At 68.0% G+C, this 55,763-nt stretch carries 52 protein-coding genes (2 of these 52 cut by a window edge); 19 read left to right on the forward strand and 33 right to left on the reverse strand.

Features of this window, described 5'->3' with window-relative positions; genetic code table 11:
• From kdpB to ACAM42_RS31810, 5 genes are all read right to left on the reverse strand, one after another.
• Positions 1-979 carry the 5' end (the start) of a potassium-transporting ATPase subunit KdpB gene (gene kdpB / locus ACAM42_RS31790; RefSeq protein ID WP_369630528.1) on the reverse strand. 1,130 nt of this gene lie to the left of the window's left edge, so only the first 979 of its 2,109 coding nucleotides appear in the window; it begins with the start codon at positions 977-979; its stop codon lies off the left edge, out of view.
• Positions 980-992: 13 nt separating this feature from the next.
• Positions 993-2,792 carry a potassium-transporting ATPase subunit KdpA gene (kdpA, locus tag ACAM42_RS31795; protein ID WP_369630529.1) on the reverse strand — a complete coding sequence of 600 codons (1,800 nt, stop codon included), beginning with the start codon at positions 2,790-2,792 and terminating at the stop codon, positions 993-995.
• Between the two features lies 1 nt (position 2,793).
• Positions 2,794-2,892: a K(+)-transporting ATPase subunit F gene (kdpF, locus tag ACAM42_RS31800; protein ID WP_056576794.1), complete on the reverse strand. Its 99-nt coding sequence runs from the start codon at positions 2,890-2,892 to the stop codon at positions 2,794-2,796.
• A complete protein-coding gene (locus tag ACAM42_RS31805) occupies positions 2,889-3,029 on the reverse strand; it encodes a hypothetical protein (RefSeq protein WP_169805043.1) in 141 nt (46 codons plus the stop codon). Before ACAM42_RS31805 ends, kdpF begins: the two co-directional genes overlap by 4 nt.
• A 214-nt stretch (positions 3,030-3,243) precedes the next feature.
• Positions 3,244-3,894: a hypothetical protein gene (locus ACAM42_RS31810; RefSeq protein ID WP_369630530.1), complete on the reverse strand. Its 651-nt coding sequence runs from the start codon at positions 3,892-3,894 to the stop codon at positions 3,244-3,246.
• A 238-nt stretch (positions 3,895-4,132) separates the two neighbouring features.
• On the opposite strand from ACAM42_RS31810, the gene ACAM42_RS31815 reads away from it, so the two are divergent.
• Positions 4,133-5,344 carry a hypothetical protein gene (locus ACAM42_RS31815; RefSeq protein ID WP_369630531.1) on the forward strand — a complete coding sequence of 404 codons (1,212 nt, stop codon included), beginning with the start codon at positions 4,133-4,135 and terminating at the stop codon, positions 5,342-5,344.
• 19 nt (positions 5,345-5,363) lie between these two features.
• Here ACAM42_RS31815 and ACAM42_RS31820 read toward each other — a convergent pair whose 3' ends face one another.
• The 13 genes from ACAM42_RS31820 to ACAM42_RS31880 form a co-directional block, all read right to left on the reverse strand.
• Positions 5,364-5,702, reverse strand: coding sequence for a hypothetical protein (locus tag ACAM42_RS31820; protein WP_369630532.1), 339 nt, complete (start codon positions 5,700-5,702; stop codon positions 5,364-5,366).
• Positions 5,703-5,710: 8 nt separating this feature from the next.
• Positions 5,711-6,706: a DUF3829 domain-containing protein gene (locus ACAM42_RS31825; RefSeq protein ID WP_369630533.1), complete on the reverse strand. Its 996-nt coding sequence runs from the start codon at positions 6,704-6,706 to the stop codon at positions 5,711-5,713.
• 184 nt (positions 6,707-6,890) lie between these two features.
• The gene (locus tag ACAM42_RS31830; RefSeq protein ID WP_369630534.1) at positions 6,891-8,006 is read right to left on the reverse strand and encodes a YeeE/YedE family protein; all 1,116 of its coding nucleotides are present in this window, start codon (positions 8,004-8,006) and stop codon (positions 6,891-6,893) included.
• A 42-nt stretch (positions 8,007-8,048) separates the two neighbouring features.
• Positions 8,049-9,773: a thiosulfohydrolase SoxB gene (gene soxB / locus ACAM42_RS31835; RefSeq protein ID WP_369630535.1), complete on the reverse strand. Its 1,725-nt coding sequence runs from the start codon at positions 9,771-9,773 to the stop codon at positions 8,049-8,051.
• A gap of 19 nt (positions 9,774-9,792) precedes the next feature.
• The gene (gene soxX, locus ACAM42_RS31840; protein WP_159279565.1) at positions 9,793-10,446 is read right to left on the reverse strand and encodes a sulfur oxidation c-type cytochrome SoxX; all 654 of its coding nucleotides are present in this window, start codon (positions 10,444-10,446) and stop codon (positions 9,793-9,795) included.
• Positions 10,447-10,459: 13 nt separating this feature from the next.
• Positions 10,460-11,263: a sulfur oxidation c-type cytochrome SoxA gene (soxA, locus tag ACAM42_RS31845; RefSeq protein ID WP_062473848.1), complete on the reverse strand. Its 804-nt coding sequence runs from the start codon at positions 11,261-11,263 to the stop codon at positions 10,460-10,462.
• A 75-nt stretch (positions 11,264-11,338) separates the two neighbouring features.
• Complete coding sequence (gene soxZ, locus ACAM42_RS31850) at positions 11,339-11,650, reverse strand: thiosulfate oxidation carrier complex protein SoxZ (RefSeq protein ID WP_172438442.1); 312 nt, start codon at positions 11,648-11,650, stop codon at positions 11,339-11,341.
• A 46-nt stretch (positions 11,651-11,696) separates the two neighbouring features.
• The gene (gene soxY / locus ACAM42_RS31855; protein ID WP_056576806.1) at positions 11,697-12,155 is read right to left on the reverse strand and encodes a thiosulfate oxidation carrier protein SoxY; all 459 of its coding nucleotides are present in this window, start codon (positions 12,153-12,155) and stop codon (positions 11,697-11,699) included.
• Between the two features lie 19 nt (positions 12,156-12,174).
• Positions 12,175-13,221 carry a c-type cytochrome gene (locus ACAM42_RS31860; RefSeq protein WP_062473849.1) on the reverse strand — a complete coding sequence of 349 codons (1,047 nt, stop codon included), beginning with the start codon at positions 13,219-13,221 and terminating at the stop codon, positions 12,175-12,177.
• A complete protein-coding gene (gene soxC / locus ACAM42_RS31865) occupies positions 13,205-14,569 on the reverse strand; it encodes a sulfite dehydrogenase (protein WP_062473851.1) in 1,365 nt (454 codons plus the stop codon). Before soxC ends, ACAM42_RS31860 begins: the two co-directional genes overlap by 17 nt.
• Positions 14,570-14,593: 24 nt before the next feature.
• On the reverse strand, positions 14,594-14,911 hold the full coding sequence (locus ACAM42_RS31870) for a c-type cytochrome (protein ID WP_354347767.1): 318 nt from the start codon (positions 14,909-14,911) through the stop codon (positions 14,594-14,596).
• Positions 14,912-15,055: 144 nt separating this feature from the next.
• Positions 15,056-15,526 carry a hypothetical protein gene (locus ACAM42_RS31875; protein WP_369630536.1) on the reverse strand — a complete coding sequence of 157 codons (471 nt, stop codon included), beginning with the start codon at positions 15,524-15,526 and terminating at the stop codon, positions 15,056-15,058.
• On the reverse strand, positions 15,523-16,482 hold the full coding sequence (locus ACAM42_RS31880) for an MBL fold metallo-hydrolase (protein WP_369630537.1): 960 nt from the start codon (positions 16,480-16,482) through the stop codon (positions 15,523-15,525). The genes ACAM42_RS31875 and ACAM42_RS31880 overlap by 4 nt, the downstream gene beginning before the upstream one ends.
• A 111-nt stretch (positions 16,483-16,593) precedes the next feature.
• On the opposite strand from ACAM42_RS31880, the gene ACAM42_RS31885 reads away from it, so the two are divergent.
• Positions 16,594-17,007, forward strand: a complete 414-nt coding sequence (locus ACAM42_RS31885) for a DsrE family protein (protein ID WP_307581972.1) — start codon at positions 16,594-16,596, stop codon at positions 17,005-17,007.
• A gap of 40 nt (positions 17,008-17,047) precedes the next feature.
• Here ACAM42_RS31885 and ACAM42_RS31890 read toward each other — a convergent pair whose 3' ends face one another.
• Positions 17,048-17,374 carry a metalloregulator ArsR/SmtB family transcription factor gene (locus ACAM42_RS31890; protein WP_062473861.1) on the reverse strand — a complete coding sequence of 109 codons (327 nt, stop codon included), beginning with the start codon at positions 17,372-17,374 and terminating at the stop codon, positions 17,048-17,050.
• A gap of 287 nt (positions 17,375-17,661) precedes the next feature.
• On the opposite strand from ACAM42_RS31890, the gene ACAM42_RS31895 reads away from it, so the two are divergent.
• Genes ACAM42_RS31895 through ACAM42_RS31915 form a run of 5 tightly spaced genes read left to right on the forward strand, consistent with a single transcriptional unit; the run spans position 17,662 to position 24,649 of the window.
• A complete protein-coding gene (locus ACAM42_RS31895) occupies positions 17,662-18,768 on the forward strand; it encodes an efflux RND transporter periplasmic adaptor subunit (protein ID WP_369630538.1) in 1,107 nt (368 codons plus the stop codon).
• Positions 18,765-21,863, forward strand: a complete 3,099-nt coding sequence (locus ACAM42_RS31900; protein WP_369630539.1) for a MexW/MexI family multidrug efflux RND transporter permease subunit — start codon at positions 18,765-18,767, stop codon at positions 21,861-21,863. Before ACAM42_RS31895 ends, ACAM42_RS31900 begins: the two co-directional genes overlap by 4 nt.
• Positions 21,864-21,881: 18 nt before the next feature.
• The gene (locus ACAM42_RS31905; RefSeq protein WP_369630540.1) at positions 21,882-23,318 is read left to right on the forward strand and encodes an efflux transporter outer membrane subunit; all 1,437 of its coding nucleotides are present in this window, start codon (positions 21,882-21,884) and stop codon (positions 23,316-23,318) included.
• 35 nt (positions 23,319-23,353) lie between these two features.
• Positions 23,354-24,019: a metalloregulator ArsR/SmtB family transcription factor gene (locus tag ACAM42_RS31910; RefSeq protein WP_062473930.1), complete on the forward strand. Its 666-nt coding sequence runs from the start codon at positions 23,354-23,356 to the stop codon at positions 24,017-24,019.
• Between the two features lie 48 nt (positions 24,020-24,067).
• Positions 24,068-24,649 carry a superoxide dismutase gene (locus ACAM42_RS31915; protein ID WP_369630541.1) on the forward strand — a complete coding sequence of 194 codons (582 nt, stop codon included), beginning with the start codon at positions 24,068-24,070 and terminating at the stop codon, positions 24,647-24,649.
• Between the two features lie 50 nt (positions 24,650-24,699).
• Here the strand turns inward: ACAM42_RS31915 and ACAM42_RS31920 are convergent, their stop codons facing one another.
• Positions 24,700-27,285, reverse strand: coding sequence for a hypothetical protein (locus tag ACAM42_RS31920; protein ID WP_369630542.1), 2,586 nt, complete (start codon positions 27,283-27,285; stop codon positions 24,700-24,702).
• A 105-nt stretch (positions 27,286-27,390) separates the two neighbouring features.
• Positions 27,391-27,768, reverse strand: coding sequence for a VOC family protein (locus ACAM42_RS31925; RefSeq protein ID WP_070063002.1), 378 nt, complete (start codon positions 27,766-27,768; stop codon positions 27,391-27,393).
• 245 nt (positions 27,769-28,013) lie between these two features.
• On the opposite strand from ACAM42_RS31925, the gene ACAM42_RS31930 reads away from it, so the two are divergent.
• The gene (locus tag ACAM42_RS31930; protein ID WP_369630543.1) at positions 28,014-29,003 is read left to right on the forward strand and encodes a Bug family tripartite tricarboxylate transporter substrate binding protein; all 990 of its coding nucleotides are present in this window, start codon (positions 28,014-28,016) and stop codon (positions 29,001-29,003) included.
• 112 nt (positions 29,004-29,115) lie between these two features.
• Here ACAM42_RS31930 and ACAM42_RS31935 read toward each other — a convergent pair whose 3' ends face one another.
• The 4 genes from ACAM42_RS31935 to ACAM42_RS31950 are packed head-to-tail and all read right to left on the reverse strand — an operon-like array spanning position 29,116 to position 31,480.
• Positions 29,116-29,373, reverse strand: a complete 258-nt coding sequence (locus tag ACAM42_RS31935; protein WP_062473877.1) for a hypothetical protein — start codon at positions 29,371-29,373, stop codon at positions 29,116-29,118.
• Positions 29,374-29,389: 16 nt separating this feature from the next.
• Positions 29,390-30,163 carry an SDR family NAD(P)-dependent oxidoreductase gene (locus ACAM42_RS31940; protein WP_369630544.1) on the reverse strand — a complete coding sequence of 258 codons (774 nt, stop codon included), beginning with the start codon at positions 30,161-30,163 and terminating at the stop codon, positions 29,390-29,392.
• Positions 30,164-30,221: 58 nt separating this feature from the next.
• On the reverse strand, positions 30,222-30,701 hold the full coding sequence (locus tag ACAM42_RS31945; RefSeq protein WP_062473882.1) for a hypothetical protein: 480 nt from the start codon (positions 30,699-30,701) through the stop codon (positions 30,222-30,224).
• Positions 30,702-30,715: 14 nt separating this feature from the next.
• Positions 30,716-31,480: a Crp/Fnr family transcriptional regulator gene (locus tag ACAM42_RS31950; RefSeq protein ID WP_062473884.1), complete on the reverse strand. Its 765-nt coding sequence runs from the start codon at positions 31,478-31,480 to the stop codon at positions 30,716-30,718.
• Between the two features lie 84 nt (positions 31,481-31,564).
• Between ACAM42_RS31950 and ACAM42_RS31955 the strand changes: the two genes are divergently transcribed.
• The 7 genes from ACAM42_RS31955 to ACAM42_RS31985 all read left to right on the forward strand — a co-directional run bounded on the left by ACAM42_RS31955 (position 31,565) and on the right by ACAM42_RS31985 (position 39,984).
• A complete protein-coding gene (locus tag ACAM42_RS31955; protein ID WP_369630545.1) occupies positions 31,565-33,529 on the forward strand; it encodes a long-chain fatty acid--CoA ligase in 1,965 nt (654 codons plus the stop codon).
• Complete coding sequence (locus tag ACAM42_RS31960) at positions 33,526-34,311, forward strand: ABC transporter ATP-binding protein (RefSeq protein ID WP_062473888.1); 786 nt, start codon at positions 33,526-33,528, stop codon at positions 34,309-34,311. The genes ACAM42_RS31955 and ACAM42_RS31960 overlap by 4 nt, the downstream gene beginning before the upstream one ends.
• 2 nt (positions 34,312-34,313) lie before the next feature.
• Positions 34,314-35,243, forward strand: a complete 930-nt coding sequence (locus ACAM42_RS31965) for a branched-chain amino acid ABC transporter permease (RefSeq protein ID WP_070062998.1) — start codon at positions 34,314-34,316, stop codon at positions 35,241-35,243.
• 1 nt (position 35,244) lies between these two features.
• Complete coding sequence (locus ACAM42_RS31970; RefSeq protein ID WP_062473892.1) at positions 35,245-36,309, forward strand: branched-chain amino acid ABC transporter permease; 1,065 nt, start codon at positions 35,245-35,247, stop codon at positions 36,307-36,309.
• A 68-nt stretch (positions 36,310-36,377) separates the two neighbouring features.
• Positions 36,378-37,709: an ABC transporter substrate-binding protein gene (locus ACAM42_RS31975; protein WP_062473894.1), complete on the forward strand. Its 1,332-nt coding sequence runs from the start codon at positions 36,378-36,380 to the stop codon at positions 37,707-37,709.
• A 168-nt stretch (positions 37,710-37,877) separates the two neighbouring features.
• Entirely contained in the window at positions 37,878-38,690 is an 813-nt protein-coding gene (locus tag ACAM42_RS31980) for an ABC transporter ATP-binding protein (protein ID WP_062473897.1), read from the forward strand.
• Between the two features lie 46 nt (positions 38,691-38,736).
• A complete protein-coding gene (locus tag ACAM42_RS31985; protein ID WP_369630546.1) occupies positions 38,737-39,984 on the forward strand; it encodes a phenylacetate--CoA ligase family protein in 1,248 nt (415 codons plus the stop codon).
• Positions 39,985-40,059: 75 nt separating this feature from the next.
• Here ACAM42_RS31985 and ACAM42_RS31990 read toward each other — a convergent pair whose 3' ends face one another.
• Both ACAM42_RS31990 and ACAM42_RS31995 read right to left on the reverse strand, forming a co-directional pair.
• Complete coding sequence (locus ACAM42_RS31990) at positions 40,060-40,971, reverse strand: hypothetical protein (protein WP_369630547.1); 912 nt, start codon at positions 40,969-40,971, stop codon at positions 40,060-40,062.
• Positions 40,972-41,049: 78 nt separating this feature from the next.
• Positions 41,050-42,234 carry a M48 family metalloprotease gene (locus ACAM42_RS31995; protein ID WP_369630548.1) on the reverse strand — a complete coding sequence of 395 codons (1,185 nt, stop codon included), beginning with the start codon at positions 42,232-42,234 and terminating at the stop codon, positions 41,050-41,052.
• A gap of 204 nt (positions 42,235-42,438) precedes the next feature.
• On the opposite strand from ACAM42_RS31995, the gene ACAM42_RS32000 reads away from it, so the two are divergent.
• Positions 42,439-43,413, forward strand: a complete 975-nt coding sequence (locus tag ACAM42_RS32000) for a tripartite tricarboxylate transporter substrate-binding protein (protein WP_139700556.1) — start codon at positions 42,439-42,441, stop codon at positions 43,411-43,413.
• Positions 43,414-43,493: 80 nt separating this feature from the next.
• On the opposite strand, the gene ACAM42_RS32005 is transcribed toward ACAM42_RS32000, so the two are convergent.
• Positions 43,494-45,620: a carboxypeptidase regulatory-like domain-containing protein gene (locus tag ACAM42_RS32005; RefSeq protein ID WP_369630549.1), complete on the reverse strand. Its 2,127-nt coding sequence runs from the start codon at positions 45,618-45,620 to the stop codon at positions 43,494-43,496.
• A 181-nt stretch (positions 45,621-45,801) separates the two neighbouring features.
• Here ACAM42_RS32005 and ACAM42_RS32010 point away from each other — a divergent pair, with 181 nt between their 5' ends.
• Positions 45,802-46,785, forward strand: coding sequence for a helix-turn-helix transcriptional regulator (locus ACAM42_RS32010; RefSeq protein ID WP_095747138.1), 984 nt, complete (start codon positions 45,802-45,804; stop codon positions 46,783-46,785).
• A 63-nt stretch (positions 46,786-46,848) separates the two neighbouring features.
• Here ACAM42_RS32010 and ACAM42_RS32015 read toward each other — a convergent pair whose 3' ends face one another.
• The gene (locus ACAM42_RS32015; RefSeq protein WP_369630550.1) at positions 46,849-48,981 is read right to left on the reverse strand and encodes a PQQ-dependent dehydrogenase, methanol/ethanol family; all 2,133 of its coding nucleotides are present in this window, start codon (positions 48,979-48,981) and stop codon (positions 46,849-46,851) included.
• A gap of 143 nt (positions 48,982-49,124) precedes the next feature.
• Here ACAM42_RS32015 and ACAM42_RS32020 point away from each other — a divergent pair, with 143 nt between their 5' ends.
• Positions 49,125-50,378 (forward strand): helix-turn-helix domain-containing protein, encoded by a 1,254-nt coding sequence (locus ACAM42_RS32020; protein ID WP_369630551.1) that lies wholly within the window; start codon positions 49,125-49,127, stop codon positions 50,376-50,378.
• Between the two features lie 4 nt (positions 50,379-50,382).
• On the opposite strand, the gene ACAM42_RS32025 is transcribed toward ACAM42_RS32020, so the two are convergent.
• The 4 genes from ACAM42_RS32025 to xylF all read right to left on the reverse strand — a co-directional run bounded on the left by ACAM42_RS32025 (position 50,383) and on the right by xylF (position 54,699).
• Positions 50,383-51,537 carry an ROK family protein gene (locus tag ACAM42_RS32025; RefSeq protein WP_369630552.1) on the reverse strand — a complete coding sequence of 385 codons (1,155 nt, stop codon included), beginning with the start codon at positions 51,535-51,537 and terminating at the stop codon, positions 50,383-50,385.
• A 1-nt stretch (position 51,538) separates the two neighbouring features.
• The gene (locus ACAM42_RS32030) at positions 51,539-52,342 is read right to left on the reverse strand and encodes an ATP-binding cassette domain-containing protein (RefSeq protein WP_095747145.1); all 804 of its coding nucleotides are present in this window, start codon (positions 52,340-52,342) and stop codon (positions 51,539-51,541) included.
• Position 52,343: 1 nt separating this feature from the next.
• Entirely contained in the window at positions 52,344-53,534 is a 1,191-nt protein-coding gene (locus tag ACAM42_RS32035) for a sugar ABC transporter permease (protein ID WP_369630553.1), read from the reverse strand.
• A 136-nt stretch (positions 53,535-53,670) separates the two neighbouring features.
• A complete protein-coding gene (gene xylF / locus ACAM42_RS32040) occupies positions 53,671-54,699 on the reverse strand; it encodes a D-xylose ABC transporter substrate-binding protein (RefSeq protein ID WP_369630554.1) in 1,029 nt (342 codons plus the stop codon).
• A 476-nt stretch (positions 54,700-55,175) separates the two neighbouring features.
• Here xylF and ACAM42_RS32045 point away from each other — a divergent pair, with 476 nt between their 5' ends.
• Positions 55,176-55,763: the 5' portion of a thiamine pyrophosphate-dependent dehydrogenase E1 component subunit alpha gene (locus ACAM42_RS32045; protein ID WP_369630555.1), read on the forward strand. Its footprint extends 435 nt past the window's final position; 588 of the gene's 1,023 nt are visible here — the first part of the coding sequence; it begins with the start codon at positions 55,176-55,178; its stop codon lies off the right edge, out of view.

Below are 55,763 nucleotides of genomic sequence, written 5' to 3' on the forward strand. Positions count from 1 at the left end.
TGATGGTGCCGGTCTTGTCGAGCAGCAGCACGTCGACGTCGCCGGCCGCTTCCACCGCGCGGCCCGAGGTGGCGATCACGTTGGCCTGCATCATGCGGCTCATGCCGGCCACGCCCACGGCCGAGAGCAGGCCGCCGATGGTGGTCGGGATCAGGCACACGAGCAGCGCGACCAGCGCGGTGAGCGACACCACGGTGCCCGCGCCCGCCGCCGTCACGCTGAACACCGAGAACGGCAGCAGCGTGACGGTGACCATGAGGAACACGATCGTCAGCGCCACCAGCAGGATGGTCAGCGCGATCTCGTTCGGCGTCTTGTGGCGCTTGGCCGCCTCGACCATGCCGATCATGCGGTCCAGGAACGACTCGCCCGGGTTCACCGAGATGCGCACCACCAGCCAGTCGGACAGCACGCGGGTGCCGCCGGTGACGGCCGAGAAGTCGCCGCCCGATTCGCGCACCACGGGCGCCGATTCACCGGTGATGGCGCTCTCGTCGACCGAGGCCACGCCTTCGATGACTTCACCGTCGAGCGGGATCACGTCGCCGGCTTCGACCAGCACGACGTCGCCCTTGCGCAGGTTGGGCGCCTGCTCGGGCAGCCACGGCGCACCGTGGTGCGGCTGTTGCTGGTCCTTCAGCTTCTTGGCCCAGGTGTCCTTGCGCAGGCCGCGCAGCGAGGCCGCCTGCGCCTTGCTGCGGCCTTCGGCCAGCGCTTCGGCGAAGTTGGCGAACAGCACGGTGAACCACAGCCACACGGTCACGGCCAGCACGAAGGCGGGCTGCATGCCGGTGTCGCCCGGAAAGCTCAGCGCGTGCACCCAGAGCAGCGTCGTGAGGATGCTCCCGATGTAGACGATGAACATCACCGGGTTGCGCCACTGGGTGCGCGGATTCAGCTTGGCGAAGGCGCCCCAGAGCGCGGGCTTGACCAGCGCTGCGTCGAACAGCGAAAGAGAGGTTTTGGTTTTGGCAGTCATGGTGCGCTCCTTCTTATTTCCAGAGCACGAGGTGTTCGACGATCGGCCCGAGGGCCAGTGCCGGCACGTAGTTGAGCAGGCCGACCAGCAGCACGGTGCCGATCAGCAGGAAGACGAACAGCGGGCCGTGCGTGGGCAGCGTGCCGCTGGTGACGGGCAGGCGCTTCTTGGCGGCCAGCGCGCCGGCAATGGCGAGCACCGGCACGATCATCGCGAAGCGCCCGAGCCACATCGCCAGGCCGAGCAGGCCGTTGTAGAACGGTGTGTTCGCCGACAGGCCCGCGAAGGCGCTGCCGTTGTTGTTGGCGGCCGAGGTCAGCGCATACAGCACCTCGGAGAAGCCGTGCGCGCCGGGGTTGGCAATGCCGACCTTGCCCGCACCCGCGCTCACCGCCAGCGCCGTGCCCGCCAGCACCAGCACCGGCGTGACCAGGATGGCGATGGAGATCAGCTTCATCTCGCGCACCTCGATCTTCTTGCCGAGGTACTCGGGCGTGCGTCCGATCATCAGGCCCGCGATGAACACCGCGAGCATGGCGAACACCAGCATGCCGTACAGGCCGCTGCCGACGCCGCCAAAGACGACCTCGCCCAACTGCATCAGCACCAGCGGCACCATGCCGCCCAGGGGCGTGAGCGAGTCGTGCATGGCGTTCACCGCGCCGCAGGAGGCGGCGGTGGTCACGGCGGCGAAGAGGGCCGAAGCGTCGATGCCGAAGCGCACTTCCTTGCCTTCCATGTTGCCGCCGCTTTGCAGTGCACTGGCCATCTGGTCCACGCCCAGCGGGCCCAGCAGCGGGTTGCCGGCCTGCTCGGCCGGCGTGACGGCCAGCACGGCCACCACGAACAGCACCGTCATCGCCGCGAGCACGGCCCAGCCCTGGCGCAGGTCGCCGACCACGCGGCCAAAGGCGAAGCACAGCGCCGCGGGGATCAGGAAGATCGCCAGCATCTCCAACAGGTTGCTGAACGCGGTCGGGTTCTCGTAGGGGTGCGCCGAGTTGGCGTTGAAGAAGCCGCCGCCGTTGGTGCCGAGCATCTTGATCGCTTCCTGCGAAGCGACCGGGCCCATGGCGAGCGTCTGCGTCTGTGTGGTGGCGTCTTCCATCACGGGGGCGCCCTTGTCGTCCTTCAGCGGCTGGCCGTCGGGGCCGTTCTTCGGTTGCTGGAAGGCCGTGGCTTCCACCGTCTGCACGCTCTTGTAGGCGTCGAAGTTCTGGATCACGCCCTGCCCTGCCAGGCACAGCGCGAGCACGAACGAGATCGGCACCAGCACCCACAGCGTGACGCGCGTCACGTCGGCCCAGAAGTTGCCGACCAGGCCCTTGCCGTCACCGCGGCGCGCGAAGCCGCGCACCAGTGCGAAGGCGACCGCGATGCCGGTGGCGGCGGACAGGAAGTTCTGCACCGCCAGGCCGAGCATCTGCGTGAGATAGCTCATGGTCGACTCGCCGGCGTAGCCCTGCCAGTTGGTGTTGGCGACGAAGCTCACCGCCGTGTTGAAGGCCGAGTCGGGCGACACCGCGCCCATGCCGGCCGGGTTGAACGGCAGCCCGCCCTGCAGGCGTTGCAAGGCATAGAGAAAGATCGCGCCGATGGCGTTGAACGTGAGCAGCGCCAGCGCGTAGCGCAGCCAGTGCATCGACTGCTCGGGCTGCGTGCCCGCGAGGCGGTACAGCGGCGCTTCGACGCGCTGCATCCAGCGCGGCACGCGCTCGGCGCACAGCGCGGCCAGCAGCTTGCCCAGCGGCCAGGCCAGCACGAGCAGCGCGCCGAGAAAAAGGGCCAGCAAGACCCAGGCCGAGGTTTCCATGTCAGAACTCCTCGGCGCAGATCAGCGCGAACACCAGGTACGCGAACAGGACCACGGCGACCAGCGCGCCGAAGCCGTACAGGACTTCGAGGCCGATCACGATGCATCCCCCGGCGTGCGTGTCGTCTCAACGCCCGCGTGCGGCTTTTGGGGCCCTTCGAGCCGGTTCAGCCCGACGACCATGGCCGCCACCACGACCCACAGCGCCAGCAAGGCGCCCATCCAGACGATGTCCATTCATCACTCCTGCAAACAAGATGAAAGGAGTCTCGGCAGGCGTGCGTAAAACCGGGGGAAAGAGTGAGTGGGGGGGCGTAAAGAAAGCGTAAAAACGCGGGCAACGCAGAGGATGAGGCCCGCCTGGTGCGTCGCGTCGAATACCTCGGCGAGCTCCAGCAAGGGAGCCGGGGCCATTCAAACAGCCGAGGCTGTTGCCGATGGCGCGGCCCTGTCAGTCCACCTGCCGGGGATACCCGATCTCGGCGATGTCATTTCCGAGCGACGCCATGTCGAGGTCGGGATTGAATCGCCGGACGAGCGCGTCGCTGAGCGGTTGGTGTCGATAGATCGCCTCGACATCGCCCAGGTCGAGGTCGCGTTCGTAGTAGTCGGTCGCGAATTCGACGTACTGCTCGGGCCGGCCGGCGAGGATGCCAAGCAGCTCGGCGGAGCCATCCGGATCCTCCCCCGGCGGAAGCTCGACCGGTCCGCAAGTCCAGCGTTCTTCATGGCTCAGGCGCCAGAGACAGAAGGTGCTGTCGCTGGTCGTGAACGCCGGCTCTTCCAGCAGGTTGGCGCGGAACTCCGCCGGCAGTCGTTCGAAGATTCCGGGCCATGGCGTCCCCGGCCGGAATGCCGGAGCCTCGTGCGCAAGCCCGTGGAGCGCGGCGCCGGCCTGGCAGAAGATGGCAAACCAATGATCGCCCGAACCATTGCGCATCGATGCCATCGCCGCCTCATCCGACCACGCGGCGTTGAACGCGTAGTACCGGTACTCCCACTCCGGCGAGAGCATGGCGTCGAGCATTGCAAGAGACTGGGTCAGTCGCTTCAACGTCGGAATGTCTGGAAGCGCCTTCAGGTTTCTCGTCGAGAGGGTCATGCGGGGGCGAAGTTGGTTGGGGGATGAACGCGCATGCTATCTGCCGATCGGGTCGGGTGCATGTCTGCCAAGACAGAGCGATCGGTGATGCCTGTCAGGTTGTTTGCCGCCGCCAGGTGGAATCGACAACAATCTCTGAAAACGAGAGCGCAGGAAGCCAGCGCAAACCAAAGAGGGTGCGGACCCAAAGAGCGATCGATCGGGCCCGCAAAAAAGTGCAATCCACTGAGAGGAAGAGATGAAACTGAAGCGTGTCTTTCAGGCGGCTGCGGCCGGCCTTGCGTCCCTGGTGATCGCCGCTTGTGGCGGCGGAGGTGGTGGAGGAGGAGGCGGTGGTGGCGGTTTTCCGATCGGCATCGCGCCCGTCGCACCCCCTGTGAACTATGTCAATGGCCTGTCCATCCGCATCAACCAGCCGGCCAGCATCGACAAGACGGTCTACGAAGGGCAGATGGTCCCGAGCGTCCTGGTGTCGGGCACGCTGTCGGGCGATGTGAATCTGCTGAGCGGCAAGGTGCTGGTCCTCCTTGTCGTGATGCCCGATCCGCTGTTCGAAGAGAAGCCCGCCATCGCCATCAATGCCGCGGCACAGTCGGCTTCGCTGAACATGACCGGCAAGATGGCACCCGACGGCCCCAAGACCTACAAGGGCAACATGACGATCAAGGCCTGCCTGGACACGGCATGCCAGTCGGAAATCCGGGTCGAGAATCCGCAGATTCCGTATGCGATCACCGTCAAGACCGGACTGGTCCTGGGCAGCAAGAACGTCGACTTCGTCACCCCCTTCGGCGCCGCCGTGGCGCCTGTGACGGTTCCGGTCACGCTGCCCGAGGGCGCCGCCTCATGGGCCGTCGCGCCGGCGATCGGATCGACCGATACCTTCAAGGTCGAGAAGGCAGGCGACGGCTCGCCGAACCTCGTGGTCTCGCTGCCGGCGCTGCTGCCGAGCGCCACGTCGTACAAGGCCAGCTTCAGCGTGAGCGCCATCACCTCGGACGGGCAGAAACTGTCCAGGCTGCTCGAAGTGAGCGTGCTGACCAACCCCTCCAGCGCGCCCTACGTCCTGGCCAAACCGGAGGCGCACTTCGTGGTCAAGCAAGGGACGCCCACCTTGGCGCCCGCACAGGACAACGCGGTCTTCTTCCCGGGCAACACCAGCGACAAGATGCGCTACATGGGCATGGTGATGAACACACCGCCCGGCGTGGACACCAGCATGTACCCAGGGCCGAACCTGTGGCTCTATGACTACTTCTACAACGAAGCGGGCTTGCCCAGGTACGCGACGAAGAGCTACAGCTGGAGTACGCAGGTGCAGGCCTGCTACAACGACCGATGCCTGCCGCCCGGACGCTACAGCGCACAGGTTCAGTTCCGCTACACGCCGGACGGAGGCCCTGTCTATGACATCTACTACCCGGTGGTCATGGACGTGATGCCCCGATGATTCCGGGCGAGCGACAGGCTCAGTGCGCCATCCACCGCCCGTCGTCACGCCGGCTGAGGAAGTAACCGGCACTGGCGGCGCGCGGGTCGTCGATTGATTTCTCGTTGACGATGTCCATCTCGGCGCGCGCGATCAGCCAGGTGCCGCCCTGCTTGCCGTTGGACCATTGGAAGCGGTGGAAGCGCGCGTCGGAGCCGATGTAGAAGGTGTGCTGCAGCGGCGACGCGCCGTAGTTGCGGAACGCGGAGACGGGAATCTGCTGCGTCTCGCGGGCGCTGCCACAGCCTGCCGCCGCGAGAAGCGCCGCGACCGCCAGGGCCGCGACGCTGCCGCGCGAAAGAACCCGCGCGGTGCCCATGGCCCGGATCAGCGGCCGAAGCCGCGGTTGTACGAACCCACGGCGGAGTTGTAGTAGCTCACGATGTTCTTGTACGTCGACGGGAACTTGCTGTCCTTGAACGTGCGCCATTGGCCGATCATGTTCAGCAGGCTGCCGTGCAGCGACTCGTAGTTGTAGTTGGGCGCCTTGCCTGCTTCCCCCTTGGCCTTGGCTGCGGCCTTGGCTTCTTCCAGCGCCTTGGAGAGTTCTTCCAGCGAGGCCTGCAACTCGCTGGCCGCCGCATCGACCTTGGCAACGGCGTCCTTGTTCTTCAGGCCGTCGATCTGGTCGAGGCCGTTGACGAACTTCTTGGCCACCGCCATCGAGGCCAGCGTGTGATAGTTGAGCATGTCGCCCTCGGCCTTGAGCTTGGCCATGCGTTCGGTGCGCGACGCCTCCTGCACGCGGTCCAGCTCGCTGCCCAGCTTGTCGATGCTGGCCAGCAGGCCCTTGAAGGCGGCGTTCATGTCGGCGTCGGCCGCGCGGCCCTTGACCCACTTGTCTTCGAGAAAGCTCTTGGACCGGTAGTACGGGTCCATCGGCGTCCAGACGGCGACGAGCTTCTCGCCCGTGGTCACCACGCCGTCGACGGCCGCGTCGAGCGCCGCGTCGCCCGAGCCGTCGGCGCGGGCCTTCTTCAGGTCGTCCACGATGGACTGCACATCGGAAGGGCTGCCATAGAACGAGTTCCCGCTCGGCGACTTGCCGTTCACGTTCATCTGCACGTAGCTCTTGTACTTGGCACCCACGCTGCGGTTGTCGTCGATGAGCCGGTTGTAGCCCTGGCTGTAGCTGGTGCGGGCCGCGGCCTGCACGCGGGCCGGGTCCTTGGCGGGCTGGGTCTTGCCCGATGCGGACGGCGATGGCGAGGCCGCCGCCGGCGTCGGCTTGTTGTCTTCCTTGCAGGCCGCGAGCACGGCGCAGAAACAAAGGCTCAAGGCAAACAGGCGCGTGCGCGCCGATCGGTTGTTGTGCGCAGTCATGGCGCTCTCCCTCGGTTGTGGTTGTTCGGTGCCGCGCCCGTCGATGAAGGCCATCGTTCGCAGCGGCATCAGGTGCGGAAAATGATAGCCAGCACCACCGCGCCCGATCGTCGCGAACGCGCGAAAAACGCCCCGCGCAGCGAACTAAATTGTGAGGATTCGCTTCAAGGCATGCCCTGAAAAATCAGAGCGTGCGTTCGAGCTGCCAGGCTTGGTACTTCAGGCTTACCACCGCACCGATCACGATGCCCGCGATGGCCGGCAGGCTCGCGATGCTCAGCGTCGACAACGCACTCAGGCCCTGCCCGATGGTGCAGCCCATGGCCGTGACGCCGCCGATGCCCATGAGCACCGCACCCGTCGCGTGGTGCGCGAGGTCGCCGGTGCCGGCGAAGCCTTCCCAGCGGAATTCGCGCGACCACAGCGCATGCAGCGCGGCGCCCACCACCACGCCGGCGACCGACACGATGCCCAGCGTGAGCCGTTTGTTGACGTCGCTGTAGAACATGAGCCAGTCGAGCGCGTAGGCCACCGGCGTGACGAAGCTCAGCGCTTCGGCGCGGCCGGAGTTCGTGGCGAGGAACACGTGCTCGAGCGTGAGCGGATGCTCCTCGACCACCGCCCAGTGGCCGCTGAGCCACCACGCACCGACGACCAGCGCGCCGATCAGCATGCCGCCGACGAGGCTGCGCACATCGCGCGTCTCGCGGCCCCAGGCGGCCCACACGAGCAGCGCGCCGCCGAGCACCAGGCCGAGCGCGAGGCGCAGCGACGATGCGTTCAGTTGGAAAGACGCGGCCAGCACATCGGGCAGCGACGCGTTCATCGCCAGGTCGATGTGCACCGCATCGACGGTCGCGACGCGCAGCACCGCGGTGATGCCCTTCAGCGTGGCGAAGGCCGACACGCCCATGAGCACCAGCACCACCAGCGCCTTGAGGCTGCCGCCGCCCAGGCGCACCAGCGTCTTGTTGCCGCAGCCCGAGGACAGCACCATGCCCACGCCGAACAGCAGGCCGCCGACGAGCGCGGCGAGCCAGAGGATCTGGTGCGAGGCGTAGAGCGTGCGGTCGGCATCGACGAGCCCCGCGAACACAAGCGCCGAGAAGCCGATGAGCGCGACGCCACCGGCCGCGGCCCACTGCTTCACGCGGGTCCAGTCGCCCAGCGCCACCACGTCGCTGATCGCGCCCATGGTGCAAAAGCGCGTGGCGCGCGCGACGGCGCCGAACACCGCCGACAGCACGAAGGCCGCCACGAGCGCGAGCGTGGTGAGAAGGGAAAGCTGCGCGATGGACATGCCCCGATTCTAGGGAGCGACCCCGCGCGTGCGGGGGCCCATTCAGCCCAGGCCGGGGTTCGGCGCGATGTTCTTCAGCACGGGTTCGTCGAGCCGGCGCGTGGTCACCACCTTGCGCGACTTCAGCCACGGCTCGATGACCTCCCACACCGGCTTGTTGCCGGCGGTGCGCGCCTCTTCGCTCACGGGCGCCCAGCCCGCGACCTTGTAGCTGCGGCTGGCGTCGATGGGCTTGCCGCCCAGGCGCATGTCCTGGATGCGCTGGCCCATGGCGGCGGTCGGGTCGCAGGTGTACTGCAGCCCGCCCACGCGCACCATGTCGCCGCCCTGCTGGTAGTAGGGGTCGGGGTTGAAGAGGTTGTCGCACACGTCTTCGAGCACGGTCTTGAGCGTCTCGCCGGTCATCTGCGTCACCGTCGCGTACGAGTACGTGGTGGCCGTCATGTCCATCAGCCACTCGCGCGTGATCGCCTGGCCGGGCAGCAGGGAGGTGCCCCAGCGGAAACCGGGCGAGAAGGCGATGGGCGCGTCCTGCACTTCCATGAGCGCGTCGAGCAGCAGCTGGTCGCCGGTGCCGTTGAAGTTGCCGCGCCGGTACAGCGCGCCGTCGGTGTGCGCGAGGGTTTCGGCCAGCTTGGCTTCGTAGGGCGCGCGCACGCGGGTGATGAGCGCGTCCATCTCCTTGTCGGCCGGAATGAGGTCGGAGAACACGGGCAGCAGGCGGTAGCGGAAGTCGCTCACCTTCTTGCCCTTGACGTCGAAGTCGATCACGCCGAGGAATTTGCCGTTGGAGCCGCCGTTGACCACGATGGTCTTGCCGCCCGCGTTGCTCACCAGCGTGGGCATGGGCGTGCCGTCGTGCGTGTGGCCGCCCAGGATCGCGTCGATGCCAGTGACGCGGCTGGCCATCTTCAGGTCGACGTCCATGCCGTTGTGCGACAGCACCACCACCACCTGCGCGCCCTTGCCGCGCGCCTCGTTCACCACACGCTGCAGGTTGTCGTCCTGGATGCCGAAGGTCCAGTCGGCCACCATGTAGCGCGGATTGGCGATGGGCGTGTAGGGGAAGGCCTGGCCGACGATGGCGCAGGGCACGCCGTTGATCTCGCGCATCACATAGGGCTTGAACACCGGGTCGCCGAAGTCGGCGGTCTTGACGTTCTGCGCGACGAACTCGACCTTGCCGGCAAAGTCTTTCTCGATGATCTGCTGCACCCGCGCCATGCCGTAGGTGAACTCCCAGTGGCCGGTCATCACGTCGACGCCGAGCAGCTTGCAGGCGTCGACCATGTCCTGCGCATCGGTCCACAGCGACGTGGCCGAGCCCTGCCAGGTGTCGCCGCCGTCGAGCAGCAGCGCGCCGGGGCGGCTGGCCTTGAGCTGCTTGACCAGCGTGGCCAGGTGCGCGAAGCCGCCGACCTTGCCGTAGCGCTGCGCGGCCTTGTCGAAGTCGAGGTAGGTGAGCGCATGCGCCATGCGCGTGCCGGGCTTCACGCCGGCGGCTTTCAGCAAATGCTCGCCCACGAGGTGCGGCACCTTGCCGCGCATGTTCCCCACGCCGATGTTGACGCCCGGTTCGCGGAAGTACAGGGGCTTGAGCTGCGCGTGGCAGTCGGTCATGTGCAGCATCGACACGTTGCCGAAGGCCGGCACGATGTACATGCCGTCGAGGCCGGCGGCCATGCTGCTGCCGTGGCGGCCCAGGCCCAGCCCGGCGACAGCGCCGGCACCGAGCATCTGGACGAACTCGCGCTTGGAAAGGTTCATGAAGGAAGAAGCCGGGCGTTCAGCGGTTGACGGGAGACTGGGGGTCGAGCAGCAAGCCCATCACGTCGCGGATCTGCTTCTCGTTGAGGATGCCGGAATGGCCGACGCGCGGCATGTTCGAGCAGGCGTTGTAGGCGCGCGCGTTCCACAGCTTGCCCCAGGTGTATTCGACGATGGGCTTGGACGCAGCGCTGGCCGGGTCGCTCACGCCGCGCAGCTTTCCGTAGTGGTACAGGCTCGGGCCGAGCGTGCCGAAGGAGATTTCTTCCTTCGACATCTGGTGGCAGTTGTAGCAATTGCCGCCGTTGGCGGCATTGGCCGCGTCGGTCCAGGTGAGGCCGCGGCCGTTCTGCGCGATCTTCTCGCCCTCGCGCCAGTCGCCGACGAATTTGCCGTCGGAAGGCCAGCGCACGGTCTTCATGTTCGCGGCCTCGATCTCCTTGGTGCGCTGCTCGTCCAGCGGCTTGCCGCTGGCCTCGGCTTCGCTGCACGCGAGGTTGGCGGGGTCTTGCACGAGGCGGTCGACCTTGGCGATGCCCTGGTCGCGGAAGGAGCGCTGCAGCGCGTCGGCGGTGAGCTTGTCGAGCTCGGCGGCGCTGTCGACGGACGCGCAGCCGAACACGGTGAGCGCGCAGGCCACAGCAGCCAGGCCGAGGAAGTGATCTGATTTCATGGGCGTGGCTCCTTCAGCGCTTGATGGCGGGCGCAGTGGTCTTGCCGCCCTTGCCGTTGACGCCCATGTACACGGCCAGCGCCACGGTCACGTCGCTGGCGTAGCCCGGGTACGGAAAGCGCTGCTGGCGGAAGCAGTCGTTCAATCGACGCTGCATGCCCCACAGCTCGCCCGACGACACGCGGTACGCCGGCCAGGCGCCGAAGCCTTCACCGGCGCCGGGGTTCTTCGTGAGGTTGGGCAGGTCCTGCAAACGGATGCGCTTGCCGTCGGCGCCGTGGCAGGTGGCGCAGGCAAAGTCGTGCGGGCCGGCACGCAGGAAGAACAGGCGCTTGCCCACTTCGTACGCGCGGCGTTCGCTCGCATGCGACTGCGGCAGGTTCAGCGGCAGGCCTTTCGACTCGGCCGAGATCCACGCCACCAGCCCCTCGAGGTTCTTCTGCTCGCCCTGGCCGAACGGCGTCTTGGCGATGGCGGCAGCGTCGAAGCCCTGCAGGGTTTCCATGCAGGTGAGCAGGCGCGACTCCATGTCCTGCACGCGACCGGTGTCGGGAAAGTAGCGCGGCAGTTCGGCGAACGCGCCCTTCACCACGCCCGGGCCCTTGCCGAGGTCGCACTTCTCCATCGACGCGGCCTTGGGGCCGCGCTTCTGTTTCCAGAGGTCTTCGCCCTTGGCCTCGAACAGTTCGGCGGGGTTGCCGTCCTGCAGCAGCGCGCGGTACTCGGCGATGCCTTCGGCGGTGGTCTTCTGCGCCGCGGCGGGCAGTGCGATGCTGCCGGCCAGCACCAGCAGGCTCAGGCATGTGGTTGTCCTCATGGGGCCGCCTTTTTTTCTCGTGGGGAACACAACACGCGAACGATCAATCGATCGCTCGCGTGGTCGAAGAAAGCGTCAGCTGACGGTGGCTTCGTCGGTGCGGGTGTCGCCGCGGTTGTCCTTCCAGGTCACGGCGATCTTGTCGCCGGCCTTCGCGCCCTTCAGCGTGAACTGCATGAAGGGGTTCTTCGACACCGCCGGGCCCCAGTCGGCCGTGAGCACGGTCTTGCCGTTGAGCGAGGCCGTGACCTCCTGGATGAACCAGGCGGGGATGGTCTTGCCGGCGGCGTCCTTGCGCTGGCCGGTTTCCATTTCGTGCGCCATGAGGATGCGCACGGTCGTCTTGTCGCCCGCGGCCTGGGCGCGGATGCGCATGGGATCTGCCATGGTGGTCTCCTTCTTCTCGTCGTGTTCTGTGTGTGAAGCCCGTCGCTCAGCCGCCGCAGCCGCCGAGCGTGACCTTGACTTCCTTCTTGGCGAAGAGCGCCTTGCCGTCGTTCATGACCGCGATCGCGTACACGTCGGACGACTGGCCCAGCTTGGCGCGCGTGGTGAAGTTCGACTCGACGAACTCCGAGGTGTTGAAGATCGCGACCACGGCGTTGGGGTTCTTCTCGACCAGCAGCATGAGCTGCTTCACGCCGGGCAAGGCGGTGGCCACGCTGAGCGGCACCACGGCGCCGTTCTCGGCGATGTCGGGGCCGGTGATGGTGACGTCCTTGCTCTCGGTGGGCGCGCCGGTGACGCCGACGGCCTTGAGCGCATCGGCCACGCTCTTGGCATCGAAGGCGTCTTTCGAATACGCGAGGGCGGTGGCGGGAAGCCAGCCGGCGGTGGCCGCCAGGCCTGCGAGGGCGGCGGACTGCGTGAGCATCTGTCTGCGGTTTTTCATGGGGTTGTCTCCTGTCGAATCATGGTCCGGCGCTGTCGGCGAGCCAGCGTGCGATGGCCTTGGCATCATCGTCGCCGAGGGTCTGCGGCGGCATCGGGATCGCCCCCCAGACGCCGGTGCTGCCCGCCTTGATCTTCTGCAGCAGGTGGTCGGTCTGGCCGGGGTACTTCTTCGCGATGTCCGAGAAGGCGGGGCCGACGAGCTTCTGCGTCATGCCGTGGCAGGCGGTGCAGCTGTTCTTCTCGAGCAGCGCCACGGGCACTTTCGGTGCGGCAGCCGGTGCGCTGGTCTTCACTGCAGCAGCGGGTGCGGCGGTGGCGATGCCGCGCTGCGCACCCACCAGCCGGTTCTGGTCGGCGAGGTTGCCGTGGCTGCCGCGCGCATGCGGCGGCAGTTGCGCGACGGACGACGCCGCCGGCACGCAGTCGCGCATGCAGGCCACGGCCGACACGTCGGGCTTCGTCGCGCGGCCGAACTCGCTGCCGGGCCACATCGCGTGCGCGGTGGTGCCGCCGTTGCGGTTGGGCATGCGGGCCTGCACCTCGCGGATGTTCTTGTCGGACAGCGTGAAGTCGTCGGGCACGATGCCGCCGAGGTTCAGCATGTAGGCGGTGACGGCGTACACGTCGTCGGGTGTCAACGACTTGGGCTGGTTCCACGGCATGGCGCGGTACACGTAGTCCCACACGGTCGACAGGCTCGTGACCTTCATCAGCGTGGTGCGGCCCGGGAACGCCGGGTCTTTCAGGCGCGCGACGTGGCCGCTCTTGATGTCTTCTGCCGTGGTGCCGCCGACGATGGGGCTGAACACCTGGTTCGATTCGCCGAACACGCCGTGGCACGAGGCGCACTTGCCTTCCCACAGGTCCTGCCCGCGCGTGACGGAGCCCGAGCCGGGCGGCAGGCCCTTGAAGTCGGGGCGCACGTCGATGTCCCACGCGGCCACTTCCTTGGGCGTGGCGTCGCGGCCGATGCCGGCGTAGCCTGCCGTCTTCGGTTGCGCCCATGCCGCAGCGCCGCATGCGAGAACCAGCAACAGCAGTGCGCGCTTAGGAAAGCTGGACATTCGCCACCTCCCCGTTCGCCTGCACCTGCCACGACTGGATGGCGTTGTTGTGATAGATCGAGCGCGTGCCGCGCACCGCGCGCAGCTGCTTGTAGCTGGGCTGCACGTAGCCGGTGTCGTCGATCGCGCGGCTCTGGATGATGGCGGGCGTGCCGTCCCACACCCAGTCGATGTTGAAGCGCGTGAGGCACTTCGAGAGCACGGGCGATTCGAGCCGCGCGGTGCGCCAGTTGCGCCCGCCGTCCACGCTCACGTCCACGCGCTTCACCTTGCCGCGGCCCGACCATGCGAGGCCGGTGATGTTGTAGAAGCCCTTGTCGAGCAGCATCTGCCCGCCCGAGGGCGTGGTCACGACGCTCTTGCATTCCTGGATGCTGGTGTACTGGCGGTGCTGGCCGTCGGGCATCAGGTCGACGTAGTGCACGGTCTCGTCCTTGGCGCCGTAGGGCTGGTCGCCGAGTTCGATGCGGCGCAGGTACTTGACCCAGCTCACGCCCTGCACGCCGGGCACCACGAGCCGCAGCGGGTAGCCCTGCTCGGGCCGCAGCATCTCGCCGTTCTGGCCGTAGGCCACGAGCACCTCGCCGGAGCGGATGAGGCTCATGGGAATGGTGCGCGTCATCGACGAGCCGTCGGCGCCTTCGGCGAGCACGAAGCGCTCGCCCTTGAGGTCGGCGCCCGCCATCTCGAGCAGCGTGATCAGCGGCACGCCGGTGAACTCGCTGCACGACAGCATGCCGTGCGTGTACTGGGCCGTGGGCACGGCGACGTTGCCCCACTCCATGCCAGTGTTGGCGCCGCATTCGATGAAGTGAAAGCGCGACACCGAGGGCAGGCGCATCAGCTCGTCGAGCGTGAAGACCTTCGGCGTCTTCACCATGCCGTTGACCATCAGGCGGTGCTTGGACGGATCGATGTCCCACCAGCCCTGGTGGTGCCGTTCGAAGTGCAGGCCGCTGGGCGTGACGATGCCGAACAGCGACTGCAGCGGCGCGAACGACACCGAGGCCTGCGCGGTCGGCGTGAGCCCCGGGCTCTGGCGGCGCTGCACGTTGGCTTCGTATTTGGAAGGCTTGCCGTAGCCGTCGGTGACGACCGGCTGGCCGAGGCCCGTGCTGTGCGCGGGCAGGTTCAATATCGCGGGGTCACCGTCGCCCACGGCGGTGCGCGTTTGCGCAAGCGCGGACGACGTGGCCGCCGTGCCTGCGACGGCCGCGGCGAAGGCATTGCGGATGAAGTCGCGTCGCCCCTTGCCGGCTTCGGCGAAGACGGCGCGCACGCCTTGCGCGTCGAGAAAGTTCTCGGGTGCCTTGCGCACCTGCCCGGTCTGCTGGATGCTGCCGCTCATCGCGTCGCGTCGCGTCCGTGCGCCTTACTTGGCGCCGCCCAACACCCAGGCGGCCAGCGCCTTGGCATCGGCCTCGCTCATCGCGGGCTGCGCGGGCATGGGCACGGCGCCCCACTTGCCGGTGCTGCCCTTCTGGATGCTCGCGGTGAGCACGGCGAGCGCGTCGGCCTGGCCGGTGTACTTCTTCGCGACGTCGAGGTAGGCGGGGCCGACCAGCTTCTTGTCGACCGCGTGGCAGGCGAGGCAGGCGTTCTTCTGGGCCAGCTCCTTGTTGGCAAGGGCCGGTGTCGACAGCAGGATGGCGGTGACAGCGACGGCGAGCGACGGCAGCAGCAACTTCAATTCGGTCTCCTCGAAACGCGCCCCGAAGCGGCCGGTTTCATCGTTAAATAAGTAAATCGTTATGTATTGATTTTAGAGACGATCGTGAACAAGGGAAGGGCTTTGCTCTTGGGGGAAACCCGTTCGGTTTCGCCATGCATAACGTCAGCTGCGCACGGCGGTGCGCGCTTGCTGCAGGCGTGCTTCGAGGTAGGCGCCGTAGAAGTCCGAGTCGCCGCCGGTCAGGCGCTCGGCGACCTCGCGGCCGTTGCGGCCGAAGAAGAGCACGGTCGGTGCGACGCTGACGTGCCACGCCTTGATGAGCGCGTCATGCGTGCGCGTGGCGCCGTCGAAGTCGCGCACGGTGCGTTGATCACGAAAGTCGATCTGCACCACGGGCAAGCCCGCGGCGAGTTCGGGCATGAGGTAGTGCTCGCGCGCGATCTTGCAGAAGGGGCAGCCCTGCAGGCTGGCCATGACGACCAGCGGTTGCGCGCGGGCCAGCGCCGCGGCGAGCGCGCCGGCCAGCGAGGCAGGCGCGGGCAACTGCACATCGGCCGCATGCACGGCCACTGGCGCGACGCACCACGCGGCGAGGCCCGCAACGAGCTGCCGGCGCGTGCGGTCGCCGCTCATCGCGCCTCCTGCTCCAGCAGCAGGTAGGTGTTGTAGGCGTTCATGCGGTTGGCCACCTTGAACAGCGGCCAGGCCTCGAAGCGCGACCAGTCGGTGGCGGCGTAGGCCTCGTCGAAGGGCGTCATCTCGGTGGCGGCTTTCTGCATCGCGCCGCGCAGGAAGACGAGGTAGTCGCGCGTCTGTCGCAGGTCTTGCGCCGGGTCGTCCGACGCGGGGCCGTGGCCCGGCACGATGGTGCGCGCATCGAGCGCGAGCAGCGCGTCGAGCGACGCGATCCAGTGCCGGCTGTCGGCCGAGCCCACGTAGGGCGTGCGGTTGCGGAACACGATGTCGCCGGTGAACAGCACCTTCTGCTGCGGCAGGAAGATGGCGAGGTCTTCGGGCGTGTGCGCGGGGCCGGCGGGCTGGATCACGAAGCGCGTGCCGCCGATGGTGAGCTCGGTGCGCCCGTCGATCCACACGTCGGCCGGCACCAGCCGCGTGCGCTCGTCGATCCACGGTGCGAGCTCCTGCCGCGAGGCCTCGAGCCGCAGCCGCGCGGTGTCGGACGTGAGGTAGCTCTTGCCTCGCGCGTGCGCCACGATCTGCGCACCCAGCGCCTTGAACACCTGCAGGCCGTAGATGTGGTCGGCGTGGTAGTGCGTGAGGATGACGTGGCTGATCGGCTTGGGCGTGAGCTTGCGGATCTCTTCCACCATGCGCTCGGCGACGGCGGGCGAGCCGAGCGCGTCGATCATCACGACGCTGTCGCGCGTGACGACGAAGCCGGCGTTGGAGATGAAGTTCTGGTTCTCCTTCGAGCCCAGCGCGGGGATGCCCTGCACGTAGTAGATGTCGGGCGCCACCGGCAGCGGGCGGATCTCGGGGGCCGCGAACGCGGCACTGGCGCTCAGCCAGAGCGCCGCGCACATCAGCAGCGCCTTCGCGCGAACGGCGGTGGGCCGGCACGGGAACATCGTGGGTCGTCTCCTGCGGGCTGGGCGGCGAGGGCCGCGGGCTTGCCCGGCTGTAAATATAAGCAGAAGATGATATTTTGCGGGCAACGACAACAGCCAGAGGGTTTCCCCATGAGACACGCATTCATCGCTTTCCTGCTCGCCATGGTCGCCACGTTCGCGGGCGCACAGGAGACCAAGGTGGTCTACCACGTCAACACCGGCGTGGAGAGCAGCGCCGCCATCCTGGCGAACATCACGAACCACCTGAACGCGGAGCCGAAAGCGAAGATCGTCGTGGTCACGCACGGCCCCGGCATCGACTTCCTGCTGACCGATGCGAAGGACAGCAAGGGCCGCGAGTTCAGCGGCCCGGTGAGCGCGCTGGCCGGGCGCGGCGTGGAGTTCAAGGTGTGCAACAACACGCTGACCACGCGCAACATCGACGCGGGCAAGCTGCTGATGGAAACCAAGGTGGTGCCCTCGGGCGTGGCCGAGGTGGCGCGGCTGCAGGCGAAGGAAGGCTACGTCTACCTGAAGCCCTGAGGCGCGAAAGCCGGCTGATGCCGGCCCTCTTCTTCTCTTCTTATTCCTGTTCGATGGCGATCTGTACGCAGATGCTGCGGCACAGCGCCACCACGGTCTCGTTCGCGATGCTGTAGTAGATGCTCACGCCGTCGCGGCGTCGCGCGAGCACGCCTGCCTGGTAGAGCGTGTTCAGGTGCTGCGACATGTTGGGCTGCGTGGTGTCGATCTGCGCGAGCAGCTCGCTCACGTTCTTCTCGCCGTTGCACAGCAGGCTCACGATCTTCAGCCGCATGGGCGCGGCCATGGCCCGGAACAGGTCGGCGGCCATGTCGAAGACCTCGTCCTCGGTGACAGCCGCGGACTTCTTACGGGGTTTGGTGGCCATGCTGAATAGGTTCATGCGCAGGTCGCAATGTACATCGGCGTCTGGCGGCGCGAGCGATGTCCCGGCGGCCGTACGGCGATTGCACGCGGCCGCCGCGTCACAAAAGCGACGCGCTGCCCGTCTTCGGGGTGCGGGGATGTCCCCGCGCAACCACCCGGAGCACCCACCATGCACGCCACGCCAAAGATAGCCCTGCCCTATCGGGGCCATTGCCACGTCTTTCTCGACAGCGTTCGGACGCGATCTAATAATCAAAGCACTTTCTTTGATAAAAAAGCAGGTTGCGTATGAACAAACAATCCAGGACCTGGCTCGGCGCCGGTCTCACGGTCGCGGTGCTGGGCGCGGCGGGCTACGGGCTCGTGGCGAAGTTCCAGCCGGCCCATGCACAGGGCGGCGCCATGCCGCCGGCCAAGGTGGCGGTGGCCCCCGCGCGGCAAACCGAGATGGCGCGCTTTCTCGGCGGCATCGGCACGCTGGAGGCCAACCGGCAGGTCGAGGTGCCGGCCGAGGTGGAGGGACGGGTCGCGAAGATCCTCTTCACGCCGGGCGCGCAGGTGCGTGCCGGCCAGCTGCTGGTGCAGCTGAACGATGCACCCGAGCAGGGCGACCTCGAACGGCTGCGCGCCCAGCAGGCCAATGCCAGGGCCCTGCTCGAGCGCACGCGCCGTCTGCTGCCACAGCAGGCCGCCACGCAGGAGCAGATGGAACAGGCGCAGGCCGCCTTCGACCAGGCCAGCGGCGAGCTGCGCCGCGTGCAGGCGCTCATCGAGCAGAAGCACATCCGGGCGCCGTTCGACGGCGTGCTGGGCATCCGCAAGGTCAACCTCGGCCAGTTCGTGCGCGCCGGCGATGCGCTGGTGTCGCTCACCGATGCGCGCACGCTGTTCGCCAACCTCACGCTGCCCGAGAACGCGCTGCCGGCGCTGCGGCGCAACCAGGCGGTGGCGCTCGCGGTCGACGCCTACCCGGGCCGCGTGTTCCCCGCCAAGCTCAGCGCCATCGAACCCATGATCGGCAGCGACACGCGCACCGTGCGGCTGCAGGCCACGGTCGACAACGCCGACGGCGCGCTCACGCCCGGCATGTACGTCAACGCCAAGGTGGCGCTGCCCGCGCGCGCCGACGCCATCGCGGTGCCCGAGACCGCCATCACCTACAGCACGCACGGCGACTCGGTGTTCGTGGTGCGCGCCGGCGACAAGGGCGACGGCTTCTCGGTGCAGCAGGTGTTCGTGAAGACCGGCGAGCGGCAAGACGGCCTGGTCGTCGTCGAGCAGGGCCTGAAGGCCGGCGAGCAGGTCGTCACCTCGGGCCAGCTGCGCCTGTACAACGGCGCGGCCGTGGCCCCGGCCGCGAAGGACACGCTAGCCCTGCAGGACGCGAAGTCATGAAGTTCACCGATCTCTTCGTGCGCCGGCCCGTGCTGGCGCTGGTGGTGAGCACGCTCATCCTGCTGCTCGGCGCGCGTGCGCTGGGCGACCTGCCGGTGCGCCAGTACCCGCTCACCGAGAGCACCACGCTCACCATCACCACGCAGTACCCCGGCGCCTCGCCGGAGCTGATGCAGGGCTTCGTCACACAACCGATCGCGCAGGCGGTGGCGACCATCGAGAACGTCGACTACCTCTCGTCGTCGTCCACGCTGGGCCGCAGTGTGATCAGCGTGCGCATGAAGCTCAACGCCGACGCCAACCAGGCGCTCACGCAGGCGATGGCGCAGGTCAGCCAGGTGAAATACCGGCTGCCGGCCGAGGCCTTCGACCCGGTGATCCTCAAGTCGTCGGGCGAGGCCACGGCCGTCGCCTACGTGGGCTTCTCGAGCAAGACCATGCCCGTGCCGCAGCTCACCGATTACCTCTCGCGCGTGGTGCAGCCGCAGTTCGCGTCGATCGAGGGCGTCTCGGGCGTCGAGGTGTCGGGCGGGCAGACGCTGGCGATGCGCGTGTGGCTGGACGCCAACCGCATGGCCGCGCGCGGCATCTCGGCCGGCGAGCTGGCCGACGCGCTGCGCCAGAACAACGTGCAGGCCGCCCCCGGGCAGGTGAAGGGCCTGTACGTGGTGTCGAACATCCGCGTGAACACCGACCTGGTGAACGTGGCCGAGTTCCGCGACATGGTCATCAAGCGCGACGGTGATGCCATCGTGCGCCTGGGCGACGTGGCCACGGTGGAACTGGGCGCGGCGAGTGCCGACAGCAGCGCGACGATGGACGGCGACAAGGCCATCTACCTCGGCCTGCAGGCGGCGCCCAACGGCAACCCGCTGGTGATCGTGAAGCGCATCCGCGACCTGCTGCCCGGCATCAAGCAGAACCTGCCGCCGGGCGTGGAGGTGCAGTTGCCCTTCGAGCTCGCGCGCTTCATCGAGGCCTCGATCGACGAGGTGCAGAAGACGCTGCTCGAAGCCATCGCCATCGTGGTGCTGGTGATCTTCCTGTGCCTGGGCTCGCTGCGCGCGGTGCTCATCCCGGTGGTGACCATTCCGCTGTCGATGCTGGGCGCGGCGGCGCTGATGCTGCTGTTCGGCTTCAGCATCAACCTGCTCACGCTGCTCGCGATGGTGCTGGCCATCGGCCTGGTGGTGGACGACGCCATCGTGGTGGTGGAGAACGTGCACCGCCACATCGAGGAAGGCAAGTCGCGCGTGCAGGCCGCGCTGATCGGCGCGCGCGAAGTGGCCGGCCCGGTGATCGCGATGACGCTCACGCTGGCCGCGGTGTACGCGCCCATCGGCCTCATGGGCGGGCTCACGGGGTCGCTGTTCAAGGAATTCGCCTTCACGCTGGCGGGCGCGGTGGTGGTGTCGGGCGTGATCGCGCTCACGCTGTCGCCGGTGATGAGTTCGTTCCTGCTGCCGCAGGACGCCACGGCGGGCCGCATGGCGCGCTATGCCGAGGCCTTCTTCCACAAGCTGGCCACGGCCTACGGACGGCTGCTCGACGTGTCGCTGCACCACCGCTGGGTCACGGGCCTGCTGGCCGCGGCCGTGCTCGTGAGCCTGCCTTTTCTGTACAACGCGGCGCAGCGCGAACTGGCGCCCGGCGAAGACCAGGCGATGGTGATGACCGTCATCAAGTCGCCGCAGCACGCCAACATCGACTACGTCGAGAAGTTCGGACAGAAGTGGGACGAGGTGCTGGCCAAGTTGCCCGAAAACACCGGCCGCTGGCTCATCAACGGCTCGGACGGCGTCTCCAACAGCATCGGCGGCGTGCAGCTGTCCGACTGGAACGCTCGCCAGCGCAACGCCGACCAGATCCAGGGCGACGTGCAGGGCGGCATGAACGAGGTCGAGGGCAGCAGCGTGTTCGCCTTTCAGCTGCCGTCGCTTCCCGGTTCGACCGGTGGGCTTCCGGTGCAGATGGTGATCCGCAGCGCGGGCGACTACCGCAGCGTGTTCGAGGCGATGGAAACGCTGAAGAAGGCGGCGCGCGAGAGCGGCAAGTTCGCCGTGGTCGACAGCGACCTGGAGTTCAACAACCCCGTGACCGAGGTGCGCGTGGACCGCGCCAAGGCCAACAGCATGGGCGTGACCATGAAGGCCATCGGCGACACGCTGGCGGTGCTGGTGGGCGAGAACTACGTCAACCGCTTCGGCATGGACGGGCGCTCGTACGACGTGATTCCGCAGTCGCCGCGCGACCAGCGGCTCACGGCCGAGGCCCTGTCGCGCTACTTCGTGAAGAGCGCGAGCGGCCAGCCCGTGCCGCTGGCCAACCTGGTGCAGCTGTCGACCAGCGTCGGGCCCAACAAGCTCACGCAGTTCAACCAGCTCAACGCAGCCACCTTCCAGGCCATTCCGATGCCGGGCGTGACCATGGGCGACGCCGTGGCGTTCCTCAGCGAAGAGGCCAAGAAGCTGCCGGCCGGCTTCAGCTACGACTGGCAGTCGGACGCGCGCCAGTTCACGCAGGAAGGCTCGGCGCTGGTGATGGCCTTCGTGTTCGCGATCGTGGTGATCTACCTGGTGCTGGCCGCGCAGTACGAAAGCCTGCGCGACCCGCTGATCATCCTGGTCAGCGTGCCGATGTCGATCTGCGGCGCGCTGGTGCCGCTGGCGCTGGGCTTTGCCACCATCAACATCTACACGCAGATCGGGCTGGTGACGCTCATCGGGCTCATCAGCAAGCACGGCATCCTGATGGTGGAGTTCGCCAACGAGATCCAGGAACGCCTGAACCTGGAGCGCCGCGCCGCCATCGAGCAGGCCGCGCGCATCCGGCTGCGCCCGATCCTGATGACCACGGCCGCGATGGTGGTGGGCCTGGTGCCGCTCTTGTTCGCCAGCGGCGCGGGCGCCAACAGCCGCTTCAGCATCGGCCTGGTGATCGTGGTCGGCATGCTGGTGGGCACGCTGTTCACGCTGTTCGTGCTGCCCACCATGTACACGCTGCTGGCGCGCGACCACCGCACGGTGGGGCGCTCGCAGCGCGCCGCCGAACTCGAGGCGCTCGTGGCGCGCGAGCCTGCGGGCGACACCGTCTGAGACACCGGGAGCATGACCATGACGACAAGAAGACCCTTCTCCTACGCCGCACCGTTCGCCCTCAGCCTGCTGGTGCTGGCCGGTTGCGCGGTCGGGCCGAAGTACGCCGCGCCGAACGATGCGCCGGTGGCCATCGCCGCCCCCGAGCGCGCGCTGTTCGCGCCCGACGCGGTGCAGCGCGACTGGTGGCGCCAGCTCGACGATCCGCAACTCGACGCGCTCATCGAACGCGCGCTGGCCGGCAACCACGACATCCGCATCGCCCACGCGCGGCTCTTGGAAGCGCGTGCGATGCAGACCGAGGCCGAGCTCGACCGCCTGCCCGTGGTGACGCTGGGCGCCAGCAAGACGCGCAGCATCGCGCAAGGCAACGGCGTGCCGGCCGATGCGCGCACGCTGGCGCAAAGCAGCCGCGCCGGCTTCGACGCCGGCTGGGAGATCGACCTCTTCGGCCGCCTGCAGCGCCTGGACGAAGCCGCCACCGCGCGCGCCCAGGCCAGCGCCGCCGACCTCGCGCAGGTGCGCATCGTGGCCGTGGCCGAACTGGCGCGCAACTACTACGAGATGCGCGGCGCCGAGCAGCGCCTGGCCGTGACGCAGCGCACCCTCGAGAGCCTGCGCCAGAGCCTGCGCGTGACCGAGGCGCAGGTGCGCACCGGGCGCGGCCTTGAAGGCGACCTGGCGAGCGCGCAGGCCAACCTGGCCAGCACCGAGAGCCAGCTGCCCGCACTCGAGACCACGCGCCGCCAGGCCGCGCACCGCGTCGCCGTGCTGGCGGGCCTGCGCCCGGCCGAGCTGGCGCCCATGCTGCAGCCGCACCCGCTGCGCGTGCTCGACAAGCGCCTGCCCATCGGCGACCTGGGCGCGTTGCTGCGCCGCCGGCCCGACGTGCTGCGCGCCGAGCGCGGCCTGGCCGCCAGCACCGCCGACGTGGGCGCGGCCACGGCCGAGCTGTACCCGCGCGTCGACATCGGCGGCTTCCTGGGCTTCATCGCGCTGCGCGGTGCCGACCTGGGCAGTTCATCGAGCCGCGCCTTCAGCGTCACGCCCGGCGTGAGCTGGCCTGCGCTGCGGCTGGGCTCGGTCAAGGCCCGCCTGCGCGGCGCCGAGGCCCGCGCCGAGGGCGAGCGCGCCGTCTACGAACAGACCGTGCTGCGCGCCATCGAGGACGTCGAAAGCGCTCTCACCGGCTACGGCCAGAACCAGCTGCGCCTGCAGCGGCTGCTCGAGGCCTCGACCCGCAGCGGCCGCGCCGCCGAGCTGGCCGAGGTGCGCTACCGCGAAGGCGCCGCGCCCTACCTGAGCGTGCTCGACGCGCAGCGCACCCTGCTGCGTGCGCAGGATGCCGTGGCCGAGGCCGAAACGGCTTCTTTCACCAGCCTCGTGGCGCTGTACAAGGCGCTCGGCGGAGGGTGGCAAGCGCCCACGGATGCGAAGGGAGGGCCAACCACCTGACAATGACACTGTTTTCCCCCACGACCGAAGCCGCCATGTCCGCCCCCGATGCCACCAAGCCCACCTGGATGCCGCACCAGCCGGCAGACCGCATCCTCTCCACGCTGAAGACCCGTGGCGCGCTCGGCATCCCCGACATCGCCAAGGTGCTGCACGTGACGGTCGAGGCGGTGCGCCAGCAGATGTCCAAGCTCGAGACCGAAGGGCTGGTGGACGCCGAGAGCCGCTCCAGCGGCCGCGGCCGTCCGACCCAGATCTGGCGGCTCACCGGCGAGGGCCACAAGCGCTTTCCCGACACGCACGCCGAGATGACGGTGCAGATGATCAGCGCCGTGATCAGCGTGTTCGGCGAGAAGGGCATGGACCAGCTCATCGGCGCGCGCGAGGCCACCATGCGCGCCACCTACACCGAGGCCATGCGCGGCGCGCGCAACCTCGAGGCGCGGCTCGAACGGCTCGCGGACATCCGCAGCCGCGAGGGCTACATGGCCGAGTACCGGGCCGAGGGCGACGGCTTTCTCTTCATCGAGAACCACTGCCCCATCTGCACCGCGGCGCAGGCCTGCACGGGCTTTTGCCGCAGCGAGCTGCAGCTCTTCGACGAGGTGCTGGGGCCCGAGGCCGACGTGAGCCGTGTCGAGCACGTGCTCGCGGGCGCGCGGCGCTGCGCCTACCGCATCGTGCCCAAGGCCCGCGCCTGAGGCACCCTCTTTTGTCTTTATCCACCAACTAGAAAGAAAGGCTCCACCATGGAACACACCCTTCCCCCGCTGCCGTACGCCATCGACGCGCTGGCCCCCGAGTATTCGAAGGAAACGCTCGAGTACCACCACGGCAAGCACCACAACGCCTACGTGGTGAACCTGAACAACCTGCAAAAGGGCACCGAGTTCGAAGCGATGACGCTCGAAGAGATCATCAAGAAGTCCAGCGGCGGCATCTACAACAACGCCGCCCAGATCTGGAACCACACCTTCTTCTGGAACTGCATGAAGCCGCAAGGCGGCGGCGCACCCACCGGCGCGCTGGCCAAGGCCATCGACGCCAAGTGGGGCAGCTACGACGCCTTCAAGGAAGCCTTCGTGAAGTCGGCCGTGGGCAACTTCGGCTCGGGCTGGACCTGGCTGGTGAAGAAGGCCGACGGTTCGGTGGACATCGTGAACACCGGCGCCGCCGGCACGCCGCTGACCACCGCCGACACCGCGCTGCTGACGGTGGACGTGTGGGAACACGCGTACTACATCGACTACCGCAACCTGCGCCCGAAGTTCGTCGAAACCTTCCTGGCCAAGCTGGTGAACTGGGACTTCGCGGCCAAGAACTTCGGCTGAAGCCCATGCTTTCGGCATGAAGAAAAAGCCGGCCTGCGGGCCGGCTTTTTTCATGGGCGCGCCGTCACCATCCAGTCGATCCAGCGCGCGACGTGCGCCTGGTCGAGGTCGAAGTAATGGGTGTGGGCGCCCAGGCCGAGGCAGGCCTCGTGCTCGGCCGCGACGCACCAGGCCGGCGGCGTCGTCACCTGCTCGTAGGGCTTGTCGTCCTCGCCCCAGAGCCAGCGGCCCACGTAGTCGCCCGCCGTGTAGAGGTTGACCCAGCGGGCCACACCGACCTGGGCCGCGCTCGGCCCGCCGCCGTTCGCGTCTTCCGCCGTGACCCAGCCGTAGAGGTGCGGAAAACGCGCCGCATACAGCTGGCGCAGCGGACAGCCGGCGGTGAGCAGCAGGAGGCGGCTCTTGTTGAGCGCCGCCCAGAGGTCGGTCACCCGCGCATCGACCTTCTGCGCCGCGCGGAACTGCAGGTAGCGCAGCAGCTCGGTCGAGATCACCGTGCCCTGGCTGTGGGCCACGATCACGATGCGGTCGTAGCCCTGCGCCGCCACGTGCTCCAGCAGCGACACGTAGCGCGAGAAGATGCGCGCGCGCGGAATGGCGCGGCGCGGGAACTCGCGGAAGTGGCCGTCGACGTCCAGCGCCACGTCGAGCGGCATGCGCAGGCCCGGCACGGTGCGCGTGAGAAAACCGCCGAGCAGCGAGACGGCGGCGGCCAGCGTGGCGGCGGTGAAGATCAGCGGCTTGAGCCCGCTTTGCGACAGCGCCGACACCCAGATCACCGCGTCGTCGATCCAGCCGCCGACCGAGACATTGCACTGCTTGAGCACCAGCAACAGGGCCACCGCGAAGGCGACCACCACGCTGGCGCTGGTCAGCACGGCGACGAAGCGGTCCAGCCGCCGGTAGCCCGCGCCGAGCCAGCGGCCCAGGCCCTGCGACGTGCCGAAGGCCACCTTGAGCTCGGCGAACAGGCTGGGCACCAGCACCGCCACCAGGTAGGCCAGCAGCGACAGCGTGAGGCCCGCCGTCAAGGCGAAGGCCTGCGTGCTCTTCTCGTAGCGGCTGTGCAGGAAGTTCGCGCCGTCGGCCCAGTAGACGTCCTTGCCGAACCAGAACGGCGCGTAGTCGACGTCCTTCGCACCGAGTTCCACGAGGTTCGTCAGCACGGCCCACGACACCATCGACAGCGCCACGAACGCCGCCACCGACACGAACAGCCCCAGCCGCCCCGTGGCGATGCTGGCGCGCGCGGCGGCACTGCGATCGGGCACCGTCTCCCCGGCGAGCAGCCAGGCGATGAGCAGCACGCCGGCCACGCCCCACCAGGCCACGACGCCCAGCAGCAGGTACTCGACCACCCGCATGCCGGCGCGCACCCAGTGGCGCAGGTCGTCCGTGGCGCCCGCGGCCGAGGCGTTGATCGCCACGTGCACCAGCAGCGCCGCCGCGGTCAGCGCCATCAGCCCCAGCCCCCAGGTGCGCGCCGCCGGAAAGCGGTCGCGCGCGATGCGCAGGGCGCGGTCGGCCAACGCGGCGAGCAGCGCCAGCCAGGCCACGCCGACCACCCAGTGCGCGGGCACCAGCGCCCACAAGAACCAGCCCGCCAGCAGCGCGTACAGGCCCACCACGATCCGCGAGGAGGCCTGGGTGCGCGCCTGGTAGCAGTACCACCAGATCGCCAGCACCGGCACCACCACAGCCAGCACCCGGCGCAGCAGTTCGGTGAGCGACAACGCATGGGGCGCGGGCTCGACCCGCGCCAGTCCGCCGAGCCCCGCGATCACCAGCCCGACCAGCAGCAGCTGCAGGAAGAGGTTCGCCAGCAGGTTCGCAAAGGCCCAGTCGAGCGCGGTCTGCAGCGAGGCCAGGCAGGCCCAGCGCCGCGCGCCGGGCGGGCGGGGCTTCCTGTTCACGCCGGCGGCTTCGGCCGCGCGGTCCACCGCGTCGCGGCCCAGCTGCGAGAGGCGGAACACGATGGTGAAGAGCTCCGCGACGATGCGCGCCACCGAGCCCGGCAGGCGCGACAGGTCGGCCCAGTACATCTCGTGCACGTCGATGCACTGCTGCACCGGCTGCCCGTTCGCATCGGTGGCGTCGCGCGTCATGCGCACGCGCGTGGCCTCGTAGGCCTCGTGGTCGGGCTCGGCGCGCTGCGACTTGAACAGCAGGTAGTCGCTGAAGGCGATGTCGGGGTTGCTCTTCTTCAGCTCGCGCGGCGTGAGCGGCCCGCGCCCCTTGGCGGCGCGCACCACGCCCGCGTCGTCGGCCTCGGCGGTGGAGATCCAGTCGTCGGCGCTGAAGTCGGAGGTCTTCGACTGCCGCATCGCCTTGCGCACGGGCGGCACGTAGGCCTTCTGCGCGGCGCCGCCTTCCGTCGCGGCCTTCTCGGTCTTGTCCTGATGCCCGGTGCGCTGCTGCACCATCGAGGTCAGCGGCGGCACCGGCAGGAGGTGGCTGTCGCAGTCGGCCTGGCGGTAGGTCGCGCCGGGGCCGGGATGGTTGAGCATCAGCGAGGCAATGGCGCGGGCCGTGTCGCCGGCCTTCTGGTCGGCCACGCCGTGGATGGCGATGACCGCGACGCGCTCGGGGCGCGCGGGTGGTTCAGGCGTTGACTGCTCGGGCGACGGTGCGCGCATGTGGGAACTCCTCCATGCCAGGCCGGTGCATGGCAGGAGGAATTGTCCGCAGCGCGCCGCCCTTGGCTTCCCCCAAACGGGGGATGCCGGATGGACAGGGGCTCCTCAGACGTTGATGAGGTTCAGGATGTTCCCGTCGGGGTCCTTGAACCACGCGACCTTCATGTCGCCCATGACGTGGATGTCGCCCGCGAGCGTGGTGTCGGGCATGTCGTAGTGCTCGAAGCGCACGCCCTTGGCCTTGAGCGCGGCCACGAGGCGTTCGATGTCGCCGTCGACCGACCAGGTCACGGCCGTGGCCTGGTTGGTGCCCGCGAAGGCCGAGCGGTAGACATTGAGCCGCGTGTTGCCGCTGCGGTAGACGATGACCTCGTCACCTTCGGCATCGACCTGCGCGAGGCCGAGCGTGTCTTCGTAGAAGCGTCGGGCCACGGCGAGGTCTTTCACCGCCAGGTTGGCCACTGCGTTGATGTGTCCGAGCATGGGTGCCTCCTGCAAAGAGGATCGGCGCCCGGAAGCCGCCGAGCGCCGGGCGAGCCAGAAATACTCAACCATTTGGTGGAGTATTCGACGCGCGATGGGCGGTGTCAAGGCGTCCGAAAGTACGCACCGCCCCGCGTTCTGCCCCCGCCAGCCGAGACGAGGGCCATCGCGAACCGCGAAAACCCTGCATCGGCACTTCCGGCAGACTGCATCCCCCTTGCCCCCAGAACGAGACAATGCCCCCCATGACCCCATCGAACTTCCTCCGTCCGCTGGCCTTTGCGCTGGCCTTCACCGCCGTGGCGGCCACCGCCCCGGCCCACGCCCAGACCGCCGCCTACCCCGCCAAGCCCATCCGCATGGTCGTGCCCTTCCCGCCCGGCGGCGGCACCGACATCCTGGCGCGCCTGGTCGCGCAGAAGCTCACCGAGGCCAACCACTGGACCGTGGTGCCCGACAACCGCGCGGGCGCCGGCGGCACCATCGGCATCGCCGAGGCCGCGCGCGCCACGCCCACGGGCTACGACATCGTGATGGGCCAGAAGGACAACATGGTCGTCGCGCCCTGGCTCTACAAGAGCCTGAGCTACAGCCCGGTGAAGGACCTCACGGCCGTGGCCCACGTGGCCTACACGCCCGTGGTGATCGTCACGCAGGCCAACTCGAAGTTCAAGACGCTGGACGACGTGGTGAAGGCCGCGCGCGCCGCGCCCGACACCATCACCTACGGCTCGCCCGGCAACGGCACCACCATCCACCTGGCCGGCGAGATCTTCAACGGCGCCGCCAAGATCAAGATGCGCCACGTGCCCTACAAGGGCTCCAACGCAGCCATGATGGACGTGCTCGCGGGCAACGTCGACCTGATGGTGTCGTCGGTGCCCTCGGCCATGGCGCAGATCAAGGCCGGCAAGCTGCGCCCGCTGGCCGTCACCTCCGCCAAGCGCAGCACCTCGCTGCCCGACACGCCCACCGTGGCCGAGCTGGGCTACAAGGACTTCGACGTGAGCACCTGGTACGGCGTCTTCGTGCCGGCCGGCACGCCCAAGGACGTCGTCGCCACGCTGAACGCGGCGATCAACAAGCTGCTGGCCACGCCCGAAATGAAGGCGGCCATCATTGCGCAGGGCGCGGAGCCGCAGAGCATGACGCCGGAGCAGTTCGGCGCGCTGCTGAAGACCGACTACGAGAAGTGGAAGGGGATCGTGCAGGCCTCGGGGGCGACGATCGAGTAAGAGGGGTTTTCATACCAGGAACACCGCGGAACCGGCTTTGCCGGGCCGCTGGTGTTGCCCCCGGTAGGGGGTTGGCGAAGCGACACGAAGTGCGCGAAGCCTGGGGGCGAGCTCAATCAGGCACGAACTTGGCGTTGAAGATCTCCACGTCCGCCGCGTCCTCGAACGTCGCCACCTGCCCCATCTTCCCGTCGCTCATGCGGCAGGCCGAGAACAGGCTGTAGCGGCCCTTGAAATAGAACTCGTCCATCACGATCAGCGCGTACGGGTAGGGCACGAACACCTGGTGCTCGAAGACGATCCGGTGCACGTTCCTCGGCGACGGGAAGAGCTTGTATTCGACGGTGTCGATGGACTTTGCGGTGGCCATGATCTGGTCGCCGCGTTCAGGCCGGGTCGCGCACGTCGGCCACGGGGTTGCTGCCGAAGTCCGCGCGCGCCAGGTAGGCGAGCACCTTGGCCGCGGCGCTCTGGGGGCTGTCGAGCCGGCCTTCTTCCTTCATGCTCACGAAACGCGTGCGGTCCGGGAACTGTTCGGCCGAAGCGCCGCGCAGCTGCACCTGCATGTCGGTGTCGATGATGCCGGGCGCCAGCGACACGATGCGTGCGCCGTTCGGCGCATGCACCTCTTCGAGCGCCACGGCGCGCGAGAAATGGTCCATGCCGGCCTTGGCCGCGCAGTACGGCGCCTGGCTGCCCAGGGCGTTGCGGCCCAGGCCCGACGAGATGTTCAGCACCTTGCGTGCGCCGCGCCATTCGCGCGTGGCACCCAGGAAGGCGGCCGTGAGCAGCATCGGCGCCTCGAGCCCGATGCGCAGGGCCTGCGCCAGCTCGGCCGGCACGGCGCGCGACAGCGGCGCGGGGTTGCCGACAGTGCCGGCGTTGTTGATGAGCGTGACGCTGTCGAAGCGCTGGCCGTCCAGCGTGCGCAGCCAGTCCGACAGGCGCGCCGCGGCGGCCACCGGGTCGGACAGGTCCTGCTCCCATTGCGTCAGTTCGGCGCCGGCAGTCTTGGGGGCTTCGGCCAGTTCGGGCGAGGACTTGCGCGCGATGCCGAGCACCGTGTGGCCGGCCTGCAGCAGCTGTTCGGCCATGGCACGGCCCAGGCCGCGCGAGGCGCCGGTGATGACGGTGAGGTGGGAAGAGGCGGAGGTGGTCATGGTTGTGTAGGGGCAGGAGAAGGCCGCAAGGCTAAGGGATATCGAAAAGCCGCGCGCGTCAGCCGGTACGGAACTGGGCGCGCAGGAAGTTGCGGTGCCGGGCGATGTGCTGCAGCTGCGCAGGCGCGATCGAGCCGCCGAGGTCGACCTCGTCCGCGCCGTTGAGCACCGCGTTGGCGTTCGCCATGGCACGCGCCACGACTTCTTCCTCGCTCACGCCGAGCTGGGCCGCCAGGTCGAGCGCGACGCGGCGCATGGCGCGCTGCGACAGCATCCACATCGCGCCGAAGCGGTCCCAGGCCAGCGCGGCTTCTTCCGACTTCTCGCGGTCGGCCAGGATGTCCTTGAGCGGGCGCGCCAGGATCTCGTTGAGCGCGTCGATCTGTTCGCCCAAGGCCTCGGCGCGGTCGATGGCCTCTTCGAGCGTCGGGCCGTCGTCTTCCTCGTTGCGGGCCTGCGTGGCCTGTTGCTGCTGCGGCGGCAGAAAGCTCGCCTGTGCGTCGGCGGGCACGATCTGCAGGTGGTCGGAAAGGGCCATGGTCTTTTCTTCTTTCAGTTCGAAGTGCTGTTGTTCTTGCGACTGGACATCGCGGTGGCGCGCAGGCCCGGCAGGTCGAGCACGCGCAGGCCACCGTACTCCACGCGGATCAGCCCCTGCGCCGACAGCGCATTGAGCGCCTCGTTCACGCGCTGGCGCGACAGGCCGACAAGGTACGCCAGTTCCTGCTGCGTGATGCGCAAGACCTCGCCCACGCCGGGGTACAGCACCGGGTTGAACAGCGACACCAGGTTGCGCGCCACGCGCGCGTCGGGGTTGTTCAGGCGGTCGATCTCCAGCGCCGCGATGAACTGGCCCAGCCGCTCGTTGAGCTGGTTCATCACGAAGCGGTTGAAGCCGATGGAGTGGTCCAGCAGCCAGTGGAAGCTCTCGATCGGCAGCCCCGCCACGAGGCTGCGGCGCAGCGCCTGGATGTTGTAGCGGTAGGGCTCGCGCTTCATCACCGTGCCCTCGCCGAACCAGCCGCCGGGCGGCACGCCGGTGTAGGTGACCGAGCCCCCGTCGGCGTTGTCGTTGCTCATCTTCAGCAACCCCTCGACCACGCCGAACCAGTAGGTGGGCGAACGCCCGACGCGGCACACCAGGTCGCCGGGCTCGGCCTCGCCGACCACGAGCGTGGCCTCGGCGCGGCGGCGCTCGGCGGGCGTGAGCGTGGGCAGCCACGGAATGCCGTCGAGTTCAGCGGCATTGGCGGGGCGCACGCGGTCCTTGATGGAACCGCCGAGCACGTTCTGTGGGTTGAGGTTGCCAGGAGGCATCGGGAAACTCCGGGGAGTAGTGTCCCTAGGATTGTCGTTGGAACGACAACCGGGCGTCAAAGTGGGACCTACGATCCGGCCACTGTGCAAACCACCGCCCCCACCTTCCCCCGTCTGCTGCTCGCGCATGCCGAGGCCCGTCCCGAGGCTCCCGCCGTGCGCGAAAAAGACCTTGGCATCTGGCAAACCTGGACCTGGAACGCCGTGGCGCAGGAAGTGCGCGAGATGGCCTGCGGTCTGGCAAGCCTTGGCTTCAAGGCCTTCGACAACCTCGCGATCGTCGGCGCCAACCGGCCGCACCTGTACATGGCCGTGCTCGCCGCGCAAAGCCTGCGCGGCGTGCCCGTGCCGCTGTACCAGGACGCGGTCGCCGGCGAGATGGTCTTCATGCTGAACGACGCGAGCATCGAGTTCGTGATCGTCGAAGACCAGGAGCAGGTCGACAAGCTGCTCGAATGCCGCGAACTGCAGCAAGGCCAGGAGGGCCAGCAGCAGGGCATCCGCCACATCATCTACGACGACCCCAAGGGCCTGCGCCACTACGAGCAGCCGGGGCTCATGAGCTACGAGCAGCTGCGCGAGCTGGGCCGGGCCTTCGACAAGGCCAACGCCGGCTACTACGACCGCGCCGTGGCCAGCGGCGAAGCCACCGACGTCGGCGTGATCCTCTACACCTCGGGCACCACCGGCCGCCCCAAGGGCGTGTGCCAGACGCACGCCAGCTTCATCGCGGCGGGCCGCGGCGGCGTCGAGACCGACAAGCTCGGCCCCGGCGACAACATCATGAGCTACCTGCCGATGGCGTGGGTGGGCGACCACCTGTTCTCGGTGGCGCAGTGGCTGGTGGGCGGCTTCACGCTCAACTGCCCCGAGTCGGCCGAGACGGTGATGAACGACATGCGCGAGATCGGCCCGAGCTACTACTTCGGCCCGCCACGCACCTTCGAAGGCCTGCTCACGGCCGTGTCGATCCGCATGGAAGACGCGGCCGCGCCCAAGCGCTGGCTGTACGCGAAGTTCATGGCGCTGGCGCAGCGCGTGGGCGCCGACATCCTCAACGGCGCACCCGTGAGCACCGGCGACCGCGTCATGTACAGCCTGGGCAACCTGCTCATCTACGGCCCGCTGCGCAACGTGCTGGGCATGAGCCGCATCCGCGTGGCCTACACGGCCGGTGCGGCCATCGGGCCCGACCTGTTCCGCTTCTACCGCTCCATCGGCGTGAACCTCAAGCAGTTCTACGGCCAGACCGAGACCTGCGCCTACGTGTGCCTGCAGCAGGACGGCAAGGTCAAGCTGCAGACCGTGGGCACGGCCGCACCGGGCATCGAACTGAAGATCGCCGACGACGGCGAGGTGCTGGTGCGCGGCGTGTCGGTGCTCAAGGAGTACTACAAGCGCCCCGACGCCACGGCCGAGGTGCTCGACGCCAACGGCTACTTCCACACCGGCGACGCGGGCGTGCTCGACAGCGAAGGGCACCTGCGCATCATCGATCGCGCCAAGGACGTGGGCCGGCTGGTGGGCGGCGCGATCTTTGCGCCCAACTACATCGAGAACAAGCTCAAGTTCTTCCCGCAGATCAAGGAGGCCGTGTGCTTCGGCAACGGCCACGACGAGGTGTGCGCCTTCGTCAACATCGACTTCGAGGCGGTCGGCAACTGGGCCGAGCGCCGCGGCCTGGCCTATGGCGGCTATGTGGACCTGGCCGGCAAGCCCGAGGTGCTGACGCTGGTGGCCGAGTGCATCGCCAAGGTCAACGCCGACCTCGCGGCCGAGGACGGCATGGGCGAGACGCAGATCGCGCGCTTCCTCGTGCTGCACAAGGAACTCGACCCCGACGACGACGAGCTGACGCGCACGCGCAAGGTGCGCCGCGGCTTCATCGCCGAGAAATACGCCGTGCTGGTCGACGCGCTGTACGGCGGCAAGACCGCGCAGTACATCGAGACCCAGGTCAAGTTCGAGGACGGACGCACGGGGGTTGTCAGCGCCACGCTGAAGATCAACGACGCCAAGACCTTCCCCATCGTGAAGGCCGCCGCATGAGCAACCGAAAGATTGGCGACGTCATCCTCGACGTCCAGAACATCAGCCTGAGCTTCGGCGGCGTGAAGGCGCTGACCGACATCAGCTTCAACGTGCGCGAGCACGAGGTGCGGGCCATCATCGGCCCCAACGGCGCGGGCAAGAGCTCGATGCTGAACTGCATCAACGGCGTGTACTGGCCGCAGCAGGGCTCCATCACCTTCCGCGGCCAGACCTTCAAGCACATGAACTCGCGCCAGGTGGCCGAGATGGGCGTGGCGCGCACCTTCCAGAACCTGGCGCTGTTCAAGGGCATGAGCGTGCTCGACAACATCATGACCGGGCGCAACCTCAAGATGAAGAGCGGCCTGTTCGCACAGGCGCTGCGCTGGGGCCCGGCCGAACGCGAAGAGCTGCAGCACCGCGAGTTCGTCGAGCACATCATCGACTTCCTGGAAATCCAGGCGCACCGCAAGACGCCGGTGGGCCGCCTGCCCTACGGCCTGCAAAAGCGCGTCGACCTCGGCCGCGCGCTCGCAATGGAGCCGCAGGTGCTGCTGCTGGACGAGCCCATGGCCGGCATGAACGTGGAAGAGAAGCAGGACATGAGCCGCTTCATCCTCGACGTGAACGACGAGTTCGGCGCGACCATCGTGCTCATCGAGCACGACATGGGCGTGGTGATGGACATCTCCGACCGCGTGGTGGTGCTGGACTACGGCAAGAAGATCGGCGACGGCACGCCGGATGAAGTTCGGAACAACGAAGACGTGATCCGGGCATACCTCGGCGTGGAGCATTGACCATGGGATTTTTCCTCGAAACCCTTTTCGGCGGCCTCATGGTCGGCATGCTGTATTCGCTGATCGCGATCGGCTTCGTGCTGATCTACAAGGCCTCGGGCGTCTTCAACTTCGCGCAGGGCGCGATGGTGCTGTTCGCGGCGCTGGCCATGGCGCGCTTCGCCGAGTGGTTCCCGCAGTGGTTCGGTTTCCAGAGCCAGATCCTCGCGAACATCCTGGCCTTCATCGCCGCGATGGCGGTGATGATCGTGGTGGCCTGGCTCATCGAACGGCTGGCGCTGAGCAAGCTGGTGAACCAGGAAGGCATCACGCTGCTGATGGCCACGCTGGGCATCGCCTACTTTCTCGACGGCGTGGGCCAGACGATCTTCGGCAACGACATCTACAAGATCGACGTGGGCATGCCCAAGGAACCGCTGATGGTGCTCGAAGGCACCTTCCAGGGCGGCCTGCTGCTGAGCCAGGAAGACCTGATCGCCGCACTGGTGTCCGCCGCGCTGGTGGTGGTGCTGGCCATCTTCTTCCAGAAGACCGCCACGGGCCGGGCGCTGCGCGCGGTGGCCGACGACCACCAGGCCGCGCAATCGATCGGCATTCCGCTGTCGCGCATCTGGGTGATCGTGTGGTCGGTGGCCGGTTTCTCGGCACTGGTGGCCGGGATCATCTGGGGCTCCAAGCTCGGCGTGCAGTTCTCGCTCTCGCTGGTGGCGCTGAAGGCGCTGCCGGTGGTGATCCTCGGCGGGCTGACCTCGATCCCCGGCGCCATCATCGGCGGCCTGTTGATCGGTGTCGGCGAGAAGCTGTCCGAAATCTATCTCGGCCCCATGCTCGGTGGCGGCATCGAGATCTGGTTTGCCTATGTTCTTGCACTGGTCTTCCTGCTGGTTCGGCCCCAAGGGTTGTTCGGCGAAAAGATCATCGATCGGGTCTGACATGTTCTACAGAGAAAACGGCCAGTTCAAGTCGAGCTACCGCGCCGACCAACAGATCTTCCCGATCGCGCAGGACCGCCTGGCGATCCTCGTGCTGCTGCTCGTGGCGTTCGTCGTGGTGCCGATGGGCGTCTCCGACTACTGGATGCGCGCCATCCTCACGCCCTTCCTGATCCTGTCGCTGGCGGCGCTCGGCCTCAACATCCTGGTCGGCTACTGCGGCCAGATCTCGCTGGGCACCGGCGCCTTCATGGCGGTGGGCGCGTACGCGGCCTACAACTTCCAGGTGCGCATCGACGGCATGCCGCTCATCGCCTCGCTGCTGCTGGGCGGGCTGTGCGCCACGGTGATCGGCGTGCTGTTCGGCATTCCGAGCCTGCGCATCAAGGGCCTGTACCTGGCGGTGGCCACGCTGGCCGCGCAGTTCTTCACCGACTGGGCCTTCCTGCGCATCCAGTGGTTCACCAACAACTCGTCCTCGGGTTCGGTGAGCGTGGCGGGCCTGAACGTGTTCGGCGTGCCGATCGAATCGCCGGTGCAGAAGTATTTGTTCTGCCTGATCTTCGTGGTGGTGTTCGCGCTGCTCGCCAAGAACCTGGTGCGCAGCGCCATCGGCCGCGAGTGGATGGCGATGCGCGACATGGACGTGGCCGCCGCGGTGATCGGCATCCGCCCGGTGTACGCCAAGCTCACGGCCTTCGCGGTGAGCAGCTTCATCGTCGGCGTGGCCGGCGCGCTGTGGGGCTTCATTCACCTGGGTGCGTGGGAGCCGGCGGCCTTCAGCATCGACCGTTCGTTCCAGCTGCTGTTCATGGTGATCATCGGCGGGCTCGGCTCGATCATGGGCAGCTTCTTCGGCGCCGCCTTCATCGTGCTGCTGCCGCTCTTTTTGAACCAGCTGCCGGGGTGGCTGGGCTTCTCGATCTCGACCGCACTGGCCTCGCACCTGGAGACCATGATCTTCGGCGCGCTGATCGTGTTCTTCCTGATCGTGGAGCCGCACGGCCTGGCGCGGCTGTGGTCCACGGCCAAGGAAAAGCTGCGGCTGTGGCCCTTCCCGCACTGACAGGTTCTGGTTCGTTGTTGTTCGTTCGTAAAAACCCGGCACCGAGGTGCCCACAAAAGGAGACAGGCATGACACTGAAATCGCTCGCTCTGACCGCCGCCCTGGTGGCCAGCACCCTCGGCGCGGCCTTCGCGCCTTCGCTCGCGCAGGCCCAGGCCAAGGAACAGTTCTTCCCGCTGCTGGTGTACCGCACCGGCCCCTACGCGCCCAACGGCACGCCCTGGGCCAACGGCAAGCAGGACTACATCAAGTACATCAACGCCACCGGCGGCATCAACGGCGTGAAGATCACGTACGAGGAATGCGAAACCGGCTACGCCACCGACAAGGGCGTGGAATGCTACGAGCGCCTGAAGGGCCGCCCGGGCGTGACGCTGTTCGACCCGCAGGCCACCGGCATCACCTTCGCGCTGACCGACAAGGTGCCCACCGACAAGATCCCGCTCATCACGCTGGGCTACGGCCTGTCGGCCTCTCAGGACGGCGGCGTGTTCAAGTGGAACTTCCCGCTCATGGGCTCCTACTGGACCGCGGCCGACATCCTGATCCAGCACATCGGCAAAAAAGAAGGCGGCATGGACAAGCTCAAGGGCAAGAAGATCGCCCTCGTGTACCACGACTCGCCGTTCGGCAAGGAGCCGATCCCGCTGCTGCAGGAGCGCGCCAAGCAGAACGGCTTCGAGCTCTCTCTGATCCCCGTGACCGCACCGGGCGTGGAACAGAAGTCGGCCTGGCTGCAGGTGCGCCAGTCGCGTCCCGACTTCGTGCTGCTGTGGGGCTGGGGCGTGATGAACTCCACCGCCCTGAAGGAAGCCGTGGCCACGGGCTACCCGCGCGAGAAGATGTACGGCGTGTGGTGGGCCGGCGCCGAACCCGACGTGAAGGACGTGGGCGCCAACGCCAAGGGCTACAACGCGCTGGCGCTGAACACCTCGGGCACGCAGCCCAAGGTGATCCAGGACATCCTCAAGCAGGTGCACGACAAGGGCCAGGGCACGGGTCCGAAGGACGAAGTGGGCTCGGTGCTCTACACGCGCGGCGTGATCATCCAGATGCTGACCATCGAGGCCGTGCGTCGTGCGCAGGAGCGCTTCGGCAAGGGCAAGGTCATGACCGGCGAGCAGGTGCGCTGGGGCATGGAGAACCTCGCACTCGACCAGAAGAAGCTGGACGCACTGGGCTTCTCGGGCGTGATGCGCCCGGTGAGCACCTCGTGCCAGGACCACATGGGTTCGACCTGGGCGCGCGTGCACACCTGGGACGGTGCGAAGTGGGGCGGCATGTCCGACTGGTACGAGGCCGACAGCCAGATCATCAAGCCGATGGTGAAGGCAGCCGCCGACAAGTACGCCGGCGAGAAGAAGCTCACCCGCCGCGAAGCCGCGGATTGCCAGTCTTGAGCTAACCCCCAGGCTACGCGCACTTCGTGTCGCTTCTCCCCCCCCTTGCAGGGGGCAACACCAGCGGCCCGGCAAAGCCGGTTCCGCGGTGTTCCCCGAAGGGCGGTGGGTCAAGCGGGTATCTGAAAGAACAGCGTCGTTGTTCTTTCGAATGCTTCGGACCACACCATGAGCGAACCCAAGATCCTTCTCAACGTCAACGGCATCGAGGTCATCTACAACCACGTGATCCTCGTGCTCAAGGGCGTGTCGCTGACCGTGCCCGAAAGCGGCATCGTCGCGCTGCTCGGCGGCAACGGCGCCGGCAAGACGACCACGCTGCGCGCCGTGAGCAACCTGCTCGCGGGCGAACGCGGCGCCGTGACCAAGGGCACCATCGAGCTGCGCGGCGAGCGCATCGAGGCGCTGTCGCCGGCCGAGCTGGTCAAGCGCGGGCTGATCCAGGTGATGGAAGGCCGCCACTGCTTCGCCCACCTGACCATCGAAGAGAACCTGATGACCGGCGCCTACACGCGCACCGATGGCAAGGCCTCGGTGCAGGAGACGCTGGAGAAGGTGTACGCGTATTTCCCGCGCCTGAAGACGCGCCGCACCTCGCAGGCGGCCTACACCTCGGGCGGCGAGCAGCAGATGTGCGCCATCGGCCGCGCGCTGATGGCCAACCCGACCATGGTGCTGCTCGACGAGCCCTCGATGGGCCTGGCGCCGCAGATCGTGGAAGAGGTGTTCGAGATCGTCAAAGACCTGAACACCAAGGAAAAAGTGACCTTCCTGCTGGCCGAGCAGAACACCAACATGGCGCTGCGCTATGCCGACTACGGCTACATCCTGGAGAACGGCCGCATCGTGATGGACGGCGAGGCCAAGAGCCTGCGCGAGAACGAGGACGTGAAGGAGTTCTACCTCGGCGTGGGCGGCGCAGACCGCAAGAGCTTCCGCGATGTGAAGAGCTACAAGCGCCGCAAGCGTTGGCTGGCCTGAAGTACCCACCCCAGAGCGAACGAATCGATAGACGAAGGGTACGGACATGAACGACCACTACGACCAACTGGAAATCCGCGACCCCGCCGAACGCGAACGTGACCTGCTGGCCGCACTGCCCCGGCAGATCGCGCAGGCACAGACTGCAACGTCCGCCTTCACGAAGATCCTCGACGGCGTGAAGCCCGCCGACGTCACCTCGCGCGAAGCGCTCGCGAAGCTGCCCGTCACCCGCAAGTCGGAACTGCTCGAGCTGCAGAAGGCGCGCCGCGCCGACGACCCCTTCGGCGGCTTTGCGTCGATCGTGCGCGGGCCGCGCATGCCGCGCATCTTCGCGAGCCCCGGCACCATCTACGAGCCCGAGGGCGAGGCGCGCGACTACTGGCGCACCGCGCGGGCGCTGCATGCGGCGGGCTTTCGCAGCGGCGAGCTGATCCACAACAGCTTCAGCTACCACATGACGCCGGCCGGCTCCATCATGGAAAGCGGCGCGCATGCCATGGGCTGCACCATTTTCGCGGGCGGCACGGGCCAGACCGAGCAGCAGCTCGAAGCCATCGTCGACCTCAAGCCCGACGGCTATGCGGGCACGCCGAGCTTCCTGAAGATCCTGCTGGAGAAGGCCGAGGAAAAGGGCCAGAAGCTGCCGTGGTTCACCAAGGCGCTGGTGTCCGGCGAGGCCTTTCCGCCCAGCCTGCACGACTGGATTGCCGCGCACGGCGTGCAGGGCATCCAGTGCTACGCGACCGCCGACCTGGGCCTCATCGCCTACGAAACCAGCGCGCGCCAGGGCCTGGTGATCGACGAGGGCGTGCTGGTCGAGATCGTGCGCCCCGGCACCGGCGACCCGGTGCCCGACGGCGAGGTGGGCGAGATCGTGGTCACCACCTTCAACCCCGACTACCCGCTGGTGCGCTTCGGCACCGGCGACCTCTCGGCCGTGCTCGCGGGCACCTGCCCCACGGGCCGCACCAACAAGCGCATCAAGGGCTGGCTCGGCCGCGCCGACCAGACCACCAAGGTGCGCGGCATGTTCGTGCACCCCTCGCAGGTCGCCGAGGTCGTGCGGCGCTTTCCCGAGATCGTGCGCGCGCGGCTCGTGGTGTCGGGCGAGATGGGCGACGACCAGATGACCTTCAAGCTGGAATGCGCCGGCGCCCCGGCCGGGCTCGACGCACGCATTGCCGACGCGGTGCGCGAAGTGACCAAGCTGCGCGGCACCATCGAACTGGTGGCGCCGGGCACCCTGCCGAACGACGGCAAGGTGATCGAGGACGCGCGCAGCTACAAGTAGGGGCGCTGCACGGGCCGCTGCAGGGGGCTTTCACATGGCCCTCTTGCACACTGTCCTTTGGATCCTTGGCTTTTCTCAAAGTGAAGAGATCACCTCAACGATGGCGCTCTCCGTTGGTACGCGCTTCACTGATCCTGTCGCTGGGTCATACAGGATTACAGCTTTGCTCAGGGCGAAAACGACTCGCCCGCGTATTTCGGTATCGCCTTCTGTGAATTTGATGGAGACGCACTGCGCAGTCTCCGGTTCTTCTTTCTTTGCTGCTTCATCGGGCCACTGCGGACGGATCAGACGTTGGTATCGATTCCTTACAGGATCACAAGCCTTAGGCCCGACCACGTACCGATCAATATGCGCCTCGCCCGCAGTCATTCCCAGGACCAGGACAAGCGCCAACGCGACGGCCATCAAGACAATGATGGCGACCCCAGCCAACATCACGAACGGTGTCACGGCAATGCTTACTGGCAACCACCAAGTCTGCTTCAACGCAACGAGAAAGCTGGGCGCCTTGTTGTTCGATTTGGACGCCGAGGACGACGTAGCGGATGCGGTGTCGCGTCCAGCCCGCTTGCCGCGTCGAGACAGAAAGACTGCAAAAACCGGCCAAGCCACTAGCAGGAGGATCGCCGCGGGGACCGTGCTCTTCAACACTTGGCCGTAAAGAGAAAAGCTCTTGAAGGCCTCAAGTCCCCTCGAGACAATCTGAAGAATCACCCACGTCGACAAGTCAAGCATATCCATTGTCGAATCGATCAACTGGGCACGAGGCATCCCAAACCGCCCCTCTGCAGAAAGCGCGACCCCATAGCCGAGTAGCGCGAGCAAGACCCCAAAGATAGAAATTGTCGTCAGGAGGCTTGCAACACTGAAGACGAATCCGCCGCCTTCGCTCCCTGCGGCTTTCTGTACCTGCGGCGTTGGCGCCTGATCTGCGTCTATCCCTCTTGGTACGGCCGGTTGCCGCGGCTGTTTGCCGTTGCCCATCAAATTCTCTCCCGTTGTTTTCAGATTGAAAGACGGAACCCATCGGGCGCCGGCCTCGCTCCCTCTCGCTCCCTCTCGCTACTTCTTGCAGCTCGCCGGCAACGCCTTGTCCTTCAACCCCTCACCCGCGCTGCAATGCCACGCAATGCCCCGGTCGGTCGACGACGGCTCCATGCGCAGCGTGCCCTTGGGCGTGGCCACCTCCACCACCATGCTGTCTGGGTCGAGCGTGAGGGTGGCGCCGTTGGGCAGGTTCTCCGGCTGGCCGACGGCGGCCAGGGTGTCGGGGATCTCGGCCTTTTCTTCATAGTGGCGCGTGAGCGCGTTGCGCACCGGCGCGCCCTCGGACCAGGCCTGCGCGACGACGGCGCGGGTCTGGTACTCCTGGTAGGCCGGGATGGCTGCAGCCGCCATGACGCCGATGACAGCCACCACGATCAGCACACCCGCTGCGCCGCCACCCGCGCGCCCGGCGTAGGGCACGAAGAGCGCGAGCAGGTACGCCACCGGGTTGCGCTCGGGCAGCTTGGCGCCCGGGTCGATGGCGCGCGCGACGCGCTTGGTGAGCCAGGGGTAGCCGCCGATGAGTTCGTGGAACGAGCCCCAGAAGCCGCGGTTGCCGGCCGACTGGGCGGCGTAGCGCTGCAGGTTCACGTTGCGCCACTGCTGCGCGCCGGCGGCCAGCGCGACCAGCGCGCGCGGTGCGGAGTCGACCTCGCGGCAGCAGGCGGCGCCGTGCAGGTCGCAGGTGTATTCCTTGGCGCGCGCATAGGCCGCGCCCAGGAGCGGCAGCCAGAGCACGGGCGCGCGCCAGATGTGGCCCGTGAGGTGGCCGCGGCGGATGTGGCCCAGCTCGTGGCCCATGTAGAAGTGGATGCCGTCGGGCTGCGCCTCCATGGCGTCGACCACGTCGGACAGCAGCACCACGAAGTTGCGGCCGAAGAAGCGCGTGGCGAAGGCGTTGAACATGCCGTCGCCGTGCAGCAGGTAGGCCTCGGGCGGCTGCGCGATGCCCAGGCGGGTGCAGCAGTCGACGAAGCGCGCGTGCAGCTCGGGCAGCTGCTGGGGCGACAGCTTCACGCCCGTGCCCTTGATCCAGGCGATGACGGCCGACTGCGCGAACACGTAGCCGATGAAGCCCAGCAGCACGTACAGCAGCGCGATGCCCAGCGTGCCGACGACGATCAGCGTCCAGGCCAGCAGGCCCAGAACGAGCGTGAGTTTGCCGAGCCAACGCTCGCGCGGATAGACCCAGGGATCCATTGGTTTCTTCTCCTCGATGCCGCCCGTCGGGCTGGCCTGTTTGTGGTTGTCATCACCCCGGCGCGGGTGCGCGGGACGGGCGTGATCATGCCCCAGCATGGGGCGAAAACGGTGACATTCCTAAGGGCTATTCGGTATGGGTCAGCCCCCGGTCAGCCGATAAGATCGCGACCCTTTCCATTTAAAAACTCCGTCGGAGACATCATGAAGAAACTGTTTGCCCTCGCGGCGATTGCCGCGGCCGCCGTCGGCGCACACGCCCAGGATTTCCCCGCAGGCAAGCCCGTGACGCTGGTGGTGCCTTTCTCGGCCGGCGGCCCGACCGACCGCGTGGCCCGCGACCTGGCCGAATCGCTGCAGAAGACGCTGGGCACGACGATCATCGTGGACAACACCGCCGGCGCCGGCAGCTCGATCGGCACCGCCAAGGTGGCCCGTGCCAACCCCGACGGCTACACGCTGCTGCTGAACCACATCGGCATGTCGACGATGCCGGCGCTGTACCGCAAGCTGCCGTTCAACGTCGAGAACGACTTCGAATACCTCGGCATGGTCAATGAAGTGCCGATGACGCTCATCGGCAAGCCCGGCCTGCCCGCCAACAACTACAAGGAACTGACGACCTGGATCAATGCCAACAAGGGCAAGATCAACCTGGGCAACGCCGGCCTGGGCGCCGCCTCGCACCTGTGCGGCCTGCTGTTCCAGAGCGCGCTGAAGATCGAGATGACGCCCGTGCCGTACAAGGGCACCGCGCCGGCCATCGCCGACCTGCTGGGCGGCCAGATCGACCTGCTGTGCGACCAGACCACCAACACCACGTCGCAGATCGAGGCCAAGAAGGTCAAGGCCTACGCCGTGACCACCGCCAAGCGCCTGACCACGCCCGCGCTGAAAGACCTGCCCACGCTCGACGAGTCGGGCCTGAAGGGCTTCGAAGTGTCGATCTGGCACGGCGTGTACGCCCCCAAGGGCACGCCCGCGCCGGTGCTGAAGAAGATCAACGAAGCCATCAAGGCCGCCATGAAGGACCCGGCCTTCATCAAGCGCGAAGAAGGCCTGGGCGCCGTGATCACCACCGACAAGCGCGTCGAGCCGGCCGAACACAAGAAGTTCGTCGCGGCTGAAATCGCCAAGTGGGGTCCGATCATCAAGGCCGCCGGCGTGTACGCGGACTGATCCTTTCGATCTCCCATCGAAAAAGCCGCCGACCCGAAAGGGCCGGCGGCTTTTTTCATGCGGTGACAGCAGGAAAAGAATCAGGGAGGCGAGTAGGTCCACGCCTCGAAGTTCTTGCGCACATCGACCTGGCGCGCGGTGCGTGCCGTGAAGATGAAGCTGCTGACCGACGAGCCCTGCGCGTATTGGTAAGCGTTGTTGCCGACGCTCACGCAGTGGTTGTCGCTCGGCGAGTTCACCGGCTGGCAGTAGATGACGGCCTTGCGCGCCGAGGTGCGCACCGTGATCGAATCGGTGAAGCGGTTGTTGTTCGGGCCACGGCCGGCCACCAGGAAGGTGGTCGGGGCGTAGGCGCCGTTCGGCACCGACCAGCCGTCGAGGTTGCCCTCGGCGCTGAAGTCGATGTTGTTGGCGCTGGGGTCGGAGGGAACCGGCGCGCCGAACACGATGCCGCGCGGAACGCCGTCGATTTCCGACATCAGCTCGGCGCGCAGGGCCGGCGTCATTTCCACGGTCGGCAGTTGCACGGCCTCGGCGAGGGTCGGCGCGCGCGAGAAGGTGCGCGCGTACTGCACCGGGTTGGTCCCGCCGGCCGCCAGGAAGAACTCGAGCTTCCAGACCGCCTGATCGGGAATGGCGCCCAGCTGCGTGTCGTCGAACTGCGGCGAAGCGAAGAGATTGCCGGGCTCGATGCTGCTCGGGTTGCCGCCTTGCGCCGGGTCCACGTAGCGCGCGGCCATGCGCCACAGCGAGGAGTTCAGCGCGCCGTTGGCGGTGCCGTCGGTGGTGAGCACCAGGGTGGTCAGCCCGGCCCGGGGCACGAGGACCAGTTCACGGCCCGGCAGCGCGGACGAGGTGGCCACCACCTTCGTGAAGATCGAGTCGCCGTTGCCGTCGAGCACGTTGTCCACCGACACGTTGTAGCCCGCAGCGTGGTACTTCAGGTTCGCGTGCTTGAGGAAGTCCTTCAGCTCCTGCTGCGGGCGCACGGCGGCGCGGTAGGCGTTGCTGTTGCCGGTGAGCTTGAGCGCGCCATTCACGATCCTGGCGTTGAACACATCGTTGTCGGTGTTGCCCACGCTGTCGGTCCAGCGGTAGGTGAGCGCGATGTCGCCGCCCGGGTGGAAGTATTCGAAGTTGCCGCGGTCGTGCTTCAGGTTCGTGGGGCCGAAACGGAACAGGCTTTCGAAGGGCCGGCGCGGGCCGCTCGACGCGCGGCCGATGTGCAGGCCGGCCGCGACGAAGCTGGCCGGGTCGTCGCCCACGAACAGCGTGCGGCAGGCCGGCGCGACCACGTCGGCGGCCTCGCCGAAGGCGTTGCCGTCGGAGCCGATGGTGCTGTCCACGCGCTCGTTCAGCGGCAGCGCGTAGCAGGCGTTGAGGCGGTCCAGCAGGTCCTTGACCATCGCCGGCGTGGGCGGCTGCACGAGGGCCGCGGCATCGACCGCGGGCAGCGGCGCGATGCTGCTCTCGCCGGTGCGAAAGACGATGGACACGGGCGCGCTCTCTTCGCTCGCGGGCTGCGCCTTGACGGTGATCTCGATGTTGGCGGCGGTGCCGTCGGGGCGCACCGACACGTTCAGCGTGTCGAGCACGCGGTCCTGTCCCGTGCCGTTGGCCTGGAAGGTGCCGCTCATCGGGTCGATGCTGGTGTTGAGCGCGTCCAGCAGCGGCTTGAGCGCGGCCACGAGCTTCGCCACCTGGTCGCTGATGGCGCCCGGCGTGACGGCGCCGGCATCGGCCTGCACCGCGGCGGCCAGCTTGGCGGGGTCGCCGTTGGGCGAAAGCTGCGCCACCACCACGGTGGTCAGCGGCGTGACGTTGGTGGTGCCGGTGGCGGTGCTGGCGGTGGTGCTGTAGAGCGTGAGGTCGTCGCGCACGGCCTGGATCACCAGCGGCGCCTTGGTGCCCGCGGGCAGCACGCAGCTGTAGGTGCCTTCGGCCGGCACGGTCACTTCGCAGACCTTGGCGCCGGTCTGGTCGAACACGGTGAGCGCGGCGCCGGCAAAGGCCGCGCCGGTGGCCACGGTGCCGCTCAGCGTGCCGGGCGATTCGGCGGCGGGCGGCGTGCCGCCGTTGCCGCCCGTACCGACGGGGAATGCAAAGCCACCGCCGCCTCCGCCACCCCCACCGCCGCCGCAGGCGCCGAGGATCAACAGGGTGGCAAGGGACAGGGCGTGGGGGATTCTGGAGGTGGGGTGAGGCATCGTGGGTCTCTCGAAAAGGGAAAGGGCCTGGTCAGCAACCGAGGGCGCTGCAAACAATAGCTTTCGCTTTTGGAAATCAAATGATGCAAATGCACCATTCTTGAAACCGCGCGGCCGAGCCCCGCGCGCGTCACCGGAACATGGGATGGGCATGCGGCGCCCGGGCTGGAAGACTCCCCGCATGACCTTCACGGCCGGTGTCCCGCGCGACTTCAGCGACCTCCTGTTGCGGCTGTACCGCCTCTCGCACGAGCTGCCCATCGACGCCTTCCAGGACGCCGCGCTCGACCTCCTCAAGCCCGTGCTGCCCTTCGACTCGTCGATGTGGGGCACCGCCACCCGCACCGACCACGGCATCGACATCCACACGATCCACCTGCACAACCAGCCGCTCGAGATGGTCACGGCCTACGAGCAGGTCAAGCACATGGACACGGCCGCCGGCGAGGTGGCCAAGCAGTCGAACGCCACGCTCGCCTTCAATGCGCAGGCGTGGTTCTGCCGCGACGACCAGGCCGCGCTGCGCGACTACGGCCGCCGCTTCGAGCAGGCCAACTTCTTCATCACCTCGGATTCGAACCCGCAGACGAGCTTCGTCCACTGGCTCAGCCTGTTCCGCGCCGACCCGGAAGCCCACGGCACGGAGGAAGAGCGGCAACTGCTCGCCAGCCTCGCGCCGCACGTGATGCAGGCGCTGGCGCTGAACCGCGTGATGCACCTGGACCGCCTCGAAGCGGGCAGCGCGTCGCCCGGCGGCTCGGCCATCGGCGACCTGCGCGGCGTGCTGTACCACGCCGACCGGCTGTTCGAGGCGATGCTGAAGGCCGAGTGGCCGGCCTGGCACGGCCGCACGCTGCCCGATGCGCTGCTGCAGCACTTCCTGCAGGGCCACGCGCGCTTCAACGGGCGCGAGATCGTGGTCACGCACCGCGTCGAGCAGCGCCTGCTGTTCCTCAAGTGCCGCCACCGCTGCCGCGCCGACAGCCTCACGCCGCGCGAGCACACCATCGCCGAACTGCTGGCGCGCGGCGACACCCACAAGGAAGTGGCCGCCATCCTGAACCGCTCGCCAGCCACGGTGCGCAACCACATCCAGTCGATCTACGACAAGCTGCAGGTGGGCAACGTGGCGGGGTTGATCCACGAGCTGCGGCTGGCGGGCTGACCAGCGCCCTGCCCAAAAGAAAAGGCGCCGTCGGCGCCTTTTCTGTTTGAGTCCGCGTGCGCCCTACTTCGGCCGGATCGCGTCCGCCGTGCCCTGGATGAAGGCCTTGATGCTCTCGATGTCGTCGCCCGAGAGCTTGCCCGTGAAGTCGGGCATGCCGCGCGACATGGCCGGGCCCTTGAGCACGAACTTGTCGAGGTTCTCGATGTAGGCCGGGTCGAGGTAGCCCAGGTTCGGGATGTTGCCGCCGCGGTCCACGCCCGGCACGCCGTGGCAGAACACGCAGTTGCTCACGTACAGCATGGTGCCGGCCTGGACCTTGGCGGGGTCGTACTTCACGCCCTGCACCAGCTTGGCCATGCGGTACTCGACGAAGGCGGGCATCTTGGCCGTGCCGCCGACCGCGAAGGTGTAGACCGTGCCCGGGCCCTGGCGCTCGGTGGCGCGCTGCGCCAGGCCGTACACGCCGCCCCAGCCCACGGCCACCGACACGTACTGCTTGCCGTCCACCATGTAGGTCGCGGGCGCCGCCACCACGCCGGTGCCGGTGGGCGTTTCCCACAACTTCTCGCCGGTCTTCGCGTGGTAGGCCACAAGGCGCCCGTCGGCCGTGCCCTGGAACACCAGGTCGCCGGCGGTGGTCAGCGTGCCGCCGTTCCACGGCGAGGCATAGTCCACGCCCCAGGCTTCCTTCTGCTTGATGGGGTCCCAGGCCACGAGGCGGCCGAAGGGCTTGCTCGTGGGCGGCTCGACGTTGGCGAACTTGCCCAGGTTCCAGCCCAGCGCCGCATGCGGGCGCCCGGGTGCGTTCTCGTCGAACTTCCAGGCCTTGTCGTCCATCAGGTTGATCGGCACGTGCTGGGCGGGCAGGTAGGCCAGGCCGGTCTGCGGGTTGTAGGACATCGGGTGCCAGTTGTGCGCGCCGAACGGGCCCGGGATGCTGTCGCCCGGCTTCTCGTTCTGCCGCGCGGCGGGGACCTCGATGGGCCGGCCGTTCTTGTCGTAGCCCGTGGCCCAGTTGACCGCGACGAAGTTCTTCGCCGAGATGAACTTGCCGTTGGTGCGGTCAATGACGAAGAAGAAGCCGTTCTTGGGCGCGTGCAGCAGCACCTTGCGCGCCTTGCCGTTCAGCTTGACGTCGGCCAGGATCATCGACTGCGTGGAGGTGTAGTCCCAGTTGTCGCCGGGCGTCTCCTGGTAGTGCCACTTGTACTTGCCGGTGTCGGGGTCGAGCGCCACCACCGAGCCCAGGTACAGGTTGTCGCCGCCCTTGGGGCTGCGCGCCTTGGCCGCCCAGGGCGAGCCGTTGCCGGTGCCCACGTACATCAGGTTGAGCTCGGGGTCGAAGGCGAAGCTGTCCCAGGCGGTGCCGCCGCCGCCGGCTTCCCAGTACTTGCCGCTCGGGTCCCAGGTCTTGGCGGCGCGCGCCATCGACTCGTCTTCGAACGGCTTGCTCGGGTCGCCGGGCACCACGAACCAGCGCCATTTCTGGTCGCCGGTCTTCGCGTCGTAGGCGGTGACGTAGCCGCGCACGCCGTACTCGGCACCGCCGTTGCCGATGATGACCTTGCCCTTGAACACGCGCGGCGCGCCGGTGATGGTGTAGCTGCCCTTCTGGCCGTCGATGGTGTTCTTCTCCCACACCTTCTGGCCGGTGGCGGCGTCGAGTGCGATCAGGCGGCCGTCGTAGGCGGCCACGTAGACGCGGCCCTCGTACAGCGCCACGCCGCGGTTGACCACGTCGCAGCAGCCTCTGAAGCCCTTCGTGCGGTCGACCTGCGGATCGAAGGTCCAGATCTTCTGCCCGGTGCGCGTGTCGATCGCATGCACGATGCTCCACGAGGCCGTGACGTACATGATGCCGTCGACCACCAGCGGCGTGGCTTCCACGCCGCGCGTCGATTCGAGGTTGTACGACCAGACCAGCCCGAGCTGCTTCACGTTGCCGGTGTTGACCTGGTCGAGTTTGCTGAAGCGCGACTCGGCGTAGTCGAGCCCGTAGCTGGGCCAGTCGGGCGTCTTCTTCGCCGCGTTGGCGCGCACGAAGTTGCCGTCGACGCGCTTGGCGGCCGCGCCGGCGCGGTCCTGCGGGCTGGCGGCCGTCTGGGCCAGCGCCGGGGCCGCCAGGCCCAGGCACAGCAAGGCGCCCGCAAGCAGGCGCCGCCCGGAAAGAGGCTGTGTCGTTGTCGTCTTCATCGGGGTCTGTCTCCTTCTTCGTTCTGCCCCAAGGATCGTTCGCACGGCATCGGCCTTCACCCCCGGGATTTCCCCAATCAAGCCTTGTTCCATTGCGGAACACATTCGAGAGGGTCCCTGAACCCGGAAGAGGCGGCGAACCCATGGCGCTCGACAGGCTCGGCACGGCGGATGCGCCGCGCCAACTCTTTGCCAGCACGCCGGCACAGCGCGTGGCGCTGGCGCGGCAGCAGTTTTTCGAAGAAGGCGTGCGCCCCTCGGGGCTGGTCGGCGAGGCGGTCATCCAGTCGTGGATGCGCTGCAGCCGCACCCACGCCGACCGGCAGCGCGTGGTGGCCTTCGACGCCGTCACGCCCAGCCGGCTGCACACCACGCTCGCGCGCAACCGCGAGCTGCTGGACGTGGCGCGGCACGAGCTCGTGCAGATGGAGCACATGCTCGCGGGCACCGACTGCCGCGTGATCCTGACCGACCGCGATGGCGTGGTGGTGCACGTCACCAGCCAGCCCGCCGGCACGCACCAGCCCGTGCTGCGCCAGACCGCGCGCCTGGGCGTGAACATTTCCGAGCGCGTCGTGGGCACCACGGCGCCGGGCATCGTGGCCAGCACCGGGCAGGCCTGCACTGTCGACGGCGCCGAGCACTACTACGACGTGCTGTGCCACATGCAATGCGCCGCGGCGCCGATCCGCGACGTGAGCGGCCGGCTCGCGGGCGTGCTCGACCTCACGGTGGAGGCGCGGCGCTTCGGCTTCGACGCGGCCTCGATGGTCGCGCTGCACGCCACCATCATCGAGAACCGGCTGCTGCAGGCGCAGTCGCGCGACCACCTCATCCTGCGCTTCCAGGCCAGCCCCACGCTGCTGGGCACGCCGCTCGAGGCGCTCGCGGGCATCGCGCCCGACGGCACCATCGCGTGGCTCAACAACGCCGGCGCGCGGCTGCTGGGACGGCTGCCCGAGGCCCCCGACGACCGCGACGTGGAATGCCTGCTGGGCCACGACCTCGCGAGCCTGCTGCGGCTGGGCCGGCGCGAGGCCGCGCAGCCGCTGCGACTGGCCAGCGGGCTCGGCGTGTGGATGCAGGCGCAGCTCAAGGGCGCGGACGGCGCGGACTTCCGGCACGCGGTGGCGATGCCGGACATGGCGAGCGCACAGGCCGATGCGCCCGTGGCGATCGACGTGCAGACGCAGCCGCCCGTGGCTCTTGCACCCGTCAGCGAAACACCACCGACCGAAACCCTGCGCGAGCACAGCCGCAAGCTGATCGAGGACACGCTCGCGGCGCATGGCGGCAACGTGTCGCAGGCGGCGCGGCAGCTGCGCGTGTCGCGCGGCACGCTGTACCGGCGGTTGCGCGGCTGGCGCGACGACGACAGCAGCGCGGCAGCGGACTGACGGCTCAGGCGCCGGCGCGGGCCAGTGCGCGCGCGCGGCGCGCCTTCGCATCGGGCTGCAGCGGCCGCAGGTAGTCGTGCAGCGCCAACGCCGCCGCCCCCACCGCGGGCGCGAGGGCTTCGTAGCGCGCCGTGCGCAGTTCCGGCGCAGGCATGCCGGCGCGCTCCGCATGGCCCATCACGCCTTCGAACGCAGCCTTCGCGAACTCCGGATGCTCGGCGCAGACCTTGCCCCCGAGCACGATCGCGCGCGGGTTGAAGGTGACCCACAGGTTCTGCAGCAGCACGCCGAAGAACGCAGCGGCGCGCGCCATGTCCGCGCCCTCGCGCGCCAGCACGCGCGAACCGAAGAAGGCCTCGGCGCAGCCGCGCCGGCCGCACGAGCACAGCGGCCCGTCGAGCTGCAGGATGGTGTGGCCGATCTCGCCGGCCATGCCTTGCGCGCCGGTGAAGAGGCGGTCGTTCAGCACCACGCCCGCGCCTACGCCGACGTCGCTGTTGACGAAGATCAGCGGGTCTTCGCCTTCGCCCGCGGCGAACTCGTACTCGCCGAGCGCGGCGGCATCGGCATCGTTCTGCAGCTGCACGGTGACGCCCGGCAGGCCCGCCGCGGCCAGCGCCTTTTCGAGCGCGGGCAGCAGGTTCACGTTGCGCCAGCCGAGGTTGGGCGCGAAGCGCACGACGCCCGTGCAGTCGTCCACCGCGCCCGGCACGCACACGCCGATGCTCGACAGGCGCAGGCCGCGCTGGTCGAGCTGCGCGTGCGCCGCCGCCGCCATGCGCGCAAGCTGCGCGCACACGCGGGCGGGCTCACCGTCGTCCAGCGGCTCGGCCTGCGCGTGCAGCACCTCGCCCTGCAGCGAGACGCACACGAGGCGCAGCGTTTCGACGGCGATCTCCACGCCCATCAGCGCGCGCACGCCGACGTTGATGCGCAGCGGCGTGGACGGCCGCCCGAGCCCATCGGCCACGGCGGCGCCCGATTCGCTGAGCCAGCCTTCGTCGAGCAGCTCGCGCACCAGCAGGCTCACGGTCGACTTGGTGAGTCCGCTTTCACTCGCGAGGCGCGCGCGCGACAAGCCCGGCTGCGCGCGCAACAACCGCAGCAGCACGCTGCGGTTCAGGCGCTTGAGCAGCTGCTGGTCGCCGATGGTCTTCATGTCATGCCGCTGCGGTGGCCGCGGTTGCTGCGTGGTGCGCCTGTTCGCGTCCCTCGGGCCGCTTGCCGGCAATGATCATCCCGAGCACTTCGTCCTCGGTGACGTCGGCCGTGCGGTAAGTGCCCACGAGCTTGCCGTTCTTCATCACCGCGAGCCGGTCGCTCAGCGAGAACACGTCGGGCATGTCGTGTGTGATCAGGAAGATGCCGACGCCGTCGTCCTTCAGCTGCTTGACCAGGCGCCCGACCATCGCAGTCTCTTCGGGGCCGAGCGCGGCGCAGGGCTCGTCCATGATGAGGATGCGCGCATTGAAGTACAGCGCGCGCGAGATCGCCACCACCTGCCGCTGCCCGCCCGACAGGCGCCGCACCGGGATGCGGATGTTGGTGAAGTTCTTGTTCAGGCGCTGGAACACCTTGCGCGCCTGCACTTCCATGAAGTGGTCGTCCAGCGTGTTCCACGCCGTCATCTTCTCGCGACCCAGAAAGAGGTTCGCCACCGAGTCCAGGTTGTCGGCCAGCGCGAGCGTCTGGTAGATGGTCTCGATGCCCTGGGCCTGCGCCTCGGCGGGCGTGCGGATGTGGACCTTCTCGCCCGCAATGAGCGTGTCGCCCGAATCGATCGGGTAGGCGCCCGCGAGCATCTTCATCAGCGTGGACTTGCCCGCGCCGTTGTGGCCCAGGAGCGCGACCACCTCGCCGGGGTAGAGGTTGATGCTCACGCCGTCCACGGCCTTCACGCCGCCGAAGGCCTTGCGAATCTCGCGCAGCTCGACGAGCGGTTTTGTCTTGTCGATGTCGGCCATGTCAGTTCTCCCCGAACTTGCGGCGGTAGAGCACGTCGAACACCACGGCCACGATCAGCACCTGGCCGATGATCACCATGCGCTTGCCGATGGGCACGTCGAGCAGCAGCATGCCGCTGTCCAGCGACTGCATGATGAGCGCGCCCAGCACCGAGCCGAAGATCGAGCCGCTGCCGCCCGCCAGCGCCGTGCCGCCGATGACGGCCGCGGCGATCACGTACAGCTCCATGCCCGTGCCCAGCGAGTTGGTGCCCGCGTTGAGCCGCGCGATCGACACGATGGCCGCCACCGTCACCAGCACCGCCAGCAGCGCGAACAGCATCAGCGTGACGCGCTGCACCGGAATGCCCACCAGCGCCGCCGCGTCGGGGTTACCGCCCATCGCGAACACGTAGCGGCCGAAGCGCGTGCGGTGCACGATGAACGACAGCACGATCGCCACCGCCGCCCAGATCAGCACCGGAATCGGAATGCCCTGCGGCTCGCTCTTGGACGAGATCTGGTAGCTGTTCATCACCCAGGCGAAGCCGATCACCACCGCCACCGGCACGGCCGTGAGCAGCACGTCGAGCCACAGCGCCTCGGTCGGCATGTCGTAGCGCTGGCGCGCGCGGCGCTTTTGCACCATGCGCCCGAACAGCACCAGCGCCACCAGCCCCGCGAGCACCCAGCTGGCCGTGACGCCGATGCCGCCGTCGTAGCCGCCGCCCAGGCGCTGGAAGAACTCGTCGTTCACCGGCTGCGTCTTGCCGTCGGCCACCAGGAAGGCCGCGCCGCGAAACGACATCAGCCCGCCCAGCGTGACCACGAACGACGGCACGCCCAGCACCGCCGTGAGCCAGCCCTGGTAGATCGACACCAGCAGCGCCACCGCGAGCCCCGCGAGGCAGGCCGTGGGCCACGACCAACCCGAGGTGTACTGCAGGTAGGCGATGAGCACGCCGACGAAGCCCATCACCGAGCCCACCGACAGGTCGATGTGGCGCGCCACGATGATCAGCACCATCACCGTGGAGACGATGCCGACCACCGCCGTCTGCTGCGCGACGTTGTAGAGGTTCTCGGGCGAGAGGAACACGCCGCCTGACATGATGCTGAACGCCACCGCCATCACGGCCAGCAGCACGCACATCAGGAGCAGGCGCAGGTCGATGCCGGTGCGGCGCCACCAGCCGGGTGTTGGATCGCTCATTTTTCAGACCCCCTCGGGACGGACTACAGGTGCGCAACCGCCCGCCGGCGGGCCCTTGCGGGTCGGCCGGAAGCCATGTTGCGAAGAGATGGAGGGCGCGTTCAGCGGGAAGCTGAACGCGCCAGTGGTTGCGGCGTTACTTGCAGGCCGCGGGCGCGTTTGCGCCCGAGACGCCCTTGCAGAGCTCGTCCTTCTTGATCCAGCCGGCCTTGACGATCACGTCGAGGTTGTCGCGCGTGATCGGCACCGGCGTCAGCAGGCGCGAGGACAGCGAAATCTTCTTGGCACCGCCGGCCCAGGGCGCGGCCTTCTCGACCGCCTTGCCGGCCGCCAACGAGACCGCCGCCGTGGCGGCTTCGCGGCCGAGCTCGCGCGAGTCCTTCCAGATCGTCGCGGTCTGCGTGCCCAGCGCCACGCGGTTCAGCGCGGCGAAGTCGGCGTCCTGGCCCGACACCGGAATGCCGCGCAGGCCCTTGGCCGTGAGCGCCGCCACCGCACCGCCGGCCGTGCCGTCGTTGGCCGCCACCACCGCGTCGACCTTGTTGCCGTTCTTGGTGAGGATCTGCTCCATGTTCTTCTGCGCGACCTCGGGCTTCCAGCCTTCGGTGTATTCGTCACCGACGATCTTGATGTCGCCCTTCTTGATCGCGGCGTCCAGCACCTCCTGCTGGCCGGCGCGCAGGAAGTCGGCGTTCGGGTCGCTCGGCGAGCCCTTGATGATCACGTAGTTGCCCTTGGGCTTGACCTTGAGCACCTCGCGGGCCTCCATGCGCCCGACCTCGACGTTGTCGAAGGTGATGTAGAACACGCCGGGCGCTTCGATCAGCCGGTCGTACGCCACCACCGGCACCTTCTGCCGCGTGGCCTTGGTCACGGCGGGCAGGATCGCGTCCTTGTCCATCGCCAGCACGATGAGCGCCTTCGCGCCCTTGGACATCAGCCCCTCGATGTCGCCCAGCTGCTTCTCGGGCGAGCCGCCCGCGTCGGCGCTGATGTACTTCGCGCCGAGTTTTTCCAGCTGCGCCTTGATCGCGGCCTCGTCGGTCTTCCAGCGTTCTTCCTGGAAGTTGGACCAGCTCACGCCGACCACGGTCTGCGCCATCGCGCCCACGGCCGTGAGACCGAACGCCAGGGCGGCCAGGGTGTGTTTCGTTGTCAGTTGCATCGGTGTCTCTCCTCAGAACGGTGGGCCGGGGTAGTTAGTTTGAGTGGCGAACTAACTATCCCATCGGCGGAGGGTTCCGGGCACCCGGGAATTCCCGGACGGCGCTGCCGCTCCAGATACAAATGGAAAACTCTGGGGACAGTTTCCGGACAAGCCCCCTGTTATCCACAGCGGAAACTCCCGCGCCCAAGTTGTTCCTGTTTTGATAGCACCGCGAAAGCACAGGAGCACACAGTGTCCGGGGTGTGACAAGTTGTTGTCAGGCAAGGGAAAAAGTGCCCTGTCCACAGGGCGGGTTTACCCTTATCTACTACTACTAACTTAAATAAGAAGAATAAATAGAGAAGAGAGCAGGAAGCCCGCGCCCGAAAAAGAGGCCGGGCGGGGGGGGGCGAAGGGTTAGCCCGGTAGGTCGAATCCGTCTCGGTTGATACGATTTTTCTCAAAGCGCCGATCCCCAGGGCGTTGGAGACAAGATGGACCCGAGCAACCCCCCAGGCGCCGGTGAGGCGCTGTACCGCGTCATGGTGCGCATCCGCGCCTTCGAGAACGCCGCCGAAACCGCCAGCCAGGGCGGGGTCAGCGCCTACGGCCAGCAGGCGGGCGGCGCCGCCAAGGTGCGCGGGCCGCTGCACCTGTCGACCGGGCAGGAAGCGGTGCCGGCGGGCGTGTGCGCCCACCTGCGCGCGAGCGACTACCTCACCTCCACGCACCGCGGCCACGGCCACACGCTGGCCAAGGGCGCGGACCTCACGCGGATGATGTGCGAGCTGTTCGGCAAGGCCACGGGCTTCAACGGCGGCAAGGGCGGCTCGATGCACATCGCGGACTTCTCGGTGGGCATGCTGGGCGCCAACGGCGTGGTCGCGGCGGGCTTGCCGATCGCGGTCGGCGCGGCGCATGCGCAAAAACTCTTGAAGCGCAGCGACGACATCACGGTCTGCTTCTTCGGCGACGGCGCGATCAACCGCGGCCCGTTCCTCGAAGCGCTGAACTGGGCCCGCGTGTACGACCTGCCCGTGCTCTTCGTCTGCGAGGACAACCGCTGGAGCGCCACGACCGCG

The sequence above is a fragment of the Variovorax sp. V35 genome (assembly GCF_041154465.1).
Classification (GTDB): domain Bacteria; phylum Pseudomonadota; class Gammaproteobacteria; order Burkholderiales; family Burkholderiaceae_C; genus Variovorax; species Variovorax boronicumulans.

Coding starts and splice junctions, on each gene's coding strand:
- kdpA (WP_369630529.1), bottom strand. CDS start 2,792: ATGGAAACCTCGGCCTGGGTCTTGCTGGCCCTTTTTCTCGGCGCGCTG.
- ACAM42_RS31805 (WP_169805043.1), bottom strand. CDS start 3,029: ATGGACATCGTCTGGATGGGCGCCTTGCTGGCGCTGTGGGTCGTGGTG.
- ACAM42_RS31810 (WP_369630530.1), bottom strand. CDS start 3,894: ATGACCCTCTCGACGAGAAACCTGAAGGCGCTTCCAGACATTCCGACG.
- ACAM42_RS31815 (WP_369630531.1), top strand. CDS start 4,133: ATGAAACTGAAGCGTGTCTTTCAGGCGGCTGCGGCCGGCCTTGCGTCC.
- ACAM42_RS31820 (WP_369630532.1), bottom strand. CDS start 5,702: ATGGGCACCGCGCGGGTTCTTTCGCGCGGCAGCGTCGCGGCCCTGGCG.
- ACAM42_RS31825 (WP_369630533.1), bottom strand. CDS start 6,706: ATGACTGCGCACAACAACCGATCGGCGCGCACGCGCCTGTTTGCCTTG.
- ACAM42_RS31830 (WP_369630534.1), bottom strand. CDS start 8,006: ATGTCCATCGCGCAGCTTTCCCTTCTCACCACGCTCGCGCTCGTGGCG.
- soxB (WP_369630535.1), bottom strand. CDS start 9,773: ATGAACCTTTCCAAGCGCGAGTTCGTCCAGATGCTCGGTGCCGGCGCT.
- soxX (WP_159279565.1), bottom strand. CDS start 10,446: ATGAAATCAGATCACTTCCTCGGCCTGGCTGCTGTGGCCTGCGCGCTC.
- soxA (WP_062473848.1), bottom strand. CDS start 11,263: ATGAGGACAACCACATGCCTGAGCCTGCTGGTGCTGGCCGGCAGCATC.
- soxZ (WP_172438442.1), bottom strand. CDS start 11,650: ATGGCAGATCCCATGCGCATCCGCGCCCAGGCCGCGGGCGACAAGACG.
- soxY (WP_056576806.1), bottom strand. CDS start 12,155: ATGAAAAACCGCAGACAGATGCTCACGCAGTCCGCCGCCCTCGCAGGC.
- ACAM42_RS31860 (WP_062473849.1), bottom strand. CDS start 13,221: ATGTCCAGCTTTCCTAAGCGCGCACTGCTGTTGCTGGTTCTCGCATGC.
- soxC (WP_062473851.1), bottom strand. CDS start 14,569: ATGAGCGGCAGCATCCAGCAGACCGGGCAGGTGCGCAAGGCACCCGAG.
- ACAM42_RS31875 (WP_369630536.1), bottom strand. CDS start 15,526: ATGAGCGGCGACCGCACGCGCCGGCAGCTCGTTGCGGGCCTCGCCGCG.
- ACAM42_RS31880 (WP_369630537.1), bottom strand. CDS start 16,482: ATGTTCCCGTGCCGGCCCACCGCCGTTCGCGCGAAGGCGCTGCTGATG.
- ACAM42_RS31885 (WP_307581972.1), top strand. CDS start 16,594: ATGAGACACGCATTCATCGCTTTCCTGCTCGCCATGGTCGCCACGTTC.
- ACAM42_RS31890 (WP_062473861.1), bottom strand. CDS start 17,374: ATGGCCACCAAACCCCGTAAGAAGTCCGCGGCTGTCACCGAGGACGAG.
- ACAM42_RS31895 (WP_369630538.1), top strand. CDS start 17,662: ATGAACAAACAATCCAGGACCTGGCTCGGCGCCGGTCTCACGGTCGCG.
- ACAM42_RS31900 (WP_369630539.1), top strand. CDS start 18,765: ATGAAGTTCACCGATCTCTTCGTGCGCCGGCCCGTGCTGGCGCTGGTG.
- ACAM42_RS31905 (WP_369630540.1), top strand. CDS start 21,882: ATGACGACAAGAAGACCCTTCTCCTACGCCGCACCGTTCGCCCTCAGC.
- ACAM42_RS31910 (WP_062473930.1), top strand. CDS start 23,354: ATGTCCGCCCCCGATGCCACCAAGCCCACCTGGATGCCGCACCAGCCG.
- ACAM42_RS31915 (WP_369630541.1), top strand. CDS start 24,068: ATGGAACACACCCTTCCCCCGCTGCCGTACGCCATCGACGCGCTGGCC.
- ACAM42_RS31920 (WP_369630542.1), bottom strand. CDS start 27,285: ATGCGCGCACCGTCGCCCGAGCAGTCAACGCCTGAACCACCCGCGCGC.
- ACAM42_RS31925 (WP_070063002.1), bottom strand. CDS start 27,768: ATGCTCGGACACATCAACGCAGTGGCCAACCTGGCGGTGAAAGACCTC.
- ACAM42_RS31930 (WP_369630543.1), top strand. CDS start 28,014: ATGACCCCATCGAACTTCCTCCGTCCGCTGGCCTTTGCGCTGGCCTTC.
- ACAM42_RS31935 (WP_062473877.1), bottom strand. CDS start 29,373: ATGGCCACCGCAAAGTCCATCGACACCGTCGAATACAAGCTCTTCCCG.
- ACAM42_RS31940 (WP_369630544.1), bottom strand. CDS start 30,163: ATGACCACCTCCGCCTCTTCCCACCTCACCGTCATCACCGGCGCCTCG.
- ACAM42_RS31945 (WP_062473882.1), bottom strand. CDS start 30,701: ATGGCCCTTTCCGACCACCTGCAGATCGTGCCCGCCGACGCACAGGCG.
- ACAM42_RS31950 (WP_062473884.1), bottom strand. CDS start 31,480: ATGCCTCCTGGCAACCTCAACCCACAGAACGTGCTCGGCGGTTCCATC.
- ACAM42_RS31960 (WP_062473888.1), top strand. CDS start 33,526: ATGAGCAACCGAAAGATTGGCGACGTCATCCTCGACGTCCAGAACATC.
- ACAM42_RS31965 (WP_070062998.1), top strand. CDS start 34,314: ATGGGATTTTTCCTCGAAACCCTTTTCGGCGGCCTCATGGTCGGCATG.
- ACAM42_RS31970 (WP_062473892.1), top strand. CDS start 35,245: ATGTTCTACAGAGAAAACGGCCAGTTCAAGTCGAGCTACCGCGCCGAC.
- ACAM42_RS31975 (WP_062473894.1), top strand. CDS start 36,378: ATGACACTGAAATCGCTCGCTCTGACCGCCGCCCTGGTGGCCAGCACC.
- ACAM42_RS31980 (WP_062473897.1), top strand. CDS start 37,878: ATGAGCGAACCCAAGATCCTTCTCAACGTCAACGGCATCGAGGTCATC.
- ACAM42_RS31985 (WP_369630546.1), top strand. CDS start 38,737: ATGAACGACCACTACGACCAACTGGAAATCCGCGACCCCGCCGAACGC.
- ACAM42_RS31990 (WP_369630547.1), bottom strand. CDS start 40,971: ATGGGCAACGGCAAACAGCCGCGGCAACCGGCCGTACCAAGAGGGATA.
- ACAM42_RS31995 (WP_369630548.1), bottom strand. CDS start 42,234: ATGGATCCCTGGGTCTATCCGCGCGAGCGTTGGCTCGGCAAACTCACG.
- ACAM42_RS32000 (WP_139700556.1), top strand. CDS start 42,439: ATGAAGAAACTGTTTGCCCTCGCGGCGATTGCCGCGGCCGCCGTCGGC.
- ACAM42_RS32005 (WP_369630549.1), bottom strand. CDS start 45,620: ATGCCTCACCCCACCTCCAGAATCCCCCACGCCCTGTCCCTTGCCACC.
- ACAM42_RS32010 (WP_095747138.1), top strand. CDS start 45,802: ATGACCTTCACGGCCGGTGTCCCGCGCGACTTCAGCGACCTCCTGTTG.
- ACAM42_RS32015 (WP_369630550.1), bottom strand. CDS start 48,981: ATGAAGACGACAACGACACAGCCTCTTTCCGGGCGGCGCCTGCTTGCG.
- ACAM42_RS32020 (WP_369630551.1), top strand. CDS start 49,125: ATGGCGCTCGACAGGCTCGGCACGGCGGATGCGCCGCGCCAACTCTTT.
- ACAM42_RS32025 (WP_369630552.1), bottom strand. CDS start 51,537: ATGAAGACCATCGGCGACCAGCAGCTGCTCAAGCGCCTGAACCGCAGC.
- ACAM42_RS32030 (WP_095747145.1), bottom strand. CDS start 52,342: ATGGCCGACATCGACAAGACAAAACCGCTCGTCGAGCTGCGCGAGATT.
- ACAM42_RS32035 (WP_369630553.1), bottom strand. CDS start 53,534: ATGAGCGATCCAACACCCGGCTGGTGGCGCCGCACCGGCATCGACCTG.
- xylF (WP_369630554.1), bottom strand. CDS start 54,699: ATGCAACTGACAACGAAACACACCCTGGCCGCCCTGGCGTTCGGTCTC.